57 protein-coding genes and 2 tRNA genes (2 of these 59 running past the window's edge) are annotated in these 55,900 nt (G+C 62.3%); 31 read left to right on the forward strand and 28 right to left on the reverse strand.

Translation table 11 applies throughout. The features are described from left to right. From moaA to mobB, 4 genes are all read left to right on the forward strand, one after another. Positions 1-1,073, forward strand: partial view of a GTP 3',8-cyclase MoaA gene (moaA, locus tag J5289_RS11930; RefSeq protein ID WP_247749097.1) — the 3' portion only. It extends 1 nt beyond the left edge of the window; 1,073 of the gene's 1,074 nt are visible here — the last part of the coding sequence; only part of the start codon is in view: it crosses the left edge, with 2 bases visible at positions 1-2; it ends in the stop codon at positions 1,071-1,073. A gap of 181 nt (positions 1,074-1,254) precedes the next feature. Then, a complete protein-coding gene (locus J5289_RS11935) occupies positions 1,255-2,166 on the forward strand; it encodes a DMT family transporter (protein WP_209183891.1) in 912 nt (303 codons plus the stop codon). 17 nt (positions 2,167-2,183) lie between these two features. Next, the gene (gene mobA / locus J5289_RS11940) at positions 2,184-2,816 is read left to right on the forward strand and encodes a molybdenum cofactor guanylyltransferase MobA (protein WP_209183892.1); all 633 of its coding nucleotides are present in this window, start codon (positions 2,184-2,186) and stop codon (positions 2,814-2,816) included. Then, positions 2,813-3,334: a molybdopterin-guanine dinucleotide biosynthesis protein B gene (gene mobB / locus J5289_RS11945; RefSeq protein WP_209183893.1), complete on the forward strand. Its 522-nt coding sequence runs from the start codon at positions 2,813-2,815 to the stop codon at positions 3,332-3,334. The genes mobA and mobB overlap by 4 nt, the downstream gene beginning before the upstream one ends. A gap of 319 nt (positions 3,335-3,653) precedes the next feature. Here the strand turns inward: mobB and J5289_RS11950 are convergent, their stop codons facing one another. After that, on the reverse strand, positions 3,654-5,897 hold the full coding sequence (locus J5289_RS11950; RefSeq protein WP_209187478.1) for an OmpA family protein: 2,244 nt from the start codon (positions 5,895-5,897) through the stop codon (positions 3,654-3,656). A gap of 382 nt (positions 5,898-6,279) precedes the next feature. On the opposite strand from J5289_RS11950, the gene J5289_RS11955 reads away from it, so the two are divergent. The 5 genes from J5289_RS11955 (at position 6,280) to J5289_RS11975 (ending at position 10,121) form a co-directional block, all read left to right on the forward strand. Beyond that, entirely contained in the window at positions 6,280-7,062 is a 783-nt protein-coding gene (locus J5289_RS11955; RefSeq protein ID WP_142822966.1) for an ABC transporter substrate-binding protein, read from the forward strand. Between the two features lie 119 nt (positions 7,063-7,181). Further along, on the forward strand, positions 7,182-7,985 hold the full coding sequence (locus J5289_RS11960; RefSeq protein ID WP_209183895.1) for an ABC transporter permease: 804 nt from the start codon (positions 7,182-7,184) through the stop codon (positions 7,983-7,985). Beyond that, positions 7,982-8,812, forward strand: coding sequence for an ABC transporter permease (locus tag J5289_RS11965; RefSeq protein WP_142822970.1), 831 nt, complete (start codon positions 7,982-7,984; stop codon positions 8,810-8,812). The genes J5289_RS11960 and J5289_RS11965 overlap by 4 nt, the downstream gene beginning before the upstream one ends. A gap of 174 nt (positions 8,813-8,986) precedes the next feature. Further along, entirely contained in the window at positions 8,987-9,253 is a 267-nt protein-coding gene (locus J5289_RS11970; protein WP_111221809.1) for an usg protein, read from the forward strand. A gap of 43 nt (positions 9,254-9,296) precedes the next feature. Further along, positions 9,297-10,121, forward strand: coding sequence for a methyltransferase domain-containing protein (locus J5289_RS11975; protein ID WP_209183896.1), 825 nt, complete (start codon positions 9,297-9,299; stop codon positions 10,119-10,121). A 69-nt stretch (positions 10,122-10,190) separates the two neighbouring features. On the opposite strand, the gene J5289_RS11980 is transcribed toward J5289_RS11975, so the two are convergent. The 5 genes from J5289_RS11980 to J5289_RS12000 form a co-directional block, all read right to left on the reverse strand. Continuing rightward, entirely contained in the window at positions 10,191-10,994 is an 804-nt protein-coding gene (locus J5289_RS11980) for an ABC transporter ATP-binding protein (protein ID WP_209183897.1), read from the reverse strand. A gap of 10 nt (positions 10,995-11,004) precedes the next feature. Beyond that, positions 11,005-11,844 carry an aliphatic sulfonate ABC transporter permease SsuC gene (gene ssuC / locus J5289_RS11985; RefSeq protein ID WP_209183898.1) on the reverse strand — a complete coding sequence of 280 codons (840 nt, stop codon included), beginning with the start codon at positions 11,842-11,844 and terminating at the stop codon, positions 11,005-11,007. A gap of 22 nt (positions 11,845-11,866) precedes the next feature. Continuing rightward, complete coding sequence (gene ssuD, locus J5289_RS11990) at positions 11,867-13,042, reverse strand: FMNH2-dependent alkanesulfonate monooxygenase (RefSeq protein WP_111221805.1); 1,176 nt, start codon at positions 13,040-13,042, stop codon at positions 11,867-11,869. 35 nt (positions 13,043-13,077) lie between these two features. Next, positions 13,078-14,046 (reverse strand): aliphatic sulfonate ABC transporter substrate-binding protein, encoded by a 969-nt coding sequence (locus J5289_RS11995; protein WP_142822978.1) that lies wholly within the window; start codon positions 14,044-14,046, stop codon positions 13,078-13,080. Positions 14,047-14,220: 174 nt separating this feature from the next. Further along, the gene (locus J5289_RS12000) at positions 14,221-15,189 is read right to left on the reverse strand and encodes an aliphatic sulfonate ABC transporter substrate-binding protein (RefSeq protein WP_142822980.1); all 969 of its coding nucleotides are present in this window, start codon (positions 15,187-15,189) and stop codon (positions 14,221-14,223) included. Positions 15,190-15,420: 231 nt separating this feature from the next. Here J5289_RS12000 and J5289_RS12005 point away from each other — a divergent pair, with 231 nt between their 5' ends. Next, entirely contained in the window at positions 15,421-16,293 is an 873-nt protein-coding gene (locus J5289_RS12005) for an NAD(P)-dependent oxidoreductase (protein ID WP_142822982.1), read from the forward strand. A gap of 84 nt (positions 16,294-16,377) precedes the next feature. Here J5289_RS12005 and J5289_RS12010 read toward each other — a convergent pair whose 3' ends face one another. From J5289_RS12010 to J5289_RS12020, 3 genes are all read right to left on the reverse strand, one after another. Continuing rightward, a complete protein-coding gene (locus J5289_RS12010; protein ID WP_111221801.1) occupies positions 16,378-16,866 on the reverse strand; it encodes an Lrp/AsnC family transcriptional regulator in 489 nt (162 codons plus the stop codon). Positions 16,867-16,934: 68 nt separating this feature from the next. Next, positions 16,935-17,582: a uracil-DNA glycosylase family protein gene (locus tag J5289_RS12015; RefSeq protein ID WP_209183901.1), complete on the reverse strand. Its 648-nt coding sequence runs from the start codon at positions 17,580-17,582 to the stop codon at positions 16,935-16,937. Next, a complete protein-coding gene (locus tag J5289_RS12020; RefSeq protein ID WP_257623358.1) occupies positions 17,579-18,145 on the reverse strand; it encodes a thermonuclease family protein in 567 nt (188 codons plus the stop codon). Before J5289_RS12020 ends, J5289_RS12015 begins: the two co-directional genes overlap by 4 nt. Positions 18,146-18,264: 119 nt before the next feature. Here J5289_RS12020 and J5289_RS12025 point away from each other — a divergent pair, with 119 nt between their 5' ends. Further along, positions 18,265-19,791 carry a HAMP domain-containing sensor histidine kinase gene (locus J5289_RS12025; protein WP_209206552.1) on the forward strand — a complete coding sequence of 509 codons (1,527 nt, stop codon included), beginning with the start codon at positions 18,265-18,267 and terminating at the stop codon, positions 19,789-19,791. On the opposite strand, the gene J5289_RS12030 is transcribed toward J5289_RS12025, so the two are convergent. Together J5289_RS12030 and cobT are read right to left on the reverse strand one after the other, a co-directional pair. Continuing rightward, entirely contained in the window at positions 19,792-20,175 is a 384-nt protein-coding gene (locus J5289_RS12030; protein ID WP_247749098.1) for a diacylglycerol kinase, read from the reverse strand. A gap of 119 nt (positions 20,176-20,294) precedes the next feature. Beyond that, entirely contained in the window at positions 20,295-21,323 is a 1,029-nt protein-coding gene (gene cobT / locus J5289_RS12035; protein ID WP_209206541.1) for a nicotinate-nucleotide--dimethylbenzimidazole phosphoribosyltransferase, read from the reverse strand. Between the two features lie 201 nt (positions 21,324-21,524). Between cobT and J5289_RS12040 the strand changes: the two genes are divergently transcribed. From J5289_RS12040 to J5289_RS12055, 4 genes are all read left to right on the forward strand, one after another. After that, positions 21,525-22,244, forward strand: coding sequence for an adenosylcobinamide-GDP ribazoletransferase (locus J5289_RS12040; RefSeq protein WP_247749099.1), 720 nt, complete (start codon positions 21,525-21,527; stop codon positions 22,242-22,244). A gap of 18 nt (positions 22,245-22,262) precedes the next feature. Next, the gene (locus J5289_RS12045; protein ID WP_209184124.1) at positions 22,263-22,448 is read left to right on the forward strand and encodes a DUF1289 domain-containing protein; all 186 of its coding nucleotides are present in this window, start codon (positions 22,263-22,265) and stop codon (positions 22,446-22,448) included. Further along, the gene (locus J5289_RS12050) at positions 22,445-23,146 is read left to right on the forward strand and encodes a TIGR02281 family clan AA aspartic protease (protein ID WP_209183905.1); all 702 of its coding nucleotides are present in this window, start codon (positions 22,445-22,447) and stop codon (positions 23,144-23,146) included. Before J5289_RS12045 ends, J5289_RS12050 begins: the two co-directional genes overlap by 4 nt. Before the next feature lie 192 nt (positions 23,147-23,338). Further along, positions 23,339-23,827 (forward strand): nuclear transport factor 2 family protein, encoded by a 489-nt coding sequence (locus tag J5289_RS12055; protein ID WP_111221794.1) that lies wholly within the window; start codon positions 23,339-23,341, stop codon positions 23,825-23,827. Between the two features lie 45 nt (positions 23,828-23,872). Here the strand turns inward: J5289_RS12055 and J5289_RS12060 are convergent, their stop codons facing one another. From J5289_RS12060 to J5289_RS12075, 4 genes are all read right to left on the reverse strand, one after another. Then, a complete protein-coding gene (locus J5289_RS12060) occupies positions 23,873-24,610 on the reverse strand; it encodes a glycerophosphodiester phosphodiesterase (protein ID WP_209183906.1) in 738 nt (245 codons plus the stop codon). Positions 24,611-24,706: 96 nt separating this feature from the next. Beyond that, positions 24,707-25,468, reverse strand: a complete 762-nt coding sequence (locus J5289_RS12065) for an ABC transporter permease (RefSeq protein WP_209183907.1) — start codon at positions 25,466-25,468, stop codon at positions 24,707-24,709. Continuing rightward, positions 25,465-26,391 (reverse strand): ABC transporter ATP-binding protein, encoded by a 927-nt coding sequence (locus J5289_RS12070; protein WP_142823002.1) that lies wholly within the window; start codon positions 26,389-26,391, stop codon positions 25,465-25,467. Before J5289_RS12070 ends, J5289_RS12065 begins: the two co-directional genes overlap by 4 nt. A 163-nt stretch (positions 26,392-26,554) precedes the next feature. Then, on the reverse strand, positions 26,555-27,790 hold the full coding sequence (locus J5289_RS12075; protein WP_209183909.1) for an extensin family protein: 1,236 nt from the start codon (positions 27,788-27,790) through the stop codon (positions 26,555-26,557). Positions 27,791-27,979: 189 nt separating this feature from the next. Here J5289_RS12075 and J5289_RS12080 point away from each other — a divergent pair, with 189 nt between their 5' ends. Beyond that, complete coding sequence (locus J5289_RS12080) at positions 27,980-28,372, forward strand: acyl-CoA thioesterase (protein ID WP_111221789.1); 393 nt, start codon at positions 27,980-27,982, stop codon at positions 28,370-28,372. A gap of 12 nt (positions 28,373-28,384) precedes the next feature. Here the strand turns inward: J5289_RS12080 and J5289_RS12085 are convergent, their stop codons facing one another. The 5 genes from J5289_RS12085 to J5289_RS12105 form a co-directional block, all read right to left on the reverse strand. Beyond that, the gene (locus tag J5289_RS12085) at positions 28,385-29,557 is read right to left on the reverse strand and encodes an acyltransferase family protein (protein WP_209206540.1); all 1,173 of its coding nucleotides are present in this window, start codon (positions 29,555-29,557) and stop codon (positions 28,385-28,387) included. A gap of 171 nt (positions 29,558-29,728) precedes the next feature. Continuing rightward, complete coding sequence (locus tag J5289_RS12090; RefSeq protein WP_209183911.1) at positions 29,729-30,895, reverse strand: DUF1501 domain-containing protein; 1,167 nt, start codon at positions 30,893-30,895, stop codon at positions 29,729-29,731. 10 nt (positions 30,896-30,905) lie between these two features. After that, positions 30,906-32,543 carry a DUF1800 family protein gene (locus tag J5289_RS12095; RefSeq protein WP_209183912.1) on the reverse strand — a complete coding sequence of 546 codons (1,638 nt, stop codon included), beginning with the start codon at positions 32,541-32,543 and terminating at the stop codon, positions 30,906-30,908. A 140-nt stretch (positions 32,544-32,683) separates the two neighbouring features. Beyond that, on the reverse strand, positions 32,684-33,949 hold the full coding sequence (locus J5289_RS12100) for an arsenic transporter (RefSeq protein ID WP_374108267.1): 1,266 nt from the start codon (positions 33,947-33,949) through the stop codon (positions 32,684-32,686). A gap of 348 nt (positions 33,950-34,297) precedes the next feature. Beyond that, a complete protein-coding gene (locus tag J5289_RS12105) occupies positions 34,298-34,513 on the reverse strand; it encodes a hypothetical protein (protein ID WP_133255649.1) in 216 nt (71 codons plus the stop codon). Between the two features lie 268 nt (positions 34,514-34,781). Here J5289_RS12105 and J5289_RS12110 point away from each other — a divergent pair, with 268 nt between their 5' ends. The 3 genes from J5289_RS12110 to J5289_RS12120 all read left to right on the forward strand — a co-directional run bounded on the left by J5289_RS12110 (position 34,782) and on the right by J5289_RS12120 (position 38,276). Then, positions 34,782-36,806 carry a GAF domain-containing protein gene (locus tag J5289_RS12110; RefSeq protein WP_209183914.1) on the forward strand — a complete coding sequence of 675 codons (2,025 nt, stop codon included), beginning with the start codon at positions 34,782-34,784 and terminating at the stop codon, positions 36,804-36,806. Positions 36,807-36,809: 3 nt separating this feature from the next. After that, the gene (locus tag J5289_RS12115; RefSeq protein WP_209187479.1) at positions 36,810-37,193 is read left to right on the forward strand and encodes a response regulator; all 384 of its coding nucleotides are present in this window, start codon (positions 36,810-36,812) and stop codon (positions 37,191-37,193) included. 177 nt (positions 37,194-37,370) lie between these two features. Continuing rightward, complete coding sequence (locus J5289_RS12120; protein ID WP_209183916.1) at positions 37,371-38,276, forward strand: S1C family serine protease; 906 nt, start codon at positions 37,371-37,373, stop codon at positions 38,274-38,276. Positions 38,277-38,326: 50 nt separating this feature from the next. Here J5289_RS12120 and J5289_RS12125 read toward each other — a convergent pair whose 3' ends face one another. After that, positions 38,327-38,539 carry a hypothetical protein gene (locus tag J5289_RS12125; RefSeq protein WP_209183917.1) on the reverse strand — a complete coding sequence of 71 codons (213 nt, stop codon included), beginning with the start codon at positions 38,537-38,539 and terminating at the stop codon, positions 38,327-38,329. 288 nt (positions 38,540-38,827) lie between these two features. Here J5289_RS12125 and J5289_RS12130 point away from each other — a divergent pair, with 288 nt between their 5' ends. Then, positions 38,828-40,081 carry an MFS transporter gene (locus tag J5289_RS12130; RefSeq protein ID WP_209183918.1) on the forward strand — a complete coding sequence of 418 codons (1,254 nt, stop codon included), beginning with the start codon at positions 38,828-38,830 and terminating at the stop codon, positions 40,079-40,081. Positions 40,082-40,141: 60 nt separating this feature from the next. Further along, the gene (locus J5289_RS12135) at positions 40,142-40,378 is read left to right on the forward strand and encodes a hypothetical protein (protein WP_111221779.1); all 237 of its coding nucleotides are present in this window, start codon (positions 40,142-40,144) and stop codon (positions 40,376-40,378) included. Positions 40,379-40,427: 49 nt separating this feature from the next. Here the strand turns inward: J5289_RS12135 and J5289_RS12140 are convergent, their stop codons facing one another. Together J5289_RS12140 and J5289_RS12145 are read right to left on the reverse strand one after the other, a co-directional pair. Next, positions 40,428-40,928 (reverse strand): DUF192 domain-containing protein, encoded by a 501-nt coding sequence (locus tag J5289_RS12140; protein WP_209183919.1) that lies wholly within the window; start codon positions 40,926-40,928, stop codon positions 40,428-40,430. After that, positions 40,928-41,506: a cold-shock protein gene (locus J5289_RS12145; protein ID WP_142823021.1), complete on the reverse strand. Its 579-nt coding sequence runs from the start codon at positions 41,504-41,506 to the stop codon at positions 40,928-40,930. The genes J5289_RS12140 and J5289_RS12145 overlap by 1 nt, the downstream gene beginning before the upstream one ends. Positions 41,507-41,701: 195 nt before the next feature. Between J5289_RS12145 and gloA the strand changes: the two genes are divergently transcribed. The 4 genes from gloA (at position 41,702) to J5289_RS12165 (ending at position 43,815) form a co-directional block, all read left to right on the forward strand. Beyond that, a complete protein-coding gene (gloA, locus tag J5289_RS12150) occupies positions 41,702-42,142 on the forward strand; it encodes a lactoylglutathione lyase (protein ID WP_209183920.1) in 441 nt (146 codons plus the stop codon). Positions 42,143-42,442: 300 nt separating this feature from the next. Continuing rightward, positions 42,443-43,219: a hypothetical protein gene (locus tag J5289_RS12155; protein ID WP_209206539.1), complete on the forward strand. Its 777-nt coding sequence runs from the start codon at positions 42,443-42,445 to the stop codon at positions 43,217-43,219. 190 nt (positions 43,220-43,409) lie between these two features. Further along, positions 43,410-43,484, forward strand: a tRNA-Glu gene (locus J5289_RS12160). A 256-nt stretch (positions 43,485-43,740) separates the two neighbouring features. Then, positions 43,741-43,815 (forward strand) — tRNA-Glu (locus tag J5289_RS12165). Positions 43,816-43,946: 131 nt separating this feature from the next. Here the strand turns inward: J5289_RS12165 and J5289_RS12170 are convergent. The 5 genes from J5289_RS12170 to J5289_RS12190 all read right to left on the reverse strand — a co-directional run bounded on the left by J5289_RS12170 (position 43,947) and on the right by J5289_RS12190 (position 49,759). Then, entirely contained in the window at positions 43,947-44,447 is a 501-nt protein-coding gene (locus tag J5289_RS12170; RefSeq protein ID WP_209183922.1) for a hypothetical protein, read from the reverse strand. A gap of 155 nt (positions 44,448-44,602) precedes the next feature. Continuing rightward, positions 44,603-46,411: a single-stranded-DNA-specific exonuclease RecJ gene (gene recJ / locus J5289_RS12175; protein ID WP_209183923.1), complete on the reverse strand. Its 1,809-nt coding sequence runs from the start codon at positions 46,409-46,411 to the stop codon at positions 44,603-44,605. A 117-nt stretch (positions 46,412-46,528) separates the two neighbouring features. Continuing rightward, complete coding sequence (locus J5289_RS12180) at positions 46,529-47,854, reverse strand: homoserine dehydrogenase (RefSeq protein ID WP_209183924.1); 1,326 nt, start codon at positions 47,852-47,854, stop codon at positions 46,529-46,531. A gap of 53 nt (positions 47,855-47,907) precedes the next feature. Then, positions 47,908-49,128: an LL-diaminopimelate aminotransferase gene (locus tag J5289_RS12185; RefSeq protein WP_209206538.1), complete on the reverse strand. Its 1,221-nt coding sequence runs from the start codon at positions 49,126-49,128 to the stop codon at positions 47,908-47,910. A gap of 223 nt (positions 49,129-49,351) precedes the next feature. Continuing rightward, positions 49,352-49,759, reverse strand: coding sequence for a hypothetical protein (locus tag J5289_RS12190; RefSeq protein ID WP_247749101.1), 408 nt, complete (start codon positions 49,757-49,759; stop codon positions 49,352-49,354). Between the two features lie 153 nt (positions 49,760-49,912). Here J5289_RS12190 and phaC point away from each other — a divergent pair, with 153 nt between their 5' ends. The 6 genes from phaC to sthA form a co-directional block, all read left to right on the forward strand. After that, positions 49,913-51,757: a class I poly(R)-hydroxyalkanoic acid synthase gene (phaC, locus tag J5289_RS12195; protein ID WP_209183925.1), complete on the forward strand. Its 1,845-nt coding sequence runs from the start codon at positions 49,913-49,915 to the stop codon at positions 51,755-51,757. A 56-nt stretch (positions 51,758-51,813) separates the two neighbouring features. Continuing rightward, entirely contained in the window at positions 51,814-52,557 is a 744-nt protein-coding gene (gene sfsA / locus J5289_RS12200) for a DNA/RNA nuclease SfsA (RefSeq protein WP_209183926.1), read from the forward strand. A 9-nt stretch (positions 52,558-52,566) separates the two neighbouring features. Beyond that, positions 52,567-53,403 (forward strand): type I methionyl aminopeptidase, encoded by an 837-nt coding sequence (map, locus tag J5289_RS12205; protein ID WP_111221770.1) that lies wholly within the window; start codon positions 52,567-52,569, stop codon positions 53,401-53,403. Positions 53,404-53,406: 3 nt separating this feature from the next. After that, entirely contained in the window at positions 53,407-54,249 is an 843-nt protein-coding gene (radC, locus tag J5289_RS12210; RefSeq protein ID WP_209183927.1) for a DNA repair protein RadC, read from the forward strand. A 197-nt stretch (positions 54,250-54,446) separates the two neighbouring features. Next, positions 54,447-55,049, forward strand: coding sequence for a dual specificity protein phosphatase family protein (locus tag J5289_RS12215; RefSeq protein WP_202617099.1), 603 nt, complete (start codon positions 54,447-54,449; stop codon positions 55,047-55,049). 103 nt (positions 55,050-55,152) lie between these two features. Further along, on the forward strand, positions 55,153-55,900 hold the 5' portion of the coding sequence (gene sthA, locus J5289_RS12220; RefSeq protein ID WP_142823030.1) for a Si-specific NAD(P)(+) transhydrogenase. Its footprint extends 659 nt past the window's final position; the window shows 748 of its 1,407 coding nt (coding positions 1-748); the start codon lies at positions 55,153-55,155; its stop codon lies off the right edge, out of view.

Below are 55,900 nucleotides of genomic sequence, written 5' to 3' on the forward strand. Positions count from 1 at the left end.
TGTTCAATCACGGAGATATATTTGTGAACAGCATCGTCGGCACTATCGCCAGCGCCTCTCCACTTTCGGCAAGCCCTTCCTCCATGATCGACCCCTTCGGTCGGATGGTCAGTTACCTGCGCGTTTCCGTGACGGACCGCTGCGACTTCCGCTGCACCTATTGCATGGCGGAAAACATGACGTTCCTGCCGAAGAAGGACCTTCTGACGCTGGAAGAGCTGGACCGGCTCTGTTCGGCATTCATCGCCAAGGGCGTGCGCAAGATCCGGCTCACCGGCGGCGAACCACTCGTCCGCAAGAACATCATGCAGCTGATCCGCAGCCTCGGCGACAAGGTCAAGTCCGGCGCGCTGGAGGAGCTGACGCTGACCACCAACGGCTCGCAGCTCGCCCGTTTCGCAGACGAGCTTTACGCCTGCGGCGTGCGCCGTATCAACGTTTCGCTCGACACGCTGGATGCCGACAAGTTCAAGGAAATCACCCGCTGGGGCGATATCGCCCGGGTGATGGAAGGTATCGATGCCGCCCTTGCCGCCGGCCTCAAGATCAAGCTCAATGCCGTCGCGCTGAAAGGCTTCAACGAAACGGAAATTCCCGACCTGCTGCGGTTTGCCCATGCACGCGGCATGGACCTCACCGTCATCGAGACGATGCCGATGGGCGAGATCGAGGAAGACCGCACTGATCGGTATCTTCCCTTATCCAAGGTGAAGTCGGATCTGGAAAAGCAGTTTACCCTGACTGATATCGGCTATCGCACCGGCGGCCCTGCCCGCTATGTCACCGTCGAGGAAACCGGCGGCCGGCTGGGTTTCATCACCCCGCTCACCCATAATTTCTGTGAAAGCTGCAACCGCGTCCGCCTGACCTGCACCGGCACGCTCTACATGTGTCTCGGCCAGAACGACGCCGCAGACCTGCGCGCCGCCCTTCGCGCGACCCCCGACGACGAACTCCTCAGCATGGCAATCGACGAGGCCATCCGCCGCAAGCCGAAAGGCCACGACTTCATCATCGACCGCACCCACAACCGCCCCGCCGTCGCCCGCCACATGAGCGTCACCGGCGGGTGATATTTTTCTGCACGGTCCTTCGTCCGGCTACCTGCCAGTGCCGCTCTCTGTAACCGAACTGCCGGACCCATCGGGGGATACCGCATCGCACAAACGATTTTCCCGATAACCTTTCCGTCACAGATTCCCAATCGCCGCTTTCCCGCGTAGACACTGCCACGCAAACCGGTGGAAGTGACCAATGGCCCGATCGAAGAATACGGAAGGTGCGCTGTATATGGCAGCGGCCATGGCGGCCTTTTCCTGCAGCGATGCCCTGTCCAAATCTGTCATCTCGGTCATGAATGCCGGCGAGATCATGTTGCTGCGCGGCCTGCTCACCAGCGTCATGGTCTACCTGATCGCCAGACACCTGGGCGCGCTGCGTTCGTTCAAGGTCATTGCCCAGCCGATGATCCTGCTGCGGGTGGTCTGCGAGGCGCTGGCGGCCGCTACCTACATCTCGGCGCTCGGCATGATGCCGATTGCCAATGCCTCGGCGATCATCCAGGCTTTGCCGCTGGCCGTGACGCTCGGCGCCGCATTGTTCCTGAAAGAGCCGGTCGGCTGGCGGCGCTGGTCGGCAATCACGGTCGGGTTTCTCGGCGTGCTGGTCATCGTCCGTCCCGGGCCGGAGGGTTTCACGCCGGCAGCGTTGATCGTCATCGCCAGCGTCTTCATCACCGCCGCCCGCGATCTCGCCACCCGTTGCGTCGACAAGCAGGTGCCGTCGCTGATGGTGACCGTCTGCACGGCCATCGGCGTGTCGCTGATCGGCGGCATCCTCGTCGTGCCGCTGGGCGGCTGGCATAGCCCAGGTCCGGTCGCGCTGATGCATCTGGCGCTGGCGTCGGTGATGGTGCTTGCCGGCTACCAGACGGCGATCCTTGCGATGCGCACCGGCGACATCGCCGTCGTTGCGCCGATGCGCTATCTCAGCCTGATTTTCGCAGCCCTGCTCGGCATGATATTCTTCGGCGAGATGCCTGATCTGTGGACGGCGGTCGGCGCGGCCATTGTCATCGCCTCCGGCCTCTATACTTTCTACCGCGAAAGCCGGCGCAAACACGCCAGCCAGCTGGCACAAAGATCGGATCCGCGCGTTCCCGTCTGACAGAGGAACAAGACACGATGGTGTTCGCGACAGAAAAGCTGCCCTGCGTCATCCTTGCGGGCGGCCGCTCGAGCAGGATGGGAAGCAACAAGGCATTGGCAACCGTCGGCGGCGTGCCGCTTATTGCGCACATCGTTGCCCGCATGACCCCGCAGTCGAGCGAGGTCGCCGTCAATGCGCCGCTGGACTTCGAAGGCGGCGAGGGCCTGCGCCGGGTGCCCGACACCCTCCCCGGACAATTGGGCCCGCTGGCCGGCGTGCTGGCCGCCATGCGCGATACAGAGGCGAACCATCCCGCCGCCAGCCATGTCCTGACCGTGCCGACCGATGGCCCGTTCCTGCCGACGGACCTGATGGCACGGCTTGCCGATGCCCGCCACGACGGACAGACCATCGCCATCGCCTCGTCGAGCGGCGAGCAGCACCCTATCGTTGCCCTTTGGCCGGTGTCGCTGGCCGACGAACTCGAGCGCTGGATACTTTCGGATGGAAAGCGGCGGGTGCGCGACTTCCAGCGGCGCTATCCGCTGGCCGAAGTCATCTTCCCGCTGATCCAGACGGAAAACGGCACCATCGATCCCTTTCTCAACGTCAACACACCAGAGGAACTCGCCGCCGCCGAGCTCTGGCTGCAGGCTCTGCACCGATGACAGCGCCGAAGATTTTTGGCATTGCCGGCTGGAAGAACTCCGGCAAGACGGGGCTCGCGGTCCGCCTCGTCACCGAGTTCACCCGTCGCGGCTACCGGATCTCGACGATCAAGCATGCCCACCATGACTTCGACATCGACAAGGTCGGCGCCGACAGCTTCCGTCACCGCGAGGCCGGCGCCCATGAAGTGGCGCTGGTGTCGGGCACGCGGTACGCCATCATGCACGAGATGCGCGGCGCACCGGAGCCGGGCTTCGACGAGATCCTCGCCCGCCTCGCCCCCTGCGATCTGGTTCTGGTCGAGGGCTACAAGCGCGAGCCGATCCCCAAGATCGAAGCCCGCCGGTCGGCATCGGCCAACCGCGAACCTTTGGCACCGCAGGACCCGCATATCGTCGCAATCGCCGCCGATCACGCAGTCCTCGACGACAGATTGCCCGTGTTCGACCTCGACGACACAATGGCCATCGCCGACTTCATCGCCACGACCGTCGGCCTGGAAAAGCCGAGCCCATAAAAAAGCCGCCGAATTTCTCCAGCGGCGCAGACTGATGACAAAGCTATGATCTAATAACTCTGCAGGTTACTCGGGAAATTGAGCCGGTTGTCAAACTCCCCTCATCCTCGCCCTTGTGGCGGGGATCCAGTCAGCTCAAGTCTTTGAGCTGAAAGAGTCTTTTGACCCGACAGACGTCGTGTCGCTGGATCCCCGCCACAAGGGCGAGGATGAGGGAGAGTAAGGTATCGCTCTCGTCAAACACGCTTCTTCAGGGTTTGTCATCAGTCTGAGCCGCCGGATTTCTCCGGCGGCGTATTTTCTTCATCAGGACAGGTGGTTAGCGGACGGCGACAGGGCGGACCAGCGCCGTGACGCGGCGGATGGTGACGCGGCGGTTTTCCTGCTCCGGTCCCGGCGTGTTGATCTTCAGGTACTGCTCGCCATAGCCCTGCGTCGCAAGGTTTTCGGGCGGGATGCCGTAGACGTCGGTCAGCACGTTTGCGACGGATTCGGCGCGCTGGTCCGAAAGGATCAGGTTACTCTGGGGCGTACCCACGGCATCCGTATGACCCTCGATCAGGAAGGTCTCGGTCGGATCCTTCTTGACGATACTGCCGATGGCCTCGGCAATTCCGCGCAACGTCTTTGCCTGCTCCATCGGGATTTCGGCACTGCCCGTCGCAAAGGTGATCGTATCGAGATCGATACGCCGCACCTTGTCACGAATACGAGCCGAATATCGGACCTCGTTCAGCGAATAGACACGCTCGACCGGCTCGACCGGAGGCTTGCGCAGGAAGTCGTAGTAATCCTGGTCCTGATCGGCACTGGTATCGATGATGTACTGGTTGAGCGGAATGCGCAGGCGCATCGGCGGCAGTTCATCACCGGGATCGCGGTAATAGTCGTCCTGATCCGGCGAATTCTCCAGTTCGGGCGAATAGAACAGCACGTATTCCCGGCCGCGTGCATCGATGCGCGAGCGCTGGATGATATCGCCGTAGCGATTGCGCACGGTGACGATGCGGTCGCCGTCGGGACGGTCGATCGTCTCGCGGTAACGGTCGCGGGGCAGCTGCTCGTAGACCGGGCGTTCGCCGTCACGCACGAAGCGCTGCGTATCGTCGTGCCGGACGAAGACGTTGTCGCCGAAGTTGACGATGACGCGGTTGTCCTGGCGGTCGTCGATGCGCACGCCCTGGGGCGAGACGTAATCCGGCTGCCGATCCATGCGACGACCCTGCTCGCTGGTGACGGCCTCCATCTTTACAGGTGGCGCCTGGTTGCCGCCGGCTGCACGTTGCGCGTCGGCATCGGATGTCGGCGCACGGACGTTGGCAGGTGCTGGCGGAGCAGGCTGGCCCGGTGCGGCCGCTGCCGGCTGCCCGGGAGCCGGGGGCTGGCCGGGAGCGCCCGGCTGACCTGCGCCCGGCTGGCCACGGTGACCGCGACGCGCGGCATCCTTGTCGCTGTCGAGGACGGCAGTGCCGTTCTGGACGGGCAGGATGACGGGGCCGCTGCCTGCGCCGGCAGCAGCCGGGTTCTCGGCGATCTTCTGACGACGCTGCAGTTCGGCTGGCGAAACCTGCTCGCCGGCAGTGCTGGGCGCTGCCGGTGCTGCGGCTGCCGGTGCGGCACCGTTGGCTGCAGGGGCGACGGCTGCTCCGGGTGCCGGCTTGCCGGGGGTAACCGGTTCGGTGCCTGGGGCCACCTGGCGCTGGCCAGCCGCTGCGGGTGGCTGTTCGGCGGCAGGCTTGGCAGGCGCAACGCCTTCAGCGGCCGGTGCCGGAGGCTTCTCGGCGTTCGGGGCGACCTTTTCGGCCGGCATGACGGGCTTTACGGGCTTCTCACCCGGCGTTGCAGGCGCCGGCGCTGCCTCACCATTGGCCTCTGCAGGCTTCTGGTGCTTGCCGGCTGGCGGCGGTGCAGGCGCTGCCGGCTCTGCTGCGGGGGCTTCGGCTGCCTTGGAGCGAACAGCAGGCGCTTCGGCCGCAGGCTTCCTGGTTTCGGGCTGTGCCTCTGGCTCGGCTGCCGCAGGCTTCTCGGCCTTCGGAGGCTTCGGCGCTTCCAGTTCCTGTACCTTCGGCTTTGCAGGGGCAGCTTCCGGCTCGGCAGGCTTTTCGGCCTTCGGCGGCTTCGGTGCTTCCATTTCGACGGGCTTTTCAGCCTTCGGTGGCTTCGGCGCTTCCGGTTCAGCCGGCTTCTCAGCCTTCGGCTCTACCGGCTTCTCGGCCTTCGGCTCTGGAGGCTTCTCAGCCTTGGGCTCTACCGGCTTCTCGGCTCTGGGCTCTGCGGGCTTTTCAGCCTTGGGCGCTTCGGGCTCACCATGCTTTTCGGCCTTCGGCGGCTCCTTGCCGGGCTCCTCAGCGCCGGGCTTCTTTTTCTTCTTGGGGTCCTGCTCGTCTTCCGCAGGCTCGGCTGTCGCCTGCGCTACCTCGAACGATGCAGCATTGTCCGCTTGCCGGACAGTGGTGTTGACGGTGCCGCCGACCAGCATCGCGGCGTGTACCGGCTGCAGCATCAGCGACAGGGACAGCAGCGGAAAGGCGGCACTGGCGAACAATCTTGATCTGGTACCCACGGAATTTCCTCTTCGTTTCTTGTCGTTCTGGTCTTGTCGTTATGGCGAACCGAATTTCTCGATCCGGCCGCCCTCGGGTGTCTTGTTCCGATACATTCGGGCCAATTTGCGGTCGGGCGCATCCAAAGGGTATCGGCCTTCATTTTGTTCCGCTTTTCTAAAGTCCGTGAAATGAATCCCCGATGAATGTTGCGTGCAGCCACCGTTCACATGGCCTCCGGGCGCGGAAACTGTGCACTGCATCATCGACAGATGATTCCGGTTGCAATTCTCTCGAAAAGAGGAAAATTATCTCCGCAAGGCGGTCCTCGCGATTTCCGCCCCATTCAAACCGCGCGCGGAAAACAAGAACACCCCGCGGTCACCAACAGAGAGGATCCACATGCGCAACTCAACCCGTCTCTTCGCCGCAGCGTCGCTCGCAGCGATGTCGCTCTTTTCCGGCGTGGCCATGGCCGACGGCGACACGCTGACCATCGGCACCGATGCGACCTACCCGCCCTTCGAATCGCTGGATTCAGCCGGCAAGTTCCAGGGCTTCGACATCGACATCGCCAACGCCTTGTGCGACCAGATGAAAGTCAAGTGCACGATCGTCAACCAGGATTTCGACGGCATCATTCCTGCCCTGCAGGCGAAGAAGTTCGACATGATCGTCTCCTCCATGTCGATCACGCCTGAGCGCTTGAAGTCGATCGACTTCACCAACAAGATCTACAACACCCCACCTGCCATTGCCGTGCCGAAGGATTCCAAGGTCACGGAAGCGACCGACGCCGGCCTCAAGGGCAAAACCATCGGCGCCCAGTCGTCGACAACCCATGCCAACTATGCGACGGCCCACCTGAAGGATGCCGAACTGAAGCTGTACCCGACCGCTGACGAGTACAAGCTCGACATGACGAACGGCCGTATCGATGCCGTCATCGACGACGTTGTCGTCCTGTCGGAATGGGTCAAGTCGGATGCCGGCAGCTGCTGCAAGATGCTCGGCACCCTGCCAATCGATCCGGTTATCAACGGCGAAGGCGCCGGCATTGGCGTCCGCAAGGGCGACGATGCGCTGAAGACCAAGCTCAACACCGCGCTTGCCGCCATCCGCGCCGACGGCACCTACAAGAAGATCCAGGACAAGTATTTCGACTTCGACGTTTACGGAAAGTAATCGCCGGGTTTAGATGCGATGCAAAATACTGGCGGCGGGAGGCTTGCTCTTCCGCCGTTTTTATTTGAGAACTGTCGGTAATAGTAAGCGACGAAACAGTCGCGAGGGGAAATAAAGGCATGAGCGGAGCGTTTTCCGCCCTCGGATCCCTGTGGGATCGGATGAGCACTATCTTCGATCCTTTATGCGGGCCGGTCGGCCTTTTCAGTCTGTTCGGTTCGGGAACGGTCATCGCCTGCGGCGATACAGGCTGGGGCGACGAGATTGCCCTCGGCATGAAGGTCACCATCGTCGTCGCGCTGTCCACCCTGCCGGTCGGCCTTGCCATCGGCTTCCTCGTGGCGCTCGGCCAGCAGTCGGAAGAAAAGTCCGTACGGCTGGCGGCCAGCATCTACACGACGATCTTCCGCGGTCTTCCCGAACTGCTAACGCTGTTCATCGTCTATTACGGCATCCAGATCGCCCTCCAGAGCCTGCTTGCCTCTCTCGGCTACGAGGGACGCGTCGAGATCAATGCCTTCGTGGCCGGCATGCTGGCTCTCTCGGTGGTGTTTTCCGCCTATTGCGCCGAAGTCCTGCTGTCGGCATTCCGCGCCATCCCCAAGGGCCAGTACGAGGCTGGCGATTCGTTGGGCCTCGGACGGTTTCGCACCATGCAGCTGATCGTCCTGCCGCAGCTGATCCGTATCGCCCTGCCCGGCCTCGGGAACCTCTGGATGAACCTCCTGAAGGACACCTCCTACGTCTCGATCATCGGCCTGACCGACATCCTGCGCCAGACCGGCATCGCGGTGCGCGTCACCAAGGATGCCTTCGGCTTCTACCTGCTGGCCTGCGGCCTCTACCTGTTCCTTGCCATCGTCTCGTCGGTCGGCCTCGGCTTTGTCGACCGGTGGACCAAGCGTTCGGAGGCATCGCGATGAGCTATTCGAAGGCCCTTATCCCGCCACGCGCGCCGCCACCGGAAGCGATGACCCGGATGCGACCGGCCCGGATGACGGGCTACATCGTCGTGACCCTCTGGGCCCTCCTCGGTGTTGCCCTGCTGGCGATGATGATTACCAACTGGGACAACGAGAAATTCTTCAAATACGGGCCGCGCTTCGTGCATGGCCTGATAACGACGCTCGAACTGGTGGCCTTCTCGATCGTCTTCGGCGCCGTGCTGTCGGTACCGCTGGCATTTGCCCGCATGTCGAAGAACCGGCTGTTCAGCGGCTTTGCCTATGTCTACGTCTACGTCTTTCGTGGAACGCCGATCCTCGCCCAGCTTTTCCTGATCTACTACGGCCTCGGCAGCTTTCGGCCCGAATGGCAGTCGGTCGGCCTCTGGTGGTTCTTTCGCGAGGCTTGGTATTGCGGGCTGCTGTCGCTGACACTGAACACCGCTGCCTACCAGACGGAAATCCTGCGTGGCGCCATCATCAGCGTCTCCAAGGGCCAGCACGAGGCAGCCTCGTCGCTCGGCATCCCCAAGCTGGTAGCCTTCTTCAAGATCATCCTGCCGCAGGCACTGATCGTCGCGCTTCGCCCCTACGGCAACGAAATCATCCTGATGGTAAAGGGCTCGGCGGTCGTTGCCATCATCACCGTCTTCGACCTCATGGGTGAAACGCGCTATGCCTTCTCCCAGACCTACGATTACCAGAGCTACCTCTGGGCGGCGATCTTCTACCTCAGCATCGTCGAAATCCTGCGCCATTTCCTGGAATGGACAGAACGCCGGCTGACACGGCACCTCGTCCGGTAAGGGCGAGGTCCGACACGCTGGCAGCACTCCCCTTGGAGAACTGCTAACCTGTTGATTACCGTCACAAAAATGTCTTGAAAAGGCATTTCCGAAAGCTTCGGTTAAGCATCCCGTGTTTCCATATCCTTGTGACGACCGTCACGCTCAAGAGTTGGAACCGCAAGCGAGGGACCGATGCACAAGGAAATGGAATTGCAGCTGAAAGGCTACGGACTGACCACTGCCGAGATTTTCTACCGCCTTCCCGACCATCCCGCCATCCTCCAGACCTATCTCTGGCAGGACTACGATCTCTCCCCGGACTTTCCGGAAATGCGCAGCTTCCTGAAATTCTGGCAGGAGAAACTCGACGGCCCCCTCCACTCCGTCCGCTACGTCCACCGCAAGCTGATCTCGGCGACAGACTGGCGCGCCCTCAAAGGCGAATTCATCCTGAACTGAAATAGCGGTTGCAGCGGCTTTTGACCCGGCTTAAAAAGCCGGCATGAAAAACAAGATCGACGAAGACGCGCTGGCCGACGCCTATAACCGAGCCCTCGAACTGGAGAAATCCGGAGACATCGACGCGGCCGTCGCCGCCTACAACGAGGTCCTTGCGATCGACCCCGACGATCATGGCGGCGCCTCCGTGCGCATCGCTTCGATGGGACGCGGCGACACGCCGACGCGGGCGCCCGACGCCTATGTCGAGACGCTGTTCGACCAGCATGCCGAAGTCTTCGAGGACGTCCTCGTCGAGCAACTAGGCTACCACGTGCCGATGCTGGTTCGCCAGCGCCTGCAGGCACTCGGCCTCGGGCCCTTCAAGCGGCTGCTCGATCTCGGCTGCGGCACCGGGCTGACCGGCGGCGTGCTCAGCGACATCGTCGACGACATGACCGGCATCGACCTGTCGGAAAACATGGTCGAGATCGCCGACGAGAAGGACATCTACGATTCGCTGTTCGTCGCCGAGGTCGAGGACTTCCTCGAGGACAACGACGAAGAACCCTTCGACATCATTACCGCCACCGACGTACTGCCCTATCTCGGTGCACTCGAGCCGCTGTTCTTCGGAACCGCCGAAAACCTGACGCCCGGCGGCCTCTTCATCTTCTCCTCGGAAACACTGCCCGAAGAAACACTCGCCGGCCGCCCCTACATGGTCGGCCCCCACCAGCGCTTCGCCCATGCTCAGGCCTACGTCCGCGAACGCCTGACAGCCACCGGCTTCGACCTCATCGAAATCACCGACATCAATGTCCGCATGGAAGACGGGCAGCCAACCCCGGGCCATCTGGTGGTGGCAAGGTTGAAGCAGCAGCACTGATAACCGAGCGCGCTACCGGCTACAGCCAAAAATTCGTCGATCGGAAAGCGAGCCGCTTTCTCAGTCGCCTCAATGCCCCAGGATCGCGGCCAGCAGCTTGCCTTCCAGCTCCGCCAGCGCCGGATTGCCGTGGCGGCGGGGGTGGACGTGGGGGATGGGCAGGTCGAGGGCGATGCGGCCTTCCTCAAGCACGATGACGCGGTCGGCCAGATGCACCGCTTCGCTCACATCGTGGGTGACGAGGACGGCTGTGAAGCCGAGTTCGCGCCAGACGCGGTTCAAGAGCTCCTGCATGCTGATGCGGGTGAGCGCGTCGAGGGCGCCGAGCGGCTCGTCCAGGGCAAGGATGCCGGGCTTGCTGACCAGCGCGCGGGCGAGCGCTACGCGTTGGCGCTGCCCACCGGACAGTTGCGCCGGCCAGTTGCCTGCCTTTTCAGCCAGTTGCACTTCCGAGAGAACCCTCGCCGCAGCCTTGCGACCTTCTGCCTTGGAAACACCCTCGCCGAGACCGACGGCGACATTGTCGGCGACGCTCAGCCAGGGCAGCAGGCGTGGCTCCTGGAAGACGATGCGGGCGTTCGGAGCCGCCTCGCCCGAGGTCGTGCCGAAGGCGACGCTGCCGCCGGTCGGCGCGTCCAACCCCATCAGGATGCGTAGCAGCGTGCTCTTTCCGCAGCCGCTCTTGCCGATGACGGCGACGAACTGGCCGGCCGGAATATCGAGATCGATACCCCGCAGGACCTGGTTGTCGCCGAAACGCTTTTCGAGGCCGCGGACGCGGATGGCACCGGCGCCTGGTGCAACGCTCGCCGCCTCGGGCTGCGTGATTTTATTTTCGATCGGCTGAAATCGTGGGTGGGCGATGACGTTCATGTCTCTGTCCTCAGCGCTGCTGATAGGTGGGGTTCCAGCGGAGCGCCCTGCGCTCCATCGCCCGGGCGGCAACATCGGCCAGCTTGCCGAGCACCGCATAGATCACCAGCGACAGCACGACGACATCGGTCATCATGAATTCGCGGGCATTATTGGCCATGTGGCCGATGCCGGATGAAGCAGCGATCGACTCCGAGACAATTAGCGTCAGCCACATGATACCGAGCGCATAGCGCAGGCCGACAAAGATCGACGGCAGGGCGCCGGGAAAGATAACCTTGCGAAACAGCGTCCAGTTGCCCATGCCATAGACGCGCCCCATCTCGATCAGGTCGCGGTCGACATTGCGGACGCCATGATAGGTGTTCAGGTAGACCGGGAACAGCACGCCGAGCGAGGTCAGGAACAGCTTCGATTCCTCGCCGATGCCAAACCACAGGATGACCAGAGGGATCATCGCCAGATGCGGCACGGTGCGCATCATCTGCAAGGTCGTGTCGGTCAGCTTTTCCGACAGCCGCGACACGCCGTTGGCGAGACCGAGCAGGAACCCGATGCTGCCGCCGACAAACAGGCCGGCAAATGCACGGCCGGCGCTGACGGCAATGTCTTTCGGCAATTGACCGGAGGTCGTCGTCTGCCAGAAGGCCATCACCACATCGAGCGGCGATGGCATGATCCGCGACGAAATCCATCCGGCCGACGAGCCGAGCTGCCAGAGTGCGACGATGACGACCGGAACCAGATAAGGCAGCGAGGCCTCCAGGTTTTTGCGAGCGCGGCTGGCGATATCGTTGTCCGCCGTCCGCGCTGCCCTTACCTCGACGAAGTGTGTGTCGACTGCCGCCATGATCTTGTCCCTCTCTGCCGGATCAGGATCCGGACACGACCTTCAGGTTGCCACCATGGCTGCCGCCGCCGAAAACCTGGCGCTTGCCGAACTCGACGTCGAAGCTGCCGCGCTGCAGTTCGCGTCCGAGCCCCAGTTCCGGGAAGAGCAGCTCGGAAACGCGGTAAGCTTCTTCCAGATGCGGATAGCCGGAGCCGATCACCGTCTCGATGCCGATCTCCTGGTATTCGCGCAGGCGTGCGGCCACAGTCTTCGGCGATCCGACCAGGGCCGTGCCGGCTCCCGCGCGCACCAGGCCAACACCGGCCCAGAGGTTGGGAGACACTTCGAGATTGTCGCGGCGTCCGCCATGCAGGGCGGCCATGCGCTTCTGTCCGACGGAATCGGACTCCTTGACGAAGCGCTCCTGTGCTTCGCGGATCGTATCGTCGTCGAGCTGCGAGATCAGCCGGTCGGCGGCGGCCCAGGCCTCGTCGTCGGTTTCACGAACGATGAAGTGGAGGCGGATGCCGAAGCTGACTTCGCGGCCGGTGCGCTTTGCTGCAGCCCGCACCTTTTCGACCTTTTCGGCAACCTGCGCCGGAGGTTCGCCCCAGGTCAGGTACTTGTCGACGCGACCGACGGCAAAATCGATGCCAGCGTCCGAAGAACCGCCGAAATACAGCGGCGGACGCGGCGATTGCACCGGCGGCAAGGCCAGCCGTGCACCGGTCGCCTTGATATACTTGCCATCCAGCGTCGACGTGCCCTTGGCCATCAGCTCTTCGAACACGTCGAAGAATTCATTGGCATGATCGTAGCGCTCGTCATGCTTCAGGAAGATGCCGTCGCCTGCAAGCTCCGAGGGACTGCCGCCGACCACGATGTTGAGCAGCAAGCGTCCGTGCGAGATGCGATCGAGCGTTGAGGCCAGCCGGGCGTAATAGGCCGGCGACGCCGTACCGGGACGCACCGCCACCAGGAATTTGAGCTTCTGCGTATGTGCTGCAAGCGCTGCCGCCGTGACGAAGGATTCCTCGCATGACACGCCGGTCGGCAGCAGCACGCCGGAATAGCCGAGGCGATCGACGGCCTGCGCGATCTGCGTCAGATAGCCGATATCCGTGTCGCGGTTGAGGTCGGCGGAACCGAGATAGCTGCCGTCGCCCGAAGTCGGGATAAACCAGAGGAAGTCGATTGGCTTGGAAGTGTTTGTCATGTCTGTTTCCCTTGTTCCGTGGTCGCGGGGATCAATCAGCTGGCTTTCGGGTGCCAGACGATGTCGCTGACCTTGAGCTTCTTCGGCACGATGCCGAGGCTGTAGAAATCGTCCGCCAAAGCCTGCTGGTAGGCGAGCGCCGCGTCCGGCATCAGCGAGACCTTGCCGAGGTCAGCCTTGCTGCGGGTCAGCGTGACGCGGGTGATCGGCTCCGGCACGCCGGTGATCTGTGCGAGCGCCGTCACCGTTGCATCGAGATTGGTCTGCGCCGCGGCACCGACCTTGGCGAGTTCGTCGATGACGTCGGCAATCACCTCTGGGTTCTTGGCCGTGAAGCCGCCGTTGCCGAGGAAATAGCCCCAGTTGTCGATGATGCCCTCGGAGGTGGTCAGCACGCGTGTCTGCGGATCGGCCTCTGTGACGGCAAAGTAGGGATCCCAGATCGCCCAGGCATCGATGCTGCCGTTCTTGAAAGCAGCAGCGGCGTCCGGTGGCGCCAGATCCACCTCGGTGATGTCAGAGACCGTCAGGCCGCCCTTGCGCAATACCTGGATAGCGAAGTTGTGGCCGCTGGAACCGCGCTTGTAGGCGAGTTTCTTGCCCTTCAAATCCTCGATCTTCTGGATCGGCGAATCCTTGTGCACCAGCAGGCCGTGAAAGGCGGCCGGCCCCTGATAGGCACCGACGTAGAGGAGGTCACGACCGGCGGCCTGGGCGAATAGCGGCGGTACGTCGCCGGTGATCCCGAAATCGATGGCGCCCGCTCCGATGGCTTCGAGCAGCGGCGGCCCCGAGGTAAACTCATTCCACTCGACGGTCACGCCCTTGCCGGCCAGGCGCTTCTCCAGCGCACCGCTTTTCTTGGCGAGTGGCACCACGCCGAATTTCTGCCAGCCGACCCTCAGCGTCGTGCCGGTGGCGGCGCTCGCCCCTCTCACTTGCGGAAGGATGGCAGCAGAAGCGGCTGCACCAAAAAGCCCAAGCGTCTGTCTGCGGGTAATCATCGAAGTGCCTCATAAAAATTCGCAACCGGATCCCTATCCGGCAAGTTCATAGTGTCATGGTCGCGGCGCAAGATCGAAGCCGCGGTTTCCCAACCGCAGCAAGGTCTTAGAATAATTTTGCTTGAAGTCGGGCTCCGGCATTGTCAGGGAAGCGTCTGCATGAGGCTTGCAAACTCAACTCGCCTTCGGCCGCCAGACGATATCGCTGACATTGAGCTTCTTCGGCACGATGCCCAGACCATAGAATTCCTCGGCCAGCGATTGCTGGTAGGCAACCGCCGCATCTGTCATCGTCGAGACGCTGCCGAGATCCGCGCCGGGCCGCGTCAGCGTCACCCGCGTCACGTCGGCCGGCACACCGGTGATGCCGGAGAGCGCCGCCACGGTGTCCTCGAGTTGCCCCTGTGCCGCAGCACCCACCTTTGCCAGTTCGTCGATGACGGCAGACACGAGCTGCGGGTTGCTCGTCGTATAGTCGCCATTGGCGAGGAAAAACGAATAACTGTCGACGATACCCCGCGCCGTCGCCAGCACGCGGGTCTGGGGATCGGCCTCGGCAATCGCCAGATAGGGATCCCAGATCGACCAGGCATCGATGCTGCCGGTCTTGAAGGCGGCAGCCGCATCCGAGGGCGACAGGTCGATCGGCTCGACATCTGAAGGCGTCAGGCCTGCCTTTTGCAGGGCCTTGACAGCAACGTTGTGGGCGCTGGAGCCACGCTTGAAGGCAAGCTTCTTGCCCTTGAGGTCGGCAAGCGACTTGATCGACGAATCCGCCCGCACCAGTATGGCAGAGCCTTCCGGGCTGCCGCGATAGAGCCCGACATAAAGGAGATTGCCATTCGCCGCCTGGGCAAACAGCGGCGGGACATCGCCGGTTGCGCCGAAATCCAGCGCGCCGGCCCCGAGTGCTTCCAGCAGAGGCGGCCCCGAGGTGAACTCCGACCATTCGACCGAAACACCTTGCCCCGCCAGCCGCTTCTCCAGCGCTCCCTGGCGCTTGGCCAGCGCCAGCACGCCGTTCTTCTGCCAGCCGATGCGCAGCTGCTTGGCGGCTGCGGCGCGTGCGATGCCGCCGAGCGGTAGAAGCGATGTAGCGGCGACGGCGCCCAAAAGCCCGAGTGTCTGTCTGCGCGATATCATGTCACATCTCCTTGCGTCAGCATTCTGCTGCCATGGCCCCTACACTGGAGAAATCTAGTCGGCTTATCGACAAAGGATTTTGTGAAATTCACCGACTTCGTCGAAATTTGCTTCTGCGGAAAGCGACAATTGCGAAATCAGCGCCCTCGCTCGTCCCCTGACGCCAAACGGCCTTTCCTGGATTTCGGCTTTCAGCTAATGCTCTGGCGAAATCTGAGAAGGAATGTACGCATGTCGAATGTCACTTTCATCGGCCTCGGGGTCATGGGCTATCCGATGGCCGGACATCTCGCCGTCAAGGGCGGACACACCGTCACCGTCTATAACCGGACGGCTGCCAAGGCCGAGGCCTGGGTGAAGCAATATGGCGGCAAATCCGCTGCCACCCCGGCAGATGCCGCCAGGGATGCCGACTTCGTCTTCACCTGCGTCGGCAATGACGACGACCTGCGCTCCGTCACCACAGCCGAGAACGGCGTGTTCTCTGGCATGAAGCCCGGGGCAATCCTGATCGACAACACAACAGCCAGCGCCGAAGTCGCACGCGAACTCGATGCCGCCGCAAAAGCCAAGGGCTGCCATTTCATCGATGCTCCGGTGTCCGGTGGCCAGGCCGGTGCCGAGAACGGCGTGCTCACCGTCATGTGCGGTGGTGAAGCTGCGGTGTTCGAGAAAGCGAAGCCCGTGATCGACGCCTATGCCCGCATGGTCGGGCTCATGGGCGATGTCGGCGCCGGGCAGCTGACCAAGATGATCAACCAGATCTGCATCGCCGGCCTCGTCCAGGGCCTGGCCGAAGGCATCCATTTCGGCCAGAAGGCCGGGCTCGACATAGAGAAAGTGGTTGAGGTGATCTCCAAGGGCGCTGCCGGCTCCTGGCAGATGGAAAACCGCCACAAGACGATGATGGCCGGCAAATACGATTTCGGCTTCGCCGTCGACTGGATGCGCAAGGATCTCGACATCGTCCTCAGCGAAGCCCGCCGCAACGGTGCAACGCTGCCCGTGACCGCGCTGGTGGATCAATTCTATGGAGAAGTCCAGGCGATGGGTGGCAAGCGCTGGGATACGTCGTCGCTGCTGGCCCGGCTGGAAAAGAAGTAGGCTGTACCGGAGGCCGGCAAAAAGCCCGGGGCCTCGACGCCACAAGCGAAAGAGCAGCGCGCACCGGCACGCTGCCCTTTTCTGTTATTCGTCGTTCGACTTGCTGGCGTCGAGCAACATGTAGTCGAGCGGCAGTTGCGTCGAATACTTGATCTGCTCCATGGCAAACACCGACGACACGTCGCGGATTTCGATCTTGGCGATCATCCGCTTGTAGAACGCGTCATAGGCGGCAATATCGGGCACGACGACGCGCAGCAGGTAGTCGACGTCACCGCTCATGCGGTAGAATTCCACCACTTCCGGAAATTCGGAAACCACCTCGGAAAAACGCTTCAACCATTCGATCGAGTGGCTGGCCGTCCGGATCGAGACAAAGACGGTGACCTTGGTGTTGACCTTGACGGGGTCGAGCAGCGCGACGCGGCCACGGATGACGCCGTCTTCTTCCATCTTCTGGATACGCCGCCAGCAGGGCGTCGTCGACAGCCCGACCTTCTTGGCGAGATCTGCGACGGCAAGCGTTGAATCTTCCTGCAGAAGCCGCAGGATCTTTCTATCTAGACGATCCATCCCCAATGTCCTTTTTCGAAATATATTCTGTCTATAGCGCGATTCCGGGGAAAGAAAAGAACATGATTTCAGAAAGCGAGGGTTTTCACCCGATTTTGCAGCACCGGCAGCAAATCGCCCTCGAACCACGGGTGGCGCTTCAGCCAGCCGCTGTTGCGCCAGCTCGGATGCGGAAGCGGCATCACCGCGGGCCCCTCATTGGTCAAAACATAACGCTTCCATGCAGATACCGTCTCCGTCATCGACGCCATCCTTGAAGGCCCGAGATGAAAGGCTTGCGCATACTGGCCGATTGCCAGCACCAGCTCGATCTGCGGCATGGCATCCAGCACGGTCCGGCGCCAGGCCGGCGCGCATTCACGCCGGGGCGGCAAGTCGCTGCCGGCAGCGTCGTAGCCGGGAAAGCAAAAGCCCATGGGGACGATGGCAAAGCGATCGCGATCGTAGAACGCCGCCCGGTCCACCCCCAGCCATTGTCGCAGCCGGTCGCCTGATGCATCGTCGAACGGCAGGCCACTTTGGTGCACCCGCAGTCCCGGCGCCTGTCCTGCGATCAGGATGCGCGCCCTGGACGAGACCACCACCACTGGGCGTGGCTCGTGCGGCAGACGATACTCCATGCCCCGCGCCGGACTATCGCGGCAGATACGACATCCGGCGATCGCAATACGCAGGCCCTCGAGCCGCTCTTCTCTTCCTGCTCCGAAATCCGTCATCGCCATCCCATGAGGTCGCGGACATACTCGCCGATACCAGCCAGCGGATCGCGGCTCGACTGTGCTGCACCGCCATCGCGCCGATAATCCCGGGGTCGCTCGAAACTGCCCGCCCAAAGCCCTGCCTTGGCGCCACGCGCCTCCGCCTCCTCAGCCTCGTAGGCGCCATAGGCGACAGCCATGCCGCGACGAACCATCTCGGCATTGACGTCGAGCCCGCCGACGCTGCAGGTGACGAGAAGCCGGTCATAGCGGTCCCGTTGCCGGCCCCGGCACTCGACCGGGCCGGCAGCCAGCATCTTCGAAAGCGCATCCCGCGCCACCTGCCCGCAATCCCAGGATCGGGAATCGCGCTGGCATTGCTGTCGCAATTCCGGCGCATCGATGCCGACCAGACGAAATCGCCCTCCCTCGCGCTTCAGACTATCGCCGTCGACGACCGAAAAATTACCGTTTGCAACCGTTTCCGGCTGAAGGTTCAACTTGAATGCGAGGAGGCCCAGCAAGCCCAGAAACGCAAATGCCATGAAGCTATCGCCCCACAGACCACGGGGCTTCGCCACCTTTCGGCCTCCTTGAAAAACAACTCGTTTGCGAAGATGGCAAACAAAACCTTGCATGGCAGCATCTTCTTAAGGATTCCGGCATACGCTTTGGCCATCTTCAGAGCAAGTATGTGCACATGAGTACCGGCACCAGCATCTCCTCGGACAAGATCATTGTTGATCGGTCGCGAAGCCATCGCAACAAGGCGGTGTCCAAAGCCGTGCGCGAAACGCGCGAGCGTTTGCAATCCGGTCATATCGGCAGTTTCGACCGTGAATTGCTCTCCATGTACATCGGCAACATGCTGCAGGGCGCCACGCTCGTTCCGCTGTTCGTCATCGTCGTCTCGGCGCTTGGCCTCTACCTCACCCACGACATCGGCTTCCTTGCGTGGGCGTTGCTGACGCTGAGCGCCCATGCCGTCAACCTCGTGCTCGGCCAGCGTGCCAGCCGCAAGCAACTGACCGTCGAGACCGCGCAGAAATGGCGGCGGATACTGCTGTTCGGGCAAGTTTTGGTCGGCTTTTGCTGGGCTGCCTTCGCCATGAAGGGCTGCGACACCTGCGACGGCGACGGCTTCCTGCTCTACAAGGGCGCCACCCTGCTGGTCGCACTCTGCGTCATGGCGATGTCCAATTTCCTGCTGCCACGCAGCGTCCTCTATGCCTTCGCACCAACTGCGATAGCGCTCGCCCTAAGGGCAGTGTTGACGCGGGACCTGCTCGATATCGGCCTCGCCTCAACCTTTGCCGCAGCCGTGATCTTTTTCGTCTTCATCGGCAATCGGATGTTCCAGTTCAATCTCAAGATCCTGTTTTTCCAATCGGAAAAAGATGACCTGATCGCGGAACTCGAGGTTGCCAAGTCCATGTCTGATGAGGCAAGGCGCCGCGCCGAGGAGGCTAATCTTGCCAAGTCGCGCTTCCTCGCCTCGATGTCGCACGAATTGCGCACGCCTCTGAACGCCATCCTGGGCTTTTCCGAGGTCATGTCGGCCGAGGTCATGGGGCCGCTCAACAACCCGACCTACAAGGAATACACCGACGACATCCACCGCTCCGGCCAGCATCTGCTCAACCTTATCAACGAAATCCTCGACCTGTCGCGCATCGAAGCCGGCAAGTACGACCTCAGCGAAGAGGCAATCTCGCTGCTAGATGTCGCCGAGGATTGCATCGGCATGGTGCAACTGCGGGCCAGAGGCAAGAACATCTCGATTTCGCAGCAGTTCGAGGGCTCGCTGCCATCCGTCTGGGCAGATGAAAAGTCTCTTCGCCAGGTGATCCTCAACCTTCTGTCGAATGCCGTCAAGTTCACGCCGCAGGGCGGCGAAGTGGTGGTCAAGGTCGGCTGGACACTCAGCGGCGGCCAGTATGTCTCGATCAAGGACAACGGCCCGGGCATTCCCGAAGAGGAGATCCCGATCGTGCTTTCGGCTTTCGGCCAGGGCTCCATTGCCATCAAGAGCGCCGAACAGGGCACCGGCCTCGGCCTGCCCATCGTCCAGGCGATCCTTGCCAAGCACGACGGTCAGTTCATCCTGAAATCGAAACTGCGCGAAGGCACCGAAGTCATCGCCATCCTGCCCGCCAAGCGCGTCCTCCAGACCCTCCCCGCCGAACAAACTCCTTCGATCGACAAGAAACGCCGGAGTTTTGCCTGATTATCCCAGCCAGTAGTGGCTGAACACCGTGAAGGCGAGATGCAGGCCGCAGGCGACGAGCATGCAGAAGACGGCGAAGGAGCCTAGATCCTTTGCGTGTTTGCCGACGTTCGAGAGCTCCGGCGAGATGCGATCGATGACCTCTTCGACTGCCGTATTCAGCGCTTCGGCCGCGAACAATCCGAGAAACAGGAAGATCGAGACCAGGATATCCGAAAGCCGCGTGCCGGTCGCAAAAAGGATGATTTGCGCCACGACGAAGAACAGCAGTTCCTGGCGGAAGGCCGCTTCCTTCAGCAGGCGGCGAAAACCTCCCCAGGAATAGCCGGCGGCGGCGAAGAAGTGTCGTACGCCGGTTTCCTTGGTGACTGCTGATTTCGACAAGTGCGCGTTCTCCGGCCATCGCATTCAGAATGCGTTGCGCATACAGAACCCTCAGCTGCAATTCAAGATGCCGCAGCGCCCCGATCCCGTCAGTCGATGTCACCGGTCTTTGCTGCCAATCAGTGGGTGTGGCTGTGTCCGTCGCTGACGCCGGCCGCTGCGAATGTCGCCATGCCGGAGTGGCACGCGGCGGCGGACTTGACGATGCCGGCGGCAAGGGCTGCACCCGTACCCTCGCCGAGCCGCATGCCGAGCGCTAGGAGCGGTGTCTTGCCGAGCTTCTCGATCGCCTTCATATGGCCCGGCTCGCCGGAGACGTGGCCGATCAGGCAATGGTCGAGGGCAGCGGGATTGGCAGCCTTGAGGATCGCGCCTGCCGCCGTCGACACATAGCCGTCGAGGATGACGGGAATGCGCTCGACGCGAGCGGCAAGGATGGCACCCGCCATAGCCGCGATCTCGCGACCGCCGAGACGACGCAGGATTTCCAGCGGATCGGACAAATGGTCGCGGTGCAGCGCCACGGCCTTTTCGACCGCTGCGGTCTTGCGCTGCAGCATCTCACCCTGCGAGCCCGTGCCGGGCCCCACCCAGTCGGCAGCGGTGCCGCCATAGAGTGCGTAGTTGATTGCCGCCGCGATAGTCGTGTTGCCGATGCCCATTTCGCCGATGCAGAGAAGATCCGTGCCGCCGGCGATGGCCTCCATGCCGAAAGCCATGGTCGCCGCACAGTCGCGCTCGGACAGCGCCGCCTCCTCGGTGATATCACCGGTCGGGTATTCCAAGGCCAGGTCGAAAACCTTGAGGCCGAGGTCGTAGGCGACGCAGATCTGGTTGATCGCCGCGCCGCCGGCCGAGAAGTTCTCGACCATCTGCTGCGTGACCTCAGGCGGAAATGGCGTAATTCCCTGGCGCGTGACACCGTGATTGCCGGCAAAGATCGCCACCAGCGGCCGGGTGACGGAGGGCTTGCGACCGCTCCAGGCCGCCAGCCAGAAAGCGATTTCCTCGAGCCGGCCGAGAGAGCCGCGCGGCTTGGTCAGCTGCGCATCCCGCTCGCGCGCATCGACAAGCGCCCGCTGGTCGGGACCCGGCAGATCGCGCAGCAGCGCACGGAAATCGTCGAAGGGAAGGCCGCTGACGCTCATCGTTTTGGTTCCTTGTCTTTTCGTCGCAAATCGGCTTTTTTTTGCTGGCCACTCTCTTAATCACGGAAGCCGGCGCGAACAACTGCAAAAGCGTCGCGGCCCCCGCCTTCACAAGGACCGACCACCATCGCAAGGCTGCAAGCCATCACCGCCTACGCCGCCGATATTGCCCGCGCGATCGGCTTCCTCAGCCGCATACGCATGCCGGATGCCGTCTTCCATGGCCATGACGGCAATCTCGGGCAGGTCGCCCGCGCCTTCCCCATTGCCGGCGCGCTGATTGCGCTCCCCGCAGCCCTGCTGTTCGGCGTGCTCGCAGCCGGCGATGTCGATCCTCTGCTCGCAGCGCTTCTGGCGCTCGGCCTGCAGACGCTGCTGTCGGGCGCCCTGCACGAGGATGGCCTCAGCGACACTGCCGACGGGCTCGGCGGCGGACGCGATGCGACGCGGGCGCTTGCCATCATGAAGGACAGTCGCATCGGCACTTATGGCGCCGTGGCGCTGATCCTCTCCTTTGCCTTGCGCGCCGCAGCCCTTGCCGCCATCGCACGCGGTCTGCATCCTCTTGCAGCAGCCCTGACGTTGCCCGCCACCGCCGCCCTCAGCCGCGCCGCGCTGGTCTGGCACTGGCACCGTCTTCCTGTCGCAAGGCCAGATGGCGTCGCTGCCGCCGCCGGCCAGCCGGACCGCGAGGCAACCCTCGTAGCGGTCGTAAGCGGCCTGCTGCTCGGCGCACTGCTGCTCTGGCAGAGCCTGACGACGATCGCCCTCCTCGACGTCATCGGCCTTGGCGTCGTCGCCACCCTGGCATTCACCGCCTATGTCCGGCGCAGGCTTTCCGGCCACACCGGCGACACCATCGGCGCAACGCAGCAGATTTGCGAGATCGCCGTTCTCTGCGCCCTTGCCATGGCCGTCTGAAACCCCGATATGAAGCCCATGCAAACACCCTGCGTACTTATCTGCAACATCGACGCCGACAGCGGCTTGTGCGTCGGCTGCGGCCGCACGCTCGCGGAAATCGGCGGCTGGTCGACCTACGACGATGCCGGGCGCCATGAAATCATGGCGAAACTGCCGGACCGGTTGGCCGATCTCGTCCCCCGCCGGGACGCTGCCGAATGAACCGTGTCACCGTCTTCCTCGGCATCCTTGCCATCGGACTGGCACTTTTGGTTTTCAACCATGACAGCGGCACCACCTTCGGCATCGACAACGAGGATTTCGGCCGCATCGTCTACCTCCTGCCGATCAGCCTGATGCTGGCGGCAGGTATCTGGGCCAGCCGGCGCACCGTCAGCGAGACCCTGCGCAACCTGTTCATCTGGCTGGTCATCCTGCTGGCGCTGGCGACCGCCTATCTCTACCGCTACGACGCGCTGGACGCCGGCAACCGGCTGATGGCCGGCCTCATCCCCGGCCGGGCCTTCGTCGTCACCACCAGCGAAGGCGGCCAGGAAGTCATCCTCCACAAGCTGCTGAACGGCCACTTCTCGGCAGACGTGATGATCGATGGCCACCGCATCAACATGCTCGTCGACACCGGCGCAAGCTTGCTGGCCCTCACCCAGGCCGACGCAAGGCGCATCGGTCTCGACCCGAAGACCATGAACTATTCGATGTCGATCATGACCGCCAACGGCCGGGGCCGTGCCGCGCCGGTGACCCTCAAATCCGTCGGCATCGGCCCCATCGCCCGCCAGGACGTAGCCGCCGCCGTCTCCGAGGACGGCAAGCTGGACCAGAGCCTGCTCGGCATGAGCTTCCTCGAAACCCTCGGCTCTATGCAGATGCAGACGGACGAACTGCGGCTTCGGGACTGACGGTGTCCGCCACTAAGTCGCCACGGCTGGATGAGCATCGAGATGAAATTTTGGCGGAAATTGCAGCGGTGATTCCCCAAAATTGATGGTTTGCTTTTTGTGCCTATTGGTGGATTTTCTACCGCCTTGTGCCTTTCTCTGTATGTTTTAAGGTGCGCGGGCCAACCCCTGTCGACACTTAGGAAAAATGTCATGAAGCTGCCCGTCGCTGCCTTTGTTCTTGCTCTCACGCTTGGTTCTGGCGCATTTGCGCAAGAGGCTGTTGTGGGTGTGGCCGGTCCCGATCAGCTGTTTACCAGCAAAGATCCTGCGCTGAACCACAACAAACAAGTGACCTATAAGATCATCAAGGAACTGCTCGAGGCCAATCAATGGGATCGCGCTGATCAGTATTTGACTGCGCGGTATATTCAGCACAATCCCAATGCTGCGTCGGGGCGTCAGGGTGTGATTGATTATTTCACAAAGGTCCTCAACAAGAAGCCAAGTCCTGTTCCTGAAAAGATGAGCACCAAGATTGTCTCCGTGGTGGCCGAAGGTGATATTGTCACCGTCGCCTATCCGCGCGAGGTCAAGGATGCCAAAGATCCGACAAAGACCTATACCACCACCTGGTTTGACAGCTGGCGTTTTAAGGATGGCAAAGCGGATGAACATTGGGATTCGGCATTGAAACCCTGAGGATCAAGGGGATATCGCATGAATGGGCGATCGACGCTGGTTGGTTCACAGCAACCGCGGATCGTCGAGCATGATCGCATCCGGGGCCAGCTTGCGCAGTTTCTCCAGCCCCTCCGCATCCACCAGTCCCACCGGGAACTGCGGATAGTGCGGCAACGCCACGTTGCGCGGTTGGCCGACCATGATGGCGACCTGCAGGCCGGCTTTGCGGGCCGTGGCGATGCGGTCGGCGCTGGCCTCGCCCTGCCACAGGCGAAACCAGTCCGCTCCGAGGTCAGCGGCTTCCTCAGACGAATCGGCATCGGGCAACAATCCGAGGACCGCCATTTCACAGCCCATGCTTCGGACCTCGGCAATCAGACCCATGCTGCGCAGCCCGAGGATGGCGCGCCGGGATGCCCCGCCGGCCTCGACGGTGCGGACGATCTCGGCGATGTGCGTTCCATCCGTCAATTTCACATCGAGCAGGATGCCGAGCGGTGCAGATGCGGCTATCGCTGCTTCGAGGGTGAGAAGGTCCGGGACGAGGTCTTGCAGCGTTGCGAGATCGAGCGCCTCGACAGAACGGGGGTCGCCGGCGATCCTCTGCATGTCGGCATCGTGCAGGCAGACGAGAGCGCCGTCGGCACTGACGCGGACATCGGTCTCCACCGCATCGGCGCCAGCCTCGCCTGCCAGCGAAAATGTTATCGCGGAGTTTTCAGGACCGAGTGCCGCGCCGCCGCGATGGGCGATGACCAGAGGCCGGCTCCGCCCGGTGTCAATCCAGGATCCGAATGTCATTGTCTGCTCCACCAGCCCATGCCGTTGCAAGACCGCTTTAGGTAGACGGCTTTTGTATCGGCTTTGCGACGGAGGGCGCGTGGGCGGTGGAAAGGCCTAGTTGCGCAGCCGATAGCCCGTTCTGAAGATCCAGTAGACGGTGGCCAGACAGATCGCCAGGAAGAACAGCACCATGCCGAGGCTGACCAGCGGGTTGACGTCGGCGATCCCGTAAAAACTCCAGCGGAAACCGCTGACGAGGTAGAGCACCGGATTGAAATGGCTGACAGCCTGCCAGAAGGGCGGCAGCATGCCGATCGAATAGAAGCTCCCGCCGAGAAAGGTCAGCGGTGGCACGACCAGCATCGGGATGAGATTGAGCTGCTCGAAATTCTTCGCCCAGATGCCGATGATGAAGCCAAACAGGCTGAACGTCACCGCCGTCAGCACGAAGAACAGCACCATCATGAAAGGATGCTGGATGGTGACGTGCACGAAGAAATTCGCCGTCAACAGGATGATCGCGCCGATCAGCATTCCCTTGGTGGCCGCCGCCCCGACATAGCCGAGCACGATCTCGGTCATCGCCACCGGCGCCGACAGCACCTCGTAGATGGTGCCGACGAATTTCGGGAAGTAGATGCCGAACGAGCCGTTGGTGATGCACTGGCTGAGCAACGTCAGCATGATCAGGCCGGGCGTGATGAAGGCACCATAGGAGATGCCCTCGACCTCCTGGATGCGCGATCCGACGGCCGCACCGAAGACGATGAAGTAGAGCGACGTCGAGATGACGGGCGACACCACGCTTTGCAGCAGCGTGCGACGCGTGCGGGCCATTTCGAACATGTAGATGGCTTTGACGGCCTCGAAATTCATTGATCGTCTCCGACAAGCTGGACGAAAATATCCTCGAGCGAGCTTTGCCGCGTCGAGAGGTCCTTGAAGGCAATACCGGCAGCGGCAAGGTCGGTCAGCAGCCCGGCGATGTTGCCGTGCCCGTTTTCGGCATCGAGCTCGTGGATGAGCGACAAGCCACCCTCGCCGATTGTCAGCCCACGGCCTTCGAGGCTGGGTGGAAGGACGGCGAGCGGCGTGTCGAGGTCGAGGATGAGCTGCTTTCGGCCGAGCTTGGCCATCAGCGCCGTCTTGTCCTCGACCAGCAGCAGCTTGCCGCCATTGATGACCCCGACGCGATCGGCGATCTCCTCGGCTTCCTCGATATAGTGGGTGGTGAGAATGATGGTGACGCCCGTCTGGCGGAGCTTTTCGACCACCTGCCACATGTCCTTGCGCAGCGTCACGTCGACGCCGGCGGTGGGCTCGTCGAGAAACAGGATCTGCGGCTCGTGGCTCAGCGCCTTGGCAATCAGCACCCGGCGCTTCATGCCGCCGGAGAGCTCGCGCAGCATGTTGTCGCGCTTGTCCCACAGCGACAGGTCGCGCAGCACCTTTTCGATATGGGCGGCGTTGGCCTTCTTGCCGTAGAGGCCGCGCGAAAAGCTCACCGTGTTGAAGACGGTCTCGAACTGGTCGGTGGTCAGTTCCTGCGGCACCAGCCCGATCATCGACCGCGTCGCGCGAAAATCCTTGACGACATCGTGACCGTCGACGAGCACCGTCCCGCCGCTTGGGTTGGCAATGCCGCAGACGATGGAAATCATCGTCGTCTTGCCGGCGCCGTTCGGCCCGAGCAAGGCCAGGATCTCGCCCTTCTGGATATCGAGATCGATCCCCTTCAGTGCTTGAAATCCGTTGTCATAGACTTTGGTGAGATTGCGGATGGAGACGATCGGGGGCATGGGCGAGATGGGGCTCTTTGATTATTTTTGCGGCAATAGCCCGCTATATAACCTCGAACCGGAGTTTTGCCAGAGCGCGCCCGGCGAACAATCTATTCGGCAGCAGAGATGACCCGTTACAGGGCTGAGTTGCCGGTCGCTGCCATCCGCAGCGGCATCCTTCTCAGTTGCAGTACCTCCGTCCGCCCTTCCTCTCGCGAAGGTCGAAGTGAAAATGGTTCCAGTGCTCCGGATTGCTGCCGGGGCCCATGACGGTGTCGAAATAGTTGCAGCTGTCGGTGCGCACCGCCTTCAGCAACGCGCCTTCGCGGAAGGAAAACAGCCCCTTTTTCCGGATATCGATGGCGTGGCCATTCTTCAGCACGAACTTGCCCACATCGATGGCGTTCCCGTGCGCATGCTCCGACATCGGGTTGTAGCGTTGCGCGCTGTTGTTCATCCGCCGGCAGGAATAGCCGCCGAGCGGGATGATGGTGCCGATCCCGGAAAGGTAGCGCAGCCGCGCCGAGGGAGCCAGTTCGTTCTTGACCCATTTGGCAAAGGCCAGTGTCACCTGGCAGTTCAGCGTCACCGCCGGCCGGACGGCGATGTTGCCGGAGAGGCCGCGCAGCGACACCGGATAGGGAACCTGGCAGGCTGGTCCTTGCGAGATCGCCGGCTTGTCCTGGAAGACGACGCCCATCTGGCGCAGCTGCTGACGGCACTGCAATTCGGAATTGGGCATGCCGGCCGACATGGGCGGTGGCGCTTGCGGCGCCTCGTACTGCGGCTCCGTGGTGGTCATCGGATTTTCCACACGCGGCAACATCGCCACCTGCTGCCCCTGCAGCCGTGGCGCGGTCGATTGCGAGATCTGCGTCTGGGCGCTGGTGCGCAGCACAGGCCGGTTCGCCTGAACGGGATTGTCCGTGCCGATGCCACTGACAACCGGCTCGTCGGACTGGCCCTCGGCGATGTTCTGCTCTTCCTCCTCGGCCAGCCCGACGACCCGTTGCGGGGTGCCACCGACACCGAGCTCGGCGTCCATGTTGATCCCTTCGGCAGGCACCGGAGAGGAATTCTGGACGGAATGCTGCGATGCCAAGCCGGTGGATTGCGGCGCCACCATCGCATCCGGCGACTGGATCGCAGACTGCCTGCCGCTGACATGGCCGACATCGGCAAGGTTCGGCGTATCGAGGTAGTCGACAGAGGCCGAGCTCACCGGCGTTGTCGTGCTCTGGTAGGTGTATTGGCTCGGTGCATTCGTCGGTACGGAGCGACGCGGCTGGATCGAACCGACACGCGTCTTGTTGTCGATGCCCGACGGCGGGACAAGGCTGTCGGCAGAACAGGCAATCAGTGTCGACGATAGCAAAACGGGCAGCAATGCCCGCCGCAGAAAGGGAAAATACGCCATACACACACCACTTCCGACGCCGCAATCGATCGGCAATCGTCTACAAATTTAAGCAAAATTGGTGAATGAAAGCTTAGCGGCGCGAACGCCCGCGAAATGGCCGGGAAAACATGGCACCGGCCCTTTTGCAAACGGCGGCGTTTGCCTTACGGTGCATCATATAGATTAGGCCCGACAGGAGAAGCCGACATGAACGACACCGCCAAGCCGCTGGGCGAACTGACGCTGCGCACCCTGGCGATGCCCGCCGACGCCAATCCGGCCGGCGACATCTTCGGCGGCTGGGTCATGGCGCAGATGGATCTGGCAAGCGGCATCCGCGCCGCAGAGCGCGCCAAGGGCCGCGTCGTCACCGCCGCCGTCAAGGAAATGGCCTTCCAGCTGCCGGTAAAGATCGGCGATACGCTGAGCATCTACACCCACATCACCCGCGTCGGAACAACCTCCATCACCCTGCTGATCGAAGCCTGGGCACAGCGGTCGCGCTACCAGAAGATGGAAAAGGTAACCGAAGGCACCTTCATCATGGTGGCACTCGCCGATGACGGAAAGCCGAAAGCCGTTCCGCCGGCGGAGGAATGACGGGAGGCCACCTCACGCCAGGGGCAACTGTGTCGGAAAAACAGGGGTGAACCTGGCCTTCACCAGCCGGGTTATCTGCCGCTGGACCTCGTAAAGCGCAAGGCAAAAGGCGATCGTCGCAACAACGATCAAAAAGAACGAACCGGTGTCGAGCCCGAAATTTCGCATCCACCAGTAGGCAAAGGCGATCAACACCGTCTGGTGCAGCACGTAGCAGGTCAGCACCGACCTGTTGAGGTAGGTGATCACCGGGTGAGGCCGGGTGATCAGGGCGCGACCGTAGCCGAGTATCGCCACCATCGCCGACCACTGGAAGATCGATCGCCCGACGCGGTGTATCACAGCCACCCCGAAGCTGCGGGCGCCCGGCGGATAGGCCACCAGCAGGCAAGCCAGGATTACCAGCGAAACGATAGCGACAAGCGCCGCATGCTTTCGGTAGCGGACCGCGGTCGCCCAGAATTTCTCGTCCTCGGCAATCACATAGCCAAATGCGAAAAGCGAGAAATAGACGATGTGGGCGTACCAGTCCGAGCCCACCTCCATCGTCTCGCCGAAGATCGGGAAAAGGGTGAGGCGCAGAACCGCCAGATAAAGGATCGGCCAGACAAGCAGGCCACGCCCCTCCACCAGGCGCCTGAGACCTGCGGTCAGAGGCGAAAGCCAGCCGCGCAGAAACGCCAGGCCCAGGGTCAGGACGACCGTATAGAGCCAGAGATAGCCAATGAACCAGAGGTGTTGAAGGCTGACCAGCGAGACCGCCTGGCCATCCTGGACCATGATGGTGCCGAACTGGAGATAGATCCCCCAAAAATCCAGATAGGGAAGGTCCGTCGCCGACGCAGCCTTGAGCGCGAGGTAGATCTGCGGCGGCACCAGCACGAAGATGCCGAGCAGCAAGGGCGAAATGAGCTGGAGCGAGCGCTTTTTGCGGATATCGGCAGGCGCAAGCCGCTTGGCGAGCGCTGCTGTCGATATCCCGGACACGAGAAACAGCAGGCCGAGGCGCCACGGATGCAAGGCAAGCAGCAGCAGATCGAAGGCCCGGTTCGGAGTGCTGGCCTGCAGCAGCCAAGACCTCGTCCCGAAGATAAGTGCGGTATGATAGACCATCAGAAGCGCGAAAAGCACGACGCGGATCACGTCGATATCGTGTCGGCGCTGTGCCTGCCCATTCCTTCCCATGCCCGCCCCCAAGCGTCAAAAAGACTGACACAACCGCGAGCGTCCAGGCACCCGACAATTCACAATCCAAGGTAAGCATGAGAAGTTAATTAAATCGTAACGGGTGCCATCTCGGATTGCATCCGGGAGGCCGCACCGCAGCCTCTCCCGTTATACCGACAGAGGCAATACTCACACCCTCAGGAACTGCGAGCCCTTGCTGAAATCCAGCCCGTGAAAGATCTTGGCGTTAAGATCGCCGGGCGGCACGTCGAACTGCTTGTAGAGCATGGCCGCAGCGACTTCGCGGACGTCGGCCGTCGGCATCAGGTCCCGGTCGTCGAGCAGTTGCTGGTCGCCGATACCCGGCCATTTGCCGAGCACCTTGCCGCCTTCGATCGCGCCGCCGGCAAGCAGACAGCATCCGCCGGTGCCGTGGTCCGTTCCCCCGGAGCCGTTCTGGCGGACGGTACGGCCGAATTCGGTCATCGCCAGCACCACCGTCGTTTTCCAGACGTCCGGCCCCATCGTATCTTTCAGCGTTACGATCGCCTGTGTCAGGTCTCCGGCCGCCTTCTTGAACTGGCTTGCCTGCTGGACATGCGTGTCCCAGCCGTTGATCGAGAAGCTGGCGATCCGATAGTCGCCGCGCAGCATCTTAGCCGCCAGCCCAGCGATATCGGCGATCTGTTCGCCCCGCTTGGCGCCGGGCGGCATGCCCATCTCGGCCGACTGGTCTGCCCGCGTCGCCTCCTCCATGGCCTTGGCGAAGGCCGGGTCGTTGGCATAGAGGCGCTTCAGGAACTGCGCCTCGTCGCCCCCCGTCCCGAGCGTCGAATCCGAAGCCCAGACATCGGCGATGTTCGGCCCGGAGAGAATGAGTTCCGTCGAGGTATTGATGTCGATCGCCTTGCGCGCCGTCGAGCGCGGTATCACTGCGAGCGCCCGGTTCAGCCAGCCGGTCTTTTCCTCCGCCACATGATCGCCGCCCGATTCCAGCATGTCCTGGCCGTCGAAATGGCTGCGCGCATTGCGGTAGGGGGTCGAGACCGCGTGGATGAACGCCAGTTCCCTCGCCTTCCACATCGGCATCAGCCCGGCGGCTGCGGGATGAAGCCCGAAAAAGCCGTCGAGGTCGAGAAGGCCCTGGTCCGGCCTGATGGCGATATCCGGTCGCAGTCCCGCAAAAGACGCGTCGCCATAGGGCTGAACAAGGTCCAGCCCGTCCATGGCACCGCGCAGGACGATGGTGACGAACCGGTTGTCGCCCGGCATCGCGGCAAAGCTTATCGGCGTGAACACGGGCGCTGCGGCGAGGCAGCAGGCGGAGGCGAGAAAGCTGCGGCGGGAAAGGGACATGATCCTGCTCCTAGCGTCGGTTGAAGTCGGGCGAGGCGAGCACCAGTGTCAGCCCCGTCATCCGGTTGGGTGCCTGCGAGACGACACGGATGGTGTCGTCTCGCGCCGCATCGGCGAGCGTCGTCTTGAGGAACTCGCGCGGATCGTCCTGCTTGCCGTAGCGGCCGGCGGCACGGCGGGCCCAGGCGAGCCGCTCCGACAGGGCGCTGGCATTGATCCAGGCATCGAAACTGTCGGGAAAGCCCGCAGGGCTCGGCGGCTCCCACACCGGCTCACCCATGCGGCGAAGGGCATAGAGCCCGAGGCCCCGCGGCACATAGAGGGTCGCGTCGAAGGCCGCCTGCTCCTGCTTGCGCCGCTGCGCCTCGGCATCGGCCGCCATATCGCCGGGCGGTGACATCTGTGCACCTGTGCCGCCGCCGCTCATGGTGTTGGCCATGGTCGCCGCACCGGCTGTAGCGACCGGCGCGCCTGCATTGGCTGGCGCAGGCGCAACGGCCGGAGTGACCGATGGCGCCATCGTCGCGGCAGCTGCTGCTGCCGGTGGCGTTGCATCGGCGACTTCGAGGCTTTGCGGCGGTGGGCTGACGGCCACTGGATTGCGCGGCATATTGAGGGCGCGCAGGCCGGCGACGACGAAATCGAACGGCGCACGCGCCTTGGCACCCTCGCCGCTCCAGGCATCGGGATGGTCGAGCATGGTGGCATAGACGGCGGTCAGGTCGCCCTTGGTGTTCTTCCAGCAATCGACCATGACGTCGATCATCGCTTGCGGCGGCTGGTCGGCGATAAAATGCGCGACCAGCTTGCGACAGATATGCTGGGCGGTCTTTGAATGAAGCGCGAGATCGTCGAGCATGGCCAGATAGTCGCCCTCGCGACGGACCTTGCCGCCATAGGTCACGCCCAGCACGTCATGGCTGCCGGGCTCCGACATGCCCGGCTTGAAATCCACCGACACCGCCTGCCGGTCGAGCGCGATACCGGTCAGCACCATGGCGGCCGAGCGCACGTCCGCCTGGGTGTAGCCGCTGCCCGCACCGAGCGTGTGCAGTTCGATCAGTTCACGCGCGAGATTTTCGTTGAGACCCTTTTTCTGTTTCAGGCCGGCGGGCGAGTTCGGTCCGAGCGATTGCGACTGGTCGAGATAGATCAGCATCGCCGGATGGCGCGTCACCGCTTTCAGAAGCACGGGAAACGGTGCACCGATATTCGGACGGATCGCCTCGGCCTCGAAGAGCGGCACGATCAAACGCATCTGCTGGGTCTTCTGGGCGCTGACGGAAAAATGGTTGACCCAGAAGCTTGCCAGCCGCTCGTAGAAGCCATTCGGCGAGAACACCGCCTGGGCGATGCGCGCGTCGGCGTCGCGCTGGTAGATGGCGTCGAGGCGGTGGTAGACCGCATTCTCCCGCGCCCGTTTGGTCTCATCGGGATCGTTTCCCTTGCGGATCGCCTGCAGCTGGTCGGCGACATCGGCCACCGCCTTGCGACGGGCATCGAACCCGCCGACGGGAAACAGCGGCGGGCTGGTGCTACCGTCCCTGATCTGCGCGAGAAGGGCTTGCTTGTCGGCAGGTGGCGGTTCGCCCGGCCGAAGACCGGTGCCAAACCGCAACGCTGCCATTGTCTGAAAAGAAATGCTCATGCCTGCCACCGTTATCGTTCATTCGGGGATCAAGAACGAGTGACAGGCTGCCAGCCAATTGCGTCCGGAATGTTCGGAAAATGCGGCTTTTTCCAGACATGGACAAGATGTAACCGGACGTGGACGAACCTGTCCGGACGTTAATGCAGGACGATCAAGGCGAGCAGCGACAGAAGCAGCGCCGGCACCATCACCACGACGCCGAGTTTCAGGAAGGCAAAGGCTCCGACCTGCAGCCCTTCGCGCCGGAGTGCCGTCAGCCACAGGATGGTCGCCAGCGAGCCGGTCACCGACAGGTTGGGGCCGAGATCGACGCCGATCAGGATCGCCCCGGATATGGTATCGGAGGCATGCGCCGCCTGGACCGCACCGCCCGCAACGAGGCCTGCCGGCAGGTTATTGACGAGATTGGCAAGGAAGGCGACGGCAACGCCGGCAACCGCCGCCGTCTGTCCCGGTGCCGAGGCGGCGCCGGCCGAAAGCTGGTCGGCCAGTATCTTGGTCAGCCCGGTCTTCTCCAGCGCCTGGACGACGACGAAAAGCCCTCCCACCAGCGGCAACACGCTCCAAGACATCGCGCGCAATGTCTCCATCGGGCTCTCCCGGCCGACGACCACGATCAGCGCTGCCGTCACGAGACCGCAAACGAAAGTCGGCAGTCCGAGGTCGAGACCGAATGCCGAGGCGCCGATCAGGATCAGCGCGGTGACGACGAGACCGGCACCGGCAAGCTTTGCGGTCGGCGTCAGATGCGGCGCCTCGACATTGCTGGCGACGCTGTCCTGCAACAGCACGCGGCGCTGCGTCCAGTAGAGCAGCACATAGGTGGAGACGACGGCCGCGATCGAGGGCAGCGCAAAGGTCGCAAGCCAGCGCCCGAGCGGCGGCATGTGACCGCCCCCGAAAATCACCAGATTGGCGGGATTGGAGATCGGCAGCACGAAGCTTGCAGCATTGGCGATGAACGCGCAGATGAACAGGTAGGGCAGCGGCTCCTTGACCTTGGCGGCCTTGGTCGCGGCGTAGACGGCCGGCGTCAGCACCACGGCGGTCGCGTCATTGGACAGGAACACGGTGACGACGGTGCCGACGATATAGATGAGTGCGAACAACCGGACCGGCGACCCTTTCGCGCGACTGGTGGCGATGGCGGCCAGCCAGTCGAACAGCCCTTCGCGGCGGGCAAGTTCGGAGAGCAGCATCATGCCGACCAGGAACAGGTAGACGTCGAGCCCCTTGCCGACGCCCTCCCATGCCTCCGGCAGCGTTAGTAGCCCGAGGGCAACCAGCAGCACGGCGCCGGCAACGGCCCATATGGCTTCAGGCCAGCGAAACGGGCGCGTGATGACGCCAAGCGCGGTCAGGGCGGCGATGCCCCACGTCAGGGGAACGGCGTGGCTCATCATAGGCTCGGGCCCGTCCTTAGAGCTGCCTGCATGTCTTGCCTCCTGGTTTCCCGACCAAATCATTGTGTTGAATGTCATAGTTGGCGTCGGGCCGGACAACGGTGCCGGCAGCGCCGACCCTCTACGTTAAGCGCCCTCCCCGGATCACCACGGCAGCGGACCAAAGTCGTGAAGACTGCCGGACACCGGGTTCATTCAGGCATGTGGGAGGTGCCGGCCGCGTCCCGGAGTGGGTCGCGTACAAATCAGCCGCAGCGAACGAAAAGCCGCCCTGTCGACCTCACGGATGGTCCGCGCCAAGGACTTTCACCCGGGATCAAACAAAAAGGCCTGCGCTGGGTAAGGCGATTACTCCGCAGCTTTTTTCTTTGCCGGCTTTTTCTTGGGCGCCGCTGCGGCGGCGGCCTTGGCGTCCTCTTCTTCCTTGGCAAGGCGAAGGGCGCGCAGGCGCGTGGTCTTGGCTTCGCGGGCGCTGTCGCGCGCGTCGATCAGCGTGTAGGCCGCCTCGTTGGTCGCGTCGATCTTGGTTATCGCGGTTGGTCTTTTTGTCGGCGCGTCGGTCATGGGTCGGTCTCCGCGTTCTGCTCACAGCCAAACCGGGGCATGAAAATCATCACCCCGGCCGCTATCCAATTGACTTGCCTGCCGTTCCGTGCGGTAACGAACAGACCTAACTATATAAGCGCAATCAACACTAAGCGGCCTCCAAGGTCAATCGATAGCGCTGCGGATAATCATTCATGGGCAATAACCGGCTGGCAATCTCGTTGCCATCTTTTATACTATTCGGCATCCATACTTTCGATTGCGTTGAACTGGAACTGAGCTGACGATGAGCGATGACACACCCATCCGTACGCCGTTCGATGCGATCGACCTGGATCATCTCCGCCGCCTGGAAGCGCTGGAGGCCTACGACATCCTGGATACCGCGCCCGAGCCGGAATTCGACGATATCGTCTACATCGCCTCTACCGTCTGCAATACCCCGGTATCGCTGGTCAGCCTCGTCGAGGCCGATAGGCAGTGGTTCAAGGCACGGATCGGTTTCGAGCCCGGCGAAACGCCGATCGACCAGTCGGTGTGCGCCCATGCGCTGACGTCGCCGGAACTGCTGATCATTCCCGACCTCACCGTCGATCCCCGCACCCGGCACAATACACTCGTCACCCAATCGCCATTCATCCGCTTCTATGCCGGAGCGCCGCTGATCGTGCCCGGTGGCGCGGTGATCGGCACGCTCTGCGTCATCGATACGGTGCCACGCCCGGAAGGGCTGGATGAAAACCAGCAGAACCTGCTGCGGGCACTGGCGCGCCAGGTGGTCGCCTTCATGGAAACGCGGCGCGTATCCCACCGCAAGGACGAACTCTTCCAGCGCCAGAAACGTCTCGCCGCCAGCATCCGCAACAGCGCCAACAAGAACGTCGCCGCCCAGCAGGCCGGACGCATCGGCACCTTCGAAATCGATATTGCCACAAGCCAGGTGCGCGCCTCCGACGAGTTCTGCCGCATCTTCGACGTGCCCCCCGCCGACGTCCATCCGACCTCGCTGTTCGAGTCGATGGTCGTGCCGGAAGACCGCCATATACAGTCGAACGAGGCGACCCGCAGGAATGGGGCAGCGCCTGTCGAAGTCGAATACCGCATCCAGACGGCAAACCACGGGACGCGATGGATCTCCCGCCACGCCAAGTACCAGTACGACGCCGACGGCAAGCCGATCACCATGTTCGGCATGGTCCAGGACGTCACGTCGCTGAAGCGGGATGCGGCGCGCGTCCAGGCGCTGCTCGATCTCGGCGACCGGCTGCGCGAACTCGACGACATCGAATCGATGGCGCTGGCAGCCTCCGACCTGATGGCCAAGGCGCTGGACGCCAGCCGTGCCGGTTTCGGGCTGGTCGACGTCGTCGCCGAAACCCTGATGATCCAGCCGGAATGGCGAGCGCCCGGCGTTGCCAGCCTCGCCGGTCTCCACCATTTCCGCGACTACGGCGATTTCGTCGATGAGCTGAAGGCAGGTCAGACGGTTATCGTCACCGATGTCGCGACCGACCCGCGTACCCGCCACAGGGCACAAGCGCTGCTCGATATCGGCATCCATGTCCTCGTCAACCTGCCGGTCTTCGACCACGGACAGTTCAAGCTGGCCGTCTTCGTCCACCACGACAGACCGCACGAGTGGACGCAGCAGGAAATCGACTTCGTGCGCAGTTTTGGCGACCGCATGCATCTTGCTATCGCCAGGCTCCAGGCGGAATCCGACCAGGATGTGCTGAACCGCGAAATCGGCCATCGCCTGAAGAACACATTCGCGATGGTCCAGGCGATCGCCTCGCAGACCTTGCGGCCGATCATCGAGCAGGAGCATGTTCGCAATTTCGAGCGCCGGCTATACGCACTTAGCTCCGCCCACGATTCGCTTATCACCCAGGACAGCGACGGGGCGGACATCGGCGCAGTCCTCATGCGGACTGCCGAAACCCTCGGTGTCACCGAGCGGATCGACGTGCACGGGCCGTCCATCAATTTCGGTCCGCGCAGCACTCTGTCGGTGTCGCTGCTGTTCCACGAGCTGGTGACCAACGCCATGAAGTACGGTGCCCTTTCGAACGAGGACGGCCGTGTCGCGGTCGAGTGGCAGGTGCTTGAGAGCAACGGCAACCGCGTGCTGACGATGCGGTGGACGGAGAGTGGCGGCCCGCCGGTGACAGAGCCTACACGCACCGGTTTTGGTTCAAGGCTGATTAAACGCGGCTTCATGGGAACAGGCGGCGTTACGCAGAGTTACTCAAGCCTGGGCTACTCGGTCGAAATGACCGCCGCGCTTTCACAGCTCCAAAGGGCGAACTGACAGATGGCAGAGACATCGCCGACCAAGAAAATCGTTCTCGTCGTCGAGGATGAACCGCTTTTGCGGATGATGGCGGCAGATCTGGTTGAGCGGGCCGGCTTCGAAGTGATCGAGGCGACCGATGCAGACGAGGCGGTGCATATCCTCGAAACCAGGACCGACATCCGCATCGTTTTTACGGATATCGACATGCCAGGTAGCATGAATGGGATGTTGCTTGCCGCCGCCATCCGCGACCGCTGGCCTCCGATCGACATTATCATCACCTCCGGCCATGCCACTGCCGAAGAGGTCATAATGCCGGCACGCAGCATCTTCTTCTCAAAGCCCTACGACACGACCAAGCTTACCGCGACGCTGCACGCTCTGGCGGCCCGCGTCTACTAGTCTCAGCCGCCAGTGGTGTGCCCGCACCATTATCATTCAGACATGGCGCCGTGTCACAAACCGGCAGCGGGCTCTTGCAGCAGGCATTGCTCCTTCATACCTTAAGGTCCGGGATCTGACCGACCGCGCAGCGTCCTCGTGCTCCCCCGACCAACAGACTGCCGCGAGGATAAGCCCGTGCCAATTGAAAAACTCCTGCCATCCATAGTCGCCCTACGCTCCAGCATTGCCGAGGACGCCTTCACCGCCTCGACGCTTGGAACCATCCGCGAGGGCAGCGGCGTCGTCATTCGCGACAACGGCCTGGTGCTGACGATCGGCTATCTCATCACCGAGGCGGAAGAAGTCTGGTTGACGCGCAGGGATGGCAAGGTCGTCCCGGCGCACGCCCTCGCCTTCGATCAGGAGACCGGCTTCGGGCTCGTCCAGGCGCTCGGCCCCCTCGACGTACCGGCTCTGCCGATCGGCGATGCGACCGCCACGCAGCTCGGAGATGCGGTCGTGCTCGCAGATGGCCTCGGCAATGCGGTGTCGTCGAAAATCGTCGCCAAGCAGGAATTCGCCGGCTACTGGGAATATCTCCTCGAGGAAGCGATCTTCATCTCGCCGGCCCACCCGTCCTGGGGCGGTGCTGCCCTGATCGACGAACACGGCAAACTGCTCGGCATCGGCTCTCTGCGGCTGCAGATGAGCCAAGGCGGCAAGGTCGCCGATATCAACATGGTCGTGCCGATCAACCTCCTGGAGCCGATACTCGACGACCTGCTGAACCGCGGCCAGATCGACAAGCCCCCACGTCCGTGGCTGGGCGCTTTTTCGGCAGAGAACAACGGTGAAGTCGTGGTGATGAATGTGGCTCCAGGCGGACCGGCTGCGGAAGCAGGCCTGCGTCCCGGCGACATCATCTCGGAAATCCGCGATGCGGAAGTCGATGGGCTGGCAGATTTCTACCGTCAGGTCTGGAAGAGCGGACCGGCTGGCGCCGAGATCCCGATGCGCGTGCTGCGCGACGGCCGCGAAGCCTGGCTGCGTGTAAAATCCGCGGATCGCGGCAGCTTTCTCAAGAAGCCGCAGATGCAATAGGCAGATAAACGTCGGCAGCGATCACCGAACCGCTGCCGACATCGTTTTCGTCAGTTGAATTTTCCACGCCTGGATTTCTTGGCGAGCCGCAGGACATGGTCGTCGGCGATGTCGGCGAGAATGACCGCCACTTCCATCTCACGCCAGCCAGCTGCACTTGCCTCGGCAACGAGGCGCGCAAAAGCGATCTCCATCGCGCTCGCGCAATCGGTCGCGCGTTCGTGGTCTTCTTCTGTGGTTTTGGGCGAAATTTGACTATCCATTACTCTACCATGACGCGAAACGGATTGAATGTGAAGTCCCGTTGACTTGATATCAGACCATATAACCTATCCGTGTGTCATTCTGGGGCCCATTTTTGGGTTCACTTTGTTTGCCGCCTCCGTGACCCTGCGGCTGTGGCCGCCTGTAAAATGAGATCAGCAGGGAACCATTATTTCTACCGTGTGTTGGTTGCCGCTTTACAAGAGACAGCAAATATATAATTCGCTGGAACTCTTGAGCTATCAACGCCATCGGCTGGTGCAGCCACGGCCCATCCGGAGGTGCGAATGCAGACATCATCGAAAACCGGCCTCTCCGGCCGTTCGCTCGTGGCGCTGGCGTTTCTCAATTTTTTCCTCGCAGATGCCCGCGATGGGCTCGGGCCCTTTCTCGATGGGTTCCTTGCGACCAACGGCTGGAGCCCGATGACGCTGGGGTTCATAGCCACCCTCGGCGGCATCCTCGGCATGGTGGCAACGCCGCTGTTCGGCGCCTGGGTGGATGCATCCAGCCACAAGCGAATGCTGATCATCCTGCCCGTCGTGCTGATCAATGCAGCCGCCGTGTGGACGCTGGTCAGTCCCGGTGATTTTTCGGTGTTCGGCGGCCAGTCGGCCACCGCCGTCGTCGGTGCCGTCGTCGGCCCGGCGCTGATGGGACTGACGCTCGGTCTGGTCGGCCAGAGGGCGTTTTCACGCCAGGTGTCGCGCAACGAGTTCTGGAACCACGCCGGCAACGTCGTATCGCTCGCCGGCGTCTATGCAGCCTCGGTGTTCTTCGGCCTCACAGGCATCATCGTGCTGATGGTCGTCACGGCGGTAGCAACCATCATCGCGGTGCTGGCGATCGACCCGGACAAGATCGACAACAGGGTTGCCCGTGGCCTCGGCTCGGAAGACGGCGACGGCAAGGACCAGCCCTCCGGGTACAACGTTCTCATCGGCACCAAGGGGCTAGTGCTGCTGGCGGTGACATTGCTGGTCTTCCATTTCGGCAATGCGCCGATCAGCCGCCTGATTGCCCAGGACTTCTCTCTGCAGCTCGGCACCCCCTTCCGGACAACAGCCATCACCACGGGCGTCTCGCAGCTGTCGATGATCGTCATGGCGCTTGCCGCACCGTTTCTGATCCGTCGCTTCGGCCTTGCCACGGTATTCATCCTTGCTCTCTGCGCCCTCCCCATTCGCGGCGCCATCGCCGGCAGTTTCCACGAATTCGCCGTCATCTTCCCGGTCCAGGTGCTGGACGGCATCGGCGCCGGGCTGATCGGCATCGCCACGCCCATCGCTGCGGAGCGCATCCTGTCCGGTAGCGGGCGCTTCAACGTCGGCCTTGCCGCCGTCATGACGGTGCAGGGCATCGGCGCCTCGCTCAGCAACGTCGTCGCCGGCTGGCTGACATCGGAGGGCGGCTACCCGCTGGCCTATTGGGTGCATGGCGGCGTTGCGGCGATTGCTCTCGCGATCTTCATCTACGGTCGCCACAGCATTGCGCCGGAAACACGGGACCGCCGTGGAGTGACAGACGGCGCCACCGCATAGCCCTCGCCCTTGACTTCGCAGGCCAACAAGAACATTTTGAGAACAAATTAAAGGGCATACATCATGGCGGCGGAAAAATTCATCATCATTCCATACAAGAAGGTCCGCAATGGCCTGGCTCCCGGCGAAATGCGCCAGGCTTCCAACGCCGCCAGCGCGGAAAAGATCGCGGCTGCCATGTCTGAGCGATTCGTCGGCGTTGCCGCCTATGCCGTCACCGTCGACGAGGAGACCGGTGACATGACCTCGCCGCGCCTGCTGGCAAAGCACGGTGACATCGCCGAACTCAACCCGTAATCTGTTGCATTAATCCGGATGCGTCGTATCGCGCGGCGCATCTATCGCCTCAGCGCTTGGCAATCGTCGGGCTTGAAACCTTGTCGCCGACGGCAAGGCCGAGCTTCTTCACGATGCCGCCGTTCAGTTCGATCACGTATTTCACCGGCCCGCCGGAATCGATGATCGTCTGCGAATAGGGCACGGCGTTCTCGACAATATGCGTCACACCGCCTGCCGTGTCGACGAACAGCATGTCGAGCGGCAGGACGGTATTTTCCATCCACATCTGCACATGCTGCGCCTTGTCGAAATCGAACAGCATGCCGTGGTCGGCAGCCATCTGGCGACGAAACATCAGGCCGTATTCGCGCTGTGGACCGCTGACGGCAACCTCTACGGTGAACGTATGCGCTGTGCCCGTCTTGCCGGTGATCGTCAGCGTCTCGCTCGCAAAATGCGGCGCCTGCTTGACGACATCTGCGGCATCGGCTGTTGCTGCATGACCGGAGAAAGCCAAAAAAAGCGCCAGAGGGGCGCTTTTCAGGAGAGATGCGAGACGCATGGCCATCAGTGCGACCTGCCTACCGGGCTTGGCGTATCCGGATGGATTTCAGCTGCCATCATGCCCTTGTCGCCCGGTCCGAAGCGTACAAGCACCACCTGTCCCGGCCGAAGCTCGGTGAGGCCGAAACGGCGCAAGGTTTCCATGTGGACGAAGATGTCCTCCGTCCCCTCGCCTCGCGTCAGAAAGCCAAAACCCTTGGTACGGTTGAACCATTTGACGATAGCACGCTCGAGACCGCTGGTGGCGGTGACCTGGACATGGGTGCGGGCTGCCGGCATCTGCGAAGGGTGCAGCGCGGTCGACTGGTCCATCGAAAGGATCTTGAAGGCCTGGTAGCCACGCTCGCGGCGCTGGATCAGCGCGACAATCCGCGTTCCCTCGAGGATCGTCTGGTAGCCGTCGCGGCGCAGGCACGTCACGTGCAGCAGCACGTCCTGCATGCCATTGTCCGGAATGATGAAACCGAAGCCCTTGGCAACGTCGAACCACTTGACCAGCCCGGTGATCTCGATGAGATCGACGGCTTCACCCGCCAGATCCTCAAAGTCGGCAATTTCAGTCGATGAAGTCCTGTCACCCATCTTCGCCAGCCCCTTGGATACACGTTACGCTGTTACGGTTAACTGATTCTCGAAATCAAGATTAACATCTTGGTAACGGAAAAGCGCAAGTCCTGTTTTGTTTATTCCCTGACGCTGATTTGAGCCGCTACACTTGCCTGGGGCTGGCGTTGGTACAGATAAGACTGGACCCATTCACATTAGAAAGGAAATAGAATGCGTTATCTCCACACGATGGTCCGGGTGAAGGATCTCGACGCCGCGCTGCACTTTTACACGACGCTGTTCGGCATGACGGAAATCCGTCGCTACGAGAACGAGAAGGGGCGGTTCACCCTGGTGTTTCTCGCAGCCCGCGACGATCTCGACCATGCCGGCACGCATATGTCGCCCTGCCTCGAGCTCACCTACAACTGGGACACCGAGGACTACGACGGCGGCCGCAACTTCGGTCACCTCGCCTATGAGGTCGACGACATCTATGCGACATGCCAGAAACTGATGGATGCAGGCGTCATCATCAACCGTCCGCCCCGCGACGGTCACATGGCCTTCGTGCGCTCGCCGGACGGCATTTCCATCGAGATTCTCCAGAAGGGCGACAACCTGCCGAGCGCTGAGCCCTGGGCTTCGATGACCAACACGGGCGTCTGGTAGCCCCAGGCTTTCCCGAGGCTTGCAGGAAAGTCGAATGACGACCTGCAAGCCATCTTCGCCCTTGCCGACGGGCAAGCGCGCCAGCATGGTCCGGCTATCGAAGCATCACGCATCGAATCGTCGCGGCCTTGTCTCTCTCCCGCCGGCGGATCCACGGCGTCGTCCCTCCTGGACAGCGGTGCTTCTCGAGAGCCAACGCGGGGGACCGATCCTTTGGGCACAGTGCAGACGACTTCAAGCAGACAGTTCCTGCTCCGCGCGACGACAGCCGCGTTATGCCTCGCGATGTTGTCGGGATGCATGACGACCTCGGCCAGGAAAGCCAAGGAACAGCAGGTCGCCGATGCGGCCGAACCCGCGCCGGAAGTGGTCATGCGGACGCCGGGCGAACAACTCGCCGCAGAACTGAACGCCAAGGCGCAGGCACAGGGCCAGAAACCGGGCACATATCGCGACCCGCAGGTCCGCACCGGCTCAGGCCAGCAGACGGTAGCCCAGCAATCAGCGACCGGCCTGTTCCCCAACGCGCCGATGCCCGCATCACAGGCGCCGACCGAGCCCGCCAATATCGGCGGCCTGATCACCCAGCCGACGGCGGTCAATGCCAACCGATCCAGCATATACGCGGCCCCGCCACCCATCGCCGTCAACCCAGACGGCACGCTGGCACCCGTCTCGGCCTATGCGGCGCCGGCCTTGCGCAACGTTTACGCCCTGCCACCGGGAAGCGCGATGCAGCAGCCACAGCCGCAGCAACAGCAGCCCATGATGGCGCCGCCATCCGGCCAGTCCTCGAATGCGATGCCCCAGAGTGCGCCCAGGATGGCATCTGCCTCCGCGACCCGACCGACTGCGGACGCAACACCTTCCCACGTGTTGCCGGCCCCTGGTTCGAAGGGCAGGCATCTCGATAGCCAGGAAGCGCTGATGATGGCGCGCAATCTTGCGTCGGGCGGCAAGAGCACTCCTGCAAACTCGATGATGCCGCCGTCCTCCTCCGGCCTGACCCTGCCGCAAGGCGTTACCCTACCACCGGGCGTGACCTTGACGCCGGGCATGGAAGCCTCGCTGAAGTAGCCTGCTGCCCGGTCAAAGCCTGCGCCCCGCACACCTGCAACGACATCCGAAAGCCCCTGCAACCCGCTGTTTCCGCCCGTTAATCGCTTCATGCCGGAACGACAATATAGAGCTCGATTTTTTTCGGGAAAAAACAAATTCCCGGCTTGCAGGATCTGAAACGCCCCCCTATAAGGGCGCCACAAGTTATGCGCCCTTCGTCTATCGGTTAGGACGACAGATTTTCATTCTGTAAAGAGGGGTTCGACTCCCCTAGGGCGTACCACTTGTTCTTCCTTTTCAGTGATGACCAATGTTTGCCATGGCGGCAGCTGTGAGCACTTGTTTTCTGGTGATCGCCCTTGCCGTCAGAACATCGGATTATCTTGCCGCAACGAGCGCTCATGTCCCCGAGGCCTGTTACGCATGGCAAATCGCGGGCCTTCAAACGCCTCTCAAAAATCCGCTTTTCATTGTGGATTTATGACGATTTTGCGCTTGCGGGATCGGAATGGCCTGACTATAAGGGCGCCACAGTGATTGCGCCCTTCGTCTATCGGTTAGGACGACAGATTTTCATTCTGTAAAGAGGGGTTCGACTCCCCTAGGGCGTACCACTGCTTTTCCCTTACCAAATGATGATTTTGCGTTTTCACTTAATTTGGCTGCTATGGCGCCTTTAGGTGCCGTTGCTGCCGCAGCAGAAATGAGCGAAAACTCGCCGATATGTCCTGAAATATATGTAACTTTAGGACATAGCCGTGATCAAACGAGTTAGACAATATCCTCCGCATGCGGTGCATATAATTGATGCCACAACTGCAATTACACATGACCACCTAAAAAAATTTCCCGTTCGTGCAAACATGTCGCTTTTGCGACTTGGAATTACGAAAGGTGGTTCGAATGACTTTGTCTGGTGGAAGGTTTGATTGAGATAGGCGAGCTGACTGAAGTATGCCAAAGCTGGCGCCAATATCGTGATCAACAAAGCGATCAGGAGCCACAATAGAATGTTCGCAAACGCCTGTGCAGCGATTTCGGATTTTGAAATCAACTGGTGGTTAGCGCTATAAAACGCAAGCGCTGCTGCAATGCCTCCAGCTGAAGCAAGAGCCGGAGCCCGCATCGCGGCGATGGAGAAGGCCTCAATTTGGCCCAAACAAGTCTCTGCTTGCTTTTGGAGATTGTCATGAGCTCTTTCAGCTGCTCTGACCTTTAAGTCAAAATTCTTTTCATCCACCGACATCGTTTACTTCCGATCCGCTCGAGCAGACATAAGCTATAGTGTAGTGTTGTTCCGGTCGCTATCGATGATATTGAGCGACTTCTCATCGCCAATTTCACTTAACACCAACTCTGTCGATCCCAACAGTACCGCTGCCTCGCGGCAGGCAACCTGCGTCACGGCGCCTTGGCGGCATCCGTGACCCGGAGCTGGACGCGGCGGGCGCCTTGCCAGTGGTCGGCACCCAGCGTTCCCGCGACGTGCAGCTGTGCCCCGCGAGAGCCGAGCAGCAGGTCGCCGAGCGGCGTTTCCGCGGCGCGGAACGCAATGCCTTCCAGACGGCCGCCATCCATCGCTTCCAGCGTCACCTTGATATGGTTCTGCCCGACCAGTCGCGAATCGCGCAGGCGATGGCTGGGGATGGCAAAGATCGGCTGCGGGTGGCCGGAGCCAAAGGGGCCCGCCGTCTCCAGTTGATCGACCAGTTCGACCGTTGCGCCGCTCGCCCCGAGCGCCCCGTCGATCTTCAACGTCGAATCGGCGACGAGCCCGAACACCTGTTTTTCGGCCCGCTCGGCAAAGAATGTCCGCAGCTTGCCGAGATTGGCGCGTTCGACCGTCAGGCCGGCAGCCATCGCATGACCGCCGCCCTTGACGAGCAGCCCGGCATCGACGGCGGCGCGCACCATCTTGCCCATGTCGAAGCCGCTGATCGAACGGCCGGAGCCGGTACCCTTGCCCTGCGAATCAAAGGCGATGGCGAAGGCCGGTCGGCGGAACGAATCCTTCAGCCGCGACGATATCAGCCCGACGATGCCCGGATGCCAGTTGTCATGGGCAGTGACGATGACGGCGGCGCCCTCGCCGTTGCCATATTCGGCCAGCGCTTCCGCCTCGGCCTCCTTCAGCATGACGGCTTCCATCGCCTGGCGCTCGCGGTTGAGCTCGTCGAGCTTCTCGGCAATGACGTCGGCTTCCGATGCATCCTCCAATGTCAGTAGCCGGCTACCGAGCGCGGCATCGCCGATACGTCCGCCGGCGTTGATGCGCGGGCCGATCATGAAGCCGAAATGGTAGGGCGTAACGGGTCCGCCGAGCCCGGCCTTGCGGAACAGCGCCGCCAGCCCCGGATTGGACTGATGGCGAGCGGCCAGCAGGCCCTTGACCACATAGGCGCGGTTCAGCCCCTTCAGCGGCACCACGTCGCAGACGGTGGCGAGCGCTACGATATCGAGCCATGCCAGCAGGTCGATATTGCCGGCCCGGAGATCGCCGGACTGGCGCAGCAGCCGCAACGTCGCCACCAGCACCAGGAAGACCACGCCGGCAGCGCAGAGATGCCCCTGCCCCGACAGATCGTCCTCCCGGTTCGGATTGACCAGCGCATGGCAATGCGGCAGCGCGTCGCCGACCTGATGGTGGTCGATGACGACGACGTCGATGTTCCGCGCCTTGGCAGCGTCGAGCGATTCAAAGCTGGTCGAGCCGCAGTCGACGGTGACGATCAGCCGGGCACCGTTGTCGATCAGCTGGTTGATGGCTGTCGGGTTCGGGCCGTAGCCTTCGAAGATCCGGTCGGGGATATAGATGGTCGCGGGCACGTCGAAGTGCCGCAGGAATTTGTACATCAGCGCCGAGGAGGCTGCACCGTCGACATCGTAGTCGCCGAATACAGAGACACTCTCGCCGGTCTTGACCGCCTGCAGCAGCCGCTCGGCCGCCTTCTCGCAATCCGTCAGCCGGTGCGGGTCGGGCATAAGGCCGCGGATAGTGGGGTCGAGAAAGGCCATAGCCTCGTCGAGACCGACGCCACGGCCGGCAAGCACGCGGGCAATCAGGTCGGCCATGCCGTGGGTCTGGGCCATCGCCAGCGCCCGGTTCTGGCCCGCTTGGTCGAGCCGCGATACCCAGCGGTTACCGCCGGCCGAACGTTCCACCCCCAGAAATGCCCGCTGTACCGGGTCTGCCGCTTTGATCGGTCCCATCAGATTGGCCGGATCCGTTCTTTCATCCGCCGAAGCCCGCCATCAGGGAGCGGCTTCGCGTGCTTTCGGTGCAGATTATCGCAAGCAGGAGGCGCGTCCACGGAAATTGCGGTTGCCTCACTGCTCGTGCTTCGGACGCTCGATGCGGATGACCTGCGGTTCGCCGACCAGATAGCCATCGGTCTTGATCGCCGCCACCGCCTTGCGCACCGAATCCTCCATGGTCGCATGGGTGACGAGTATGATGGTCTGCTGGTCGGAGGGCGAGACGTGCTGCTTGGAGCGCTGGACGATCGATTCCAGCGAAATATGGTTTTCCGCCATGTGGCCGGCAATGCTGGCAAACACGCCGGTGCGGTCCTGCACGCTGAGGCGAATGAAATAGCCGCCCTCGTGGCTTTGCATCTGCGCCTTGCGGTAAGGCTCGAGCGACTTGGCGGGATGGCCAAGCACGGGAACGCGCTGCGTGCCGGGCTGGCTCTTGGCGATGTCGGCGATGTCGCCGAGCACGGCCGATGCCGTGGCATTGCCGCCGGCGCCTGGGCCGACCATCAGCAGTTCGCCGAGAATATCGGATTCGATGGCCACCGCATTGGTCACGCCGTCGACCTGGGCAATGACCGAATCGAGCGGCACCATGGTCGGATGGACGCGCTGCTCGATGCCGGTCTCGGTGCGCTGGGCAACGCCGAGCAGCTTGATCCGGTAGCCGAGATCGGCAGCCGCGCGGATATCCTCGATGGAGATGTTGGAGATGCCCTCGAGATAGATATCGTCGGCGGCAAGCCGGTTGCCGAAGGCGAGCGTCGTCAGGATCGCCAGCTTGTGCGCCGTGTCGTTGCCGTCGATGTCGAAGGCCGGGTCAGCCTCGGCATAGCCGAGCCGCTGGGCTTCCTTCAGGCAATCCGCAAATGACAGGCCTTCCTTCTCCATCCGTGTCAGGATGTAATTGCAGGTGCCATTCATGATGCCGTAGATGCGCGAAATGGTGTTGCCCGTGAGCGACTCGCGCAAGGCCTTGATGACCGGAATGCCGCCGGCGACGGCCGCTTCGAAGTTCAGCAGCGTGCCCTTCTCCTCGGCGATCTCGGCAAATTCGACGCCGTGATAGGCGAGCAGCGCCTTGTTGGCGGTAACCACATGCAGACCGCGAGCCAGCGCCGCGCGCACCGATGCATTGGCCGCGCCCTCGGAACCGCCGATCAATTCGACAAAGACATCGATATCGGCTTTGTGCGCGAGATCGACCGGACCGTCGAACCACTCGACGCCATCAAGATCGATGCCGCGATCCTTGCTGCGATCCCGCGCCGAGACGGCGACGATCCTGATCGGGCGGCCGCAGGTGGCCGTGAGCTCGGCGCTGCGGCTCTGAATGATACGGACAAGCGAGGCACCAACGGTGCCCAAGCCCGCAATGCCGATTTTGAGGGCATCTGCCATGATCGATCCTGATATGTCACGAAGCGGCAGCCGCATGGCGGCTGCCCTTGAAGTTAGCGGTGGGCGTTGAGCGAGATCACGTTGTGCATGGTCTCGTCTGCCGTCGATAGAAAGCGTTTCAGATTGCGCGCCGCCTGTCGGATGCGGTGTTCGTTTTCCACCAGCGCGATGCGGACATAGTCGTCACCCATCTCGCCGAAACCGATGCCGGGCGCAACCGCGATGTCGGCCTTCTCGACCAGCAGCTTGGAGAACTCCAGGCTGCCGAGATGGCGAAACTTCTCGGGGATCTTTGCCCAGGCGAACATCGTTGCGGCCGGTGGTGGAATTTCGAAGCCGGCCTTGCCAAAGCTATCGACCAGCACGTCGCGGCGGCGTTTGTAGATCGAGCGCACCTCGGCAATGTCGGAGCCGTCGCCGTTCAGCGCATGGGTCGCCGCCACCTGGATCGGCGTGAATGCGCCGTAGTCGAGGTAGGATTTCACACGCGTCAGCGCTGCAACCAGGCGCTCGTTGCCGACGGCAAAACCCATGCGCCAGCCGGGCATGGAGAAGGTCTTCGACATCGAGGTGAACTCGACGGCGACATCGATAGCGCCGGGCACTTCGAGGACCGAAGGCGGCGGGGCGTTGTCGTCAAAATAGATTTCCGAATAGGCGAGATCCGACAGAACGATGATGTCGTGCTTCTTGGCGAAGGCGATGACGTCCTTGTAGAAATCCAGCGTCGCGACATAGGCGGTCGGATTGGACGGATAGTTGAGGATCAGCGCGATCGGCTTCGGGATCGAGTGCTTGACGGCCCGCTCCAGCGGCGGAAAGAAGCTTTCGTCCGGCTCGACCGACATCGAGCGAATAACGCCGCCCGCCATCAGGAAGCCGAAGGCATGGATCGGATAGGTCGGGTTCGGGCAGAGGATCACGTCGCCGGGCGCGGTGATCGCCTGGGCCATGTTGGCAAAGCCCTCCTTCGAGCCGAGCGTCGCCACGACCTGCGTATCCGGGTTGAGCTTGACGCCGAAACGACGGGCATAATAGCCGGCCTGCGCACGGCGCAGCCCCGGGATACCCTTCGACGAAGAGTAGCGATGGGTACGCGGATCCTGGACGGCTTCGCAGAGCTTGTCGACGATCGACTGCGGTGTCGGCAGATCGGGGTTGCCCATGCCGAGATCGATAATGTCGGCACCGCCCGCTCGTGCGCCGGCCTTCAAACGGTTGACCTGTTCGAAGACGTACGGCGGCAGGCGACGGACTTTATGAAACTCTTCCATTTCTTTCCCCATGGGACGGCGGTGATCGAGGCGGCAATGAAGTTCGTGTGTCTCCGGGTAGCCGCGATACGAACCTCAGGATCGCGGCGCCATATTCTCGTTTGACGCGAGTGATGCGGTGAATTTGGGGCGAGCACGGCACACTTGCCGCCTCAAACCCGAACGATACATGCAAACGCTTCTTGATTGAACCCTTTGCGTGCAAATGGGCTTTTGCGCAAGGTTACTTTTGGAGATCCGAGAGCGTCTGCTTCTGTTCGGCAGCCAGCTTGCGCATTTCCGCGACCTTGGCATCGTACTGCGCCTGCGTCAGCGCGCCGGAATCGCGCGCAGCGCCGGCGGCCGTCAGCTGCTTGCGGATATCCAGCGCCTGCGGATCGGCGATCTGGACGTTGGCGGACGTGAGCGGGCCGTTGAAGGTGGGATAGCCGTCCTTGCCGTATTCGAGAGTCTTGACGGCGGGTTCGCCCTTGCCTGTCTTCATCACCACGGCAGTCGGGGCTGCACGCTTGCGGGCGTCTTCCGCCTGCTTTTCGGCAATGGTCTTGCAGCCGGTCAGTGTCAGCGCAACGAGCCCGAAGACCACGGAATACCGGTAGAAACTTGCCACTATGCCGCTGCCTATCATCATTATCCTGCCCGGTCCCGCATTGCCCGGAACGACTGTTAAATTCGTCGCCGCAGCAAAGCAAGAGCAGGCGTGCCTGTCATTGGAACTTGTATTCCATTTCCCGGGCGATGTACAAACGGAAATGAGAGCAGCACCGCCGCCGGAGAATGACGCGTGAGCGACAGCAAACGGGACGATAGCAAGGGCGAACCGGCCAAATCCGCGTTCGACGCGGCATCGGCGGATCCCTATATCGTCAAGGATCCGGAGACGATGGCGTTGAATTTCGCCCGTGCCCTGCAGAATCTCGGCAAGGCTGCGTCCGCCTGGCTGGCCCCGCGCGAACGGGGCGAGCGGATCGAAGGCAATGATTCGATGACCGATATGGTCAAGACGCTGTCGACCGTCTCAGATTACTGGATGTCCGACCCGCAGCGCAGCTTCGAGGCGCAGACCAAGCTGCTGTCCGGCTATTTCGGCCTCTGGACGCAATCGATGCAGCGGCTGTCGGAACCGCCGAGCGAACCGCCGCCGCAGGCGCCGATCAAGGACAAGCGGCTCTCCGGCGACGACTGGCAGAGCAATCCCTTCTTCGACTTCCTGCGCCAGACCTACCTCGTGACTTCCGACTGGGCGGACACGCTGGTGACTGAGGCCGAGGGGCTCGACGCCCATACACGCCACAAGGCATCGTTCTATGTCAGGCAGATCATGGCGGCGATTTCGCCCGCCAATTTCATCGCCACCAACCCGCAGCTCTATCGCGAGACCGTCGCCTCGAATGCGGAGAACCTTGTGCGTGGCATGAAGATGCTGGCCGAGGACATCGGTGCCGGCGGCGGCGACCTGAAGCTGCGCCAGACCGATCTCAGCCACTTCGCCATCGGCCGCAACCTGGCGATGACACCAGGCAAGGTGGTGGCCGAGAGCGAGCTCTGCCAGATCGTCCAGTACGAGCCGGCAACCGAGACGGTCTTCAAACGTCCACTGCTGATCTGCCCGCCCTGGATCAACAAGTTCTACATCCTCGACCTCAACCCGGAAAAGTCCTTCATCAAGTGGTGCGTCGACCAGGGCCACACGGTTTTCGTCATTTCCTGGGTCAACCCGGATGCCCGCCATGCGGAGAAGGATTGGGCAGACTACATTCACGAAGGTATAGACTTCGCACTGGACGCGATCGAAGATGCGACCGGCGAAACCGAGGTGAACGCGATCGGCTATTGTGTCGGCGGCACGCTGCTGTCGTCGGCACTGGCGCTGCATGCGGCTGAAGGCATCGAGCGCGTCAAATCCCTGACGCTGCTGACCTCGCAGGTCGACTTCACCCATGCCGGCGATCTCAAGGTCTTCGTCGACGAGGAGCAGTTGCAGGCGCTGGAGCGACAGATGAGCCTATCCGGCTATCTCGACGGCTCGAAGATGGCGACGGCCTTCAACATGCTGCGCGCCTCGGAGCTGATCTGGCCCTATTTCGTCAACAACTACCTGAAGGGCCAGGAACCCCTGCCCTTCGACCTGCTCTACTGGAACGGCGATTCGACCCGCATGGCAGCGGCCAATCACCTGTTCTACCTGCGCAATTGCTACCTCGACAACACTTTGAGCCAAGGTCGCATGGTGATCGATGGCAAGACGCTGTCGCTCAACGACGTCACCATCCCCGTCTACAATCTCGCCACCCGAGACGATCACATAGCGCCGGCGAAATCGGTTTACCTGGGCGGCTCGTTCTTCGGCGGCCCGGTCGACTTCGTGGTCGCCGGCTCCGGCCATATCGCCGGCATCGTCAATCCGCCGGAAAGGCGCAAGTATCAGTTCTGGTCCGAGGGTCCTTCGGGCGAAGACTTCGACGGCTGGATGGCCGGCGCCAGGGAGACCGCCGGCTCCTGGTGGCCGCACTGGCAGACGTGGATCGAGACACTCGATGCGACAAGGGCCGCCCCCCGCATCCCCGGCAGCCATTCGCCGGTCCCGCTCGAGCCGGCGCCCGGCTCGTTCGTGATGCAGAAGACCTGACTGGCCCGAATAACAAGACCTGACGGCCAGGACCAATCTCCCCACAGAGTATCGCAATGCTGTTCGAACGCCCCCTCGTGCCGGCCCGGCTCATTGCCCGCTACAAGCGCTTTCTCTTCGACGCCGAGCTGGAGAGCGGCGGCATCGTCACCGGTTTCTGCCCCAACACCGGCTCGATGCGCGGCCTGACGACGCCGGGGTCGCGCATCTGGCTCTCCGAGCACGACAGCCAGACGCGTAAATACCGTTATGTCTTCGAGTTGATCGAGGCTGACGGTACGCGGGTGGGCGTCAACACCGCGTTGCCCAACCGGCTGGCCGAAGAGGCCATCCGCGCCGGACTGGTCGCCGATCTCGGCACCTATCCCGATCTGCGCCGCGAGCAGAAATACGGGCGCAACTCGCGTATCGACATGCTGTTGGCCGGTCCCGGCAAGCCACCAGCTTATGTCGAGGTCAAGAACGTCCACTTCGCCCGCACGCCCGGCCTCGCCGAGTTTCCGGATTCGGTGACTTCCAGGGGTGCAAAGCACCTAGAGGAACTCGGTGACATGGTGGAACTGGGTCACCGGGCGGTGATGCTCTACGTCATCCAGCGCGACGATTGCAGCCGCTTCCGGATCTGCGATGACCTCGATCCGCAGTACGGCCGCGCCTATCTCAGGGCCCGGCAGCGCGGCGTCGAGGCCTTCGCGCTCAAATGCTCGATATCGCCGCTCGAAATCACGGCCGCAGGATTGATCCCCATGGACGAACCCGGCATAGCTGCACTACAAACTCAAACGGCAATTCTAGACTGAAGGCATATCATGGTGAACTATATCGAAGCAGCGACGGCATCGCCGAAGAATACCGGCGCGATCCGTCTCTACGGAGACGATGCTTTCGCCGGCATGCGCAAGGCCTGCCAGCTGACGGCACGCTGCCTCGACGAAATGGCTGCCCTTGTCGTTCCGGGCGTCGCCACCGACGTGCTCGACCGCTTCGTCTTCGAATTCGGCATGGACCACGGCGCCTACCCGGCGACGCTGAACTATCGCGGCTATACCAAGTCGAGCTGCACCTCGATCAACCACGTCGTCTGCCACGGCATTCCCAACGACAAGGGCCTGCGCGAAGGCGATATCGTCAACATCGACGTCACCTACGTGCTCGATGGCTGGCATGGCGATTCCAGCCGCATGTACCCGGTCGGTGTCATCAAGCGTTCGGCCGAACGGCTGCTGGAGGTCACCTATCACTCGCTGATGCTCGGCATCGCGGCGGTCAAGCCGGGCGCCCGCATCGGCGCCATCGGCGAGGCGATCCAGACCTATGCCGAGGGTGAGCGCTGCTCGGTGGTGCGCGATTTCTGCGGCCACGGCGTCGGCAGTCTGTTTCACGATTCGCCCAACATCCTGCATTACGGCCGTGCCAGCGACGGCCCCGAGATGCGCGAAGGCATGATATTCACCATCGAGCCGATGATCAATCTCGGCAAGCCGCACGTCAAGGTGCTTGCCGATGGCTGGACAGCCGTGACGCGCGACCGCTCACTTTCGGCCCAGTACGAACACACCGTCGGCGTTACCTCGACCGGCTGCGAGATCTTTACGCTGTCGCCCGCCGGGCTCGATCGGCCGGGCCTTCCTCCTTATCAAGGGTGAACCATGGCCAAGCGCCCCGGTCCGGAAAACGGACATGGCGAGAGATCACCAGACAGCGAGGCCATACCGGGCGATAGCGAACCGGCGCTGTTCGACGAACGGATGTTCTTTGCCGAGCAGCCGGCCAAGACAGCCCAGATGCGAAAACCCATCGAGCTTCAAAAGCCCGACCCCATGGCCCATGTCCATGGTCATCGCGAACGGCTGCGGACCCGCTACCGGGAAAATGGCGATGCGGCGCTGGCCGACTACGAAATCCTCGAACTGCTGCTGTTCCGGCTGATTCCGCGCCGCGACACGAAGCCCATCGCCAAGGCGCTGATCGACCGCTTCCAGACGCTGGGCGGCGTCATGGGAGCGCCGATTGCGCTGCTGCAGGAGGTCAATGGCATCGGCGAGGCGGTGGCGCTTGATCTCAAGCTGATGGCCTCGGTCGCCCAACGGATGCTGAAAAGCGAGATCCGCGGCAAGAAGGTGCTGGCCTCCTGGTCTTCCGTCATCGACTACTGCCACAGCGCCATGGCCTACGAAACCCGGGAGCAATTCCGCATCCTGTTCCTCGACAAGCGCAACACGCTGATCGCCGACGAGGTGCAGGGACGCGGTACCGTCGACCACACGCCGGTCTATCCGCGCGAGGTCGTCAAGCGGGCGCTGGAGCTGTCGGCGACGGCAATCATCCTCGTGCATAATCACCCCTCCGGCGACCCGACCCCGTCGCGCGCCGACATCGACATGACCAAGACCATCGTCGATACCGCCAAGCCGCTCGGCATCGTCGTCCACGACCACATCATCATCGGCAAGGACGGCCATGCGAGCTTCAAGGGGCTGCGGCTGATCTGAGGCGGAAATACCCGGCTTGTTGACGCCCGGTGGCATCGGGCGCAGTCACGATTTCATCACAGTTTCTTCAGGTGGCTGTCAGTCTGGTCTGGCAGAACGGCGATACTGCAGATCGCGGCATCTCCGGATGCTCGAGACGTGCGGGAGTTCGATCGCTTTACCCCGCCAGGCCGCTCCGGCCGGCGCCCGGAGATACCATGCTGACAGCAGCTTCGCCGCGCCGTTTTTCATCGCTTCGCCTGATGGCGCGGGGATTTTTCATGTATGGGGTCCTGCCCCTGCTCGCCCTGATCGGCGGCTTCTATGCTCATATGATCGCCACCACGAATTTCCATCCGGTCATTTCAGGCGAACTCTACCGTTCGTCGCAGCCTTCCGCCGCCACGATTGCCGCACTGCAGAAGCAGTATGGCATCAAGACGATCATCAACCTGCGCGGCGAGAATGCTGGCCATGGCTGGTACGATGCCGAAGTCGCCGAAGCCAAAGAACTCGGTATCAACCACATCGACTTCCGCATGTCCTCGCGCCACGAGCTGACGCAGGAGCAGGCGGCAACACTGGTGCAGCTGATGCGCGATGCACCGAAGCCGCTTCTGATCCATTGCCAGGCCGGCGCCGACCGCACGGGTCTTGCCACCGCGCTCTATCTTGCAGCGATCGACAAGACCACGGAGAAGGTCGCCGAGGGCCAGATGTCGATCATCTACGGCCACGTCTCGCTGCCGATCAGCGCCGCCTACCCGATGGACGAAACCTTCGAAAAGCTCGAACCCTGGCTCGGCCTCTCCAATTCGTAATTGTCCGCCGTTAGACAATCTGTAACACTGCTCCGGTACCGATTGAACTGCGTATATTGTGCGACGCACCACTGATTCGCATTCAATCCTGCGGGGCCATTCGATGTACCAATACGATCTTATTGTTGTCGGCAGCGGTCCGGCTGGCCGCAGGGGCGCCATTCAGGCTGCCAAGCTCGGCAAGACGGTTCTGGTCATCGAGCAGGGCAAGCGCGTTGGCGGCGTCTCCGTCCACACCGGCACCATCCCTTCGAAGACACTGCGCGAAACGGCGCTCAACCTGTCCGGCTGGCGGGAACGCGGCTTCTACGGCCGCGCCTACCGCGTCAAGCAGCAGATCAGCGCCGAAGACCTGCGCCGCCGCCTGCTGATCACCCTCGACCACGAGGTCGAGGTGCTCGAGCACCAGTTCGCCCGCAATCACGTCCAGCACGTTCGCGGCAAGGCCAGCTTCGTCGATCCGCGCACGATCGAAATCACCAAGGACGACGGCGAGGTCGTGCGGGCGACCGCGACCAGCATCCTGCTTGCCGTCGGCACAAAACCTTTCCGCCCGAGCTATATGCCGTTCGACCACCAGACCGTGCTCGACAGCGACGAAATCCTCGAGATGGAAACGCTGCCGCGCTCGCTGATCGTCATCGGCGCCGGCGTCATCGGCATCGAATACGCGACGATCTTCTCATCCCTCGACACGCAGGTCACTCTTCTCGATCCGAAATCGACGATGCTCGACTTCATCGACAAGGAGATCGTCGAGGATTTCACCTACCAGCTTCGCGACCGCAACATGAAGCTGCTGCTCGGCCAAAAAGCCGACAAGGTGGAGAAGCTCGAAAACGGCAAGGTCG

It is taken from the genome of Rhizobium sp. B230/85 (assembly GCF_019355735.1).
Classification (GTDB): Bacteria; Pseudomonadota; Alphaproteobacteria; order Rhizobiales; family Rhizobiaceae; genus Rhizobium; species Rhizobium rhododendri.

Bases quoted from the DNA above. Each gene is read 5' to 3' on its own strand.
- J5289_RS12115 (WP_209187479.1), top strand. From the start codon at position 36,810: ATGGCAGAGACATCGCCGACCAAGAAAATCGTTCTCGTCGTCGAGGAT.
- sfsA (WP_209183926.1), top strand. From the start codon at position 51,814: ATGCTGTTCGAACGCCCCCTCGTGCCGGCCCGGCTCATTGCCCGCTAC.
- J5289_RS12185 (WP_209206538.1), bottom strand. From the start codon at position 49,128: ATGGAAGAGTTTCATAAAGTCCGTCGCCTGCCGCCGTACGTCTTCGAA.
- J5289_RS12140 (WP_209183919.1), bottom strand. From the start codon at position 40,928: ATGGCCATGCGTCTCGCATCTCTCCTGAAAAGCGCCCCTCTGGCGCTT.
- J5289_RS12000 (WP_142822980.1), bottom strand. From the start codon at position 15,189: ATGATATCGCGCAGACAGACACTCGGGCTTTTGGGCGCCGTCGCCGCT.
- J5289_RS12070 (WP_142823002.1), bottom strand. From the start codon at position 26,391: ATGCCCCCGATCGTCTCCATCCGCAATCTCACCAAAGTCTATGACAAC.
- J5289_RS12025 (WP_209206552.1), top strand. From the start codon at position 18,265: ATGAGTACCGGCACCAGCATCTCCTCGGACAAGATCATTGTTGATCGG.
- radC (WP_209183927.1), top strand. From the start codon at position 53,407: ATGGCCAAGCGCCCCGGTCCGGAAAACGGACATGGCGAGAGATCACCA.
- J5289_RS12095 (WP_209183912.1), bottom strand. From the start codon at position 32,543: ATGAGCATTTCTTTTCAGACAATGGCAGCGTTGCGGTTTGGCACCGGT.
- recJ (WP_209183923.1), bottom strand. From the start codon at position 46,411: ATGGGACCGATCAAAGCGGCAGACCCGGTACAGCGGGCATTTCTGGGG.
- J5289_RS12010 (WP_111221801.1), bottom strand. From the start codon at position 16,866: ATGGATCGTCTAGATAGAAAGATCCTGCGGCTTCTGCAGGAAGATTCA.
- J5289_RS12155 (WP_209206539.1), top strand. From the start codon at position 42,443: ATGACGACCTCGGCCAGGAAAGCCAAGGAACAGCAGGTCGCCGATGCG.
- J5289_RS12050 (WP_209183905.1), top strand. From the start codon at position 22,445: ATGAACCGTGTCACCGTCTTCCTCGGCATCCTTGCCATCGGACTGGCA.
- mobA (WP_209183892.1), top strand. From the start codon at position 2,184: ATGGTGTTCGCGACAGAAAAGCTGCCCTGCGTCATCCTTGCGGGCGGC.
- J5289_RS11975 (WP_209183896.1), top strand. From the start codon at position 9,297: ATGAAAAACAAGATCGACGAAGACGCGCTGGCCGACGCCTATAACCGA.
- J5289_RS12065 (WP_209183907.1), bottom strand. From the start codon at position 25,468: ATGAATTTCGAGGCCGTCAAAGCCATCTACATGTTCGAAATGGCCCGC.
- map (WP_111221770.1), top strand. From the start codon at position 52,567: ATGGTGAACTATATCGAAGCAGCGACGGCATCGCCGAAGAATACCGGC.
- cobT (WP_209206541.1), bottom strand. From the start codon at position 21,323: ATGAGCGTCAGCGGCCTTCCCTTCGACGATTTCCGTGCGCTGCTGCGC.
- J5289_RS12145 (WP_142823021.1), bottom strand. From the start codon at position 41,506: ATGGGTGACAGGACTTCATCGACTGAAATTGCCGACTTTGAGGATCTG.
- J5289_RS12085 (WP_209206540.1), bottom strand. From the start codon at position 29,557: ATGGGAAGGAATGGGCAGGCACAGCGCCGACACGATATCGACGTGATC.
- J5289_RS12055 (WP_111221794.1), top strand. From the start codon at position 23,339: ATGAAGCTGCCCGTCGCTGCCTTTGTTCTTGCTCTCACGCTTGGTTCT.
- J5289_RS12110 (WP_209183914.1), top strand. From the start codon at position 34,782: ATGAGCGATGACACACCCATCCGTACGCCGTTCGATGCGATCGACCTG.
- J5289_RS12005 (WP_142822982.1), top strand. From the start codon at position 15,421: ATGTCGAATGTCACTTTCATCGGCCTCGGGGTCATGGGCTATCCGATG.
- mobB (WP_209183893.1), top strand. From the start codon at position 2,813: ATGACAGCGCCGAAGATTTTTGGCATTGCCGGCTGGAAGAACTCCGGC.
- gloA (WP_209183920.1), top strand. From the start codon at position 41,702: ATGCGTTATCTCCACACGATGGTCCGGGTGAAGGATCTCGACGCCGCG.
- J5289_RS12100 (WP_374108267.1), bottom strand. From the start codon at position 33,949: ATGATGAGCCACGCCGTTCCCCTGACGTGGGGCATCGCCGCCCTGACC.
- J5289_RS12180 (WP_209183924.1), bottom strand. From the start codon at position 47,854: ATGGCAGATGCCCTCAAAATCGGCATTGCGGGCTTGGGCACCGTTGGT.
- J5289_RS11965 (WP_142822970.1), top strand. From the start codon at position 7,982: ATGAGCTATTCGAAGGCCCTTATCCCGCCACGCGCGCCGCCACCGGAA.
- J5289_RS12080 (WP_111221789.1), top strand. From the start codon at position 27,980: ATGAACGACACCGCCAAGCCGCTGGGCGAACTGACGCTGCGCACCCTG.
- J5289_RS12130 (WP_209183918.1), top strand. From the start codon at position 38,828: ATGCAGACATCATCGAAAACCGGCCTCTCCGGCCGTTCGCTCGTGGCG.
- ssuD (WP_111221805.1), bottom strand. From the start codon at position 13,042: ATGACAAACACTTCCAAGCCAATCGACTTCCTCTGGTTTATCCCGACT.
- ssuC (WP_209183898.1), bottom strand. From the start codon at position 11,844: ATGGCGGCAGTCGACACACACTTCGTCGAGGTAAGGGCAGCGCGGACG.
- J5289_RS12060 (WP_209183906.1), bottom strand. From the start codon at position 24,610: ATGACATTCGGATCCTGGATTGACACCGGGCGGAGCCGGCCTCTGGTC.
- J5289_RS12015 (WP_209183901.1), bottom strand. From the start codon at position 17,582: ATGACGGATTTCGGAGCAGGAAGAGAAGAGCGGCTCGAGGGCCTGCGT.
- J5289_RS12215 (WP_202617099.1), top strand. From the start codon at position 54,447: ATGCTGACAGCAGCTTCGCCGCGCCGTTTTTCATCGCTTCGCCTGATG.
- J5289_RS12125 (WP_209183917.1), bottom strand. From the start codon at position 38,539: ATGGATAGTCAAATTTCGCCCAAAACCACAGAAGAAGACCACGAACGC.
- J5289_RS11980 (WP_209183897.1), bottom strand. From the start codon at position 10,994: ATGAACGTCATCGCCCACCCACGATTTCAGCCGATCGAAAATAAAATC.
- J5289_RS12170 (WP_209183922.1), bottom strand. From the start codon at position 44,447: ATGTCGGTGGATGAAAAGAATTTTGACTTAAAGGTCAGAGCAGCTGAA.
- J5289_RS11970 (WP_111221809.1), top strand. From the start codon at position 8,987: ATGCACAAGGAAATGGAATTGCAGCTGAAAGGCTACGGACTGACCACT.
- J5289_RS12190 (WP_247749101.1), bottom strand. From the start codon at position 49,759: ATGATGATAGGCAGCGGCATAGTGGCAAGTTTCTACCGGTATTCCGTG.
- J5289_RS11995 (WP_142822978.1), bottom strand. From the start codon at position 14,046: ATGATTACCCGCAGACAGACGCTTGGGCTTTTTGGTGCAGCCGCTTCT.
- J5289_RS11955 (WP_142822966.1), top strand. From the start codon at position 6,280: ATGCGCAACTCAACCCGTCTCTTCGCCGCAGCGTCGCTCGCAGCGATG.
- J5289_RS11935 (WP_209183891.1), top strand. From the start codon at position 1,255: ATGGCCCGATCGAAGAATACGGAAGGTGCGCTGTATATGGCAGCGGCC.
- J5289_RS12045 (WP_209184124.1), top strand. From the start codon at position 22,263: ATGCAAACACCCTGCGTACTTATCTGCAACATCGACGCCGACAGCGGC.
- J5289_RS11960 (WP_209183895.1), top strand. From the start codon at position 7,182: ATGAGCGGAGCGTTTTCCGCCCTCGGATCCCTGTGGGATCGGATGAGC.
- J5289_RS12075 (WP_209183909.1), bottom strand. From the start codon at position 27,790: ATGGCGTATTTTCCCTTTCTGCGGCGGGCATTGCTGCCCGTTTTGCTA.
- J5289_RS12105 (WP_133255649.1), bottom strand. From the start codon at position 34,513: ATGACCGACGCGCCGACAAAAAGACCAACCGCGATAACCAAGATCGAC.
- J5289_RS12040 (WP_247749099.1), top strand. From the start codon at position 21,525: ATGCCGGATGCCGTCTTCCATGGCCATGACGGCAATCTCGGGCAGGTC.
- J5289_RS12090 (WP_209183911.1), bottom strand. From the start codon at position 30,895: ATGTCCCTTTCCCGCCGCAGCTTTCTCGCCTCCGCCTGCTGCCTCGCC.